This window comes from Hafnia psychrotolerans (assembly GCF_014639435.1).
In the GTDB taxonomy this organism is placed as follows: domain Bacteria; phylum Pseudomonadota; class Gammaproteobacteria; order Enterobacterales; family Enterobacteriaceae; genus Ewingella; species Ewingella psychrotolerans.
Window position 1 is genome coordinate 40,214 of sequence record NZ_BMFZ01000013.1, and the last position, 57,117, is coordinate 97,330.

General features: G+C 51.8%; 58 protein-coding genes (1 of these 58 running past the window's edge). 40 read left to right on the forward strand and 18 right to left on the reverse strand.

Annotation, left to right across the window (positions count from 1 at the left end; all coding sequences use genetic code 11):
* The 5 genes from IEV89_RS19210 to hemC form a co-directional block, all read right to left on the reverse strand.
* The coding region (locus IEV89_RS19210; protein WP_188475124.1) for an IS110 family transposase at window positions 1–325 on the reverse strand (325 nt) is incomplete at its 3' end.
* 114 nt (window positions 326–439) lie between these two features.
* Complete coding sequence (gene hemY, locus IEV89_RS19215; RefSeq protein WP_188475125.1) at window positions 440–1,636, reverse strand: protoheme IX biogenesis protein HemY; 1,197 nt, start codon at window positions 1,634–1,636, stop codon at window positions 440–442.
* A 3-nt stretch (window positions 1,637–1,639) separates the two neighbouring features.
* Complete coding sequence (gene hemX / locus IEV89_RS19220; protein WP_188475126.1) at window positions 1,640–2,800, reverse strand: uroporphyrinogen-III C-methyltransferase; 1,161 nt, start codon at window positions 2,798–2,800, stop codon at window positions 1,640–1,642.
* Between the two features lie 22 nt (window positions 2,801–2,822).
* Window positions 2,823–3,563 (reverse strand): uroporphyrinogen-III synthase, encoded by a 741-nt coding sequence (gene hemD, locus IEV89_RS19225; RefSeq protein WP_188475127.1) that lies wholly within the window; start codon window positions 3,561–3,563, stop codon window positions 2,823–2,825.
* Window positions 3,560–4,501: a hydroxymethylbilane synthase gene (gene hemC, locus IEV89_RS19230; RefSeq protein WP_188475128.1), complete on the reverse strand. Its 942-nt coding sequence runs from the start codon at window positions 4,499–4,501 to the stop codon at window positions 3,560–3,562. Before hemC ends, hemD begins: the two co-directional genes overlap by 4 nt.
* Before the next feature lie 318 nt (window positions 4,502–4,819).
* On the opposite strand from hemC, the gene IEV89_RS19235 reads away from it, so the two are divergent.
* The 7 genes from IEV89_RS19235 (at window position 4,820) to uvrD (ending at window position 13,197) form a co-directional block, all read left to right on the forward strand.
* Window positions 4,820–7,369: a class I adenylate cyclase gene (locus IEV89_RS19235; protein ID WP_188475129.1), complete on the forward strand. Its 2,550-nt coding sequence runs from the start codon at window positions 4,820–4,822 to the stop codon at window positions 7,367–7,369.
* Window positions 7,370–7,492: 123 nt separating this feature from the next.
* Window positions 7,493–7,696, forward strand: a complete 204-nt coding sequence (gene lptM / locus IEV89_RS19240) for an LPS translocon maturation chaperone LptM (protein ID WP_188475130.1) — start codon at window positions 7,493–7,495, stop codon at window positions 7,694–7,696.
* A 102-nt stretch (window positions 7,697–7,798) separates the two neighbouring features.
* Window positions 7,799–8,623, forward strand: coding sequence for a diaminopimelate epimerase (gene dapF, locus IEV89_RS19245; RefSeq protein WP_188475131.1), 825 nt, complete (start codon window positions 7,799–7,801; stop codon window positions 8,621–8,623).
* Window positions 8,620–9,330 (forward strand): DUF484 domain-containing protein, encoded by a 711-nt coding sequence (locus IEV89_RS19250; RefSeq protein WP_188475132.1) that lies wholly within the window; start codon window positions 8,620–8,622, stop codon window positions 9,328–9,330. Before dapF ends, IEV89_RS19250 begins: the two co-directional genes overlap by 4 nt.
* Window positions 9,327–10,238 (forward strand): tyrosine recombinase XerC, encoded by a 912-nt coding sequence (locus tag IEV89_RS19255; protein ID WP_188475133.1) that lies wholly within the window; start codon window positions 9,327–9,329, stop codon window positions 10,236–10,238. Before IEV89_RS19250 ends, IEV89_RS19255 begins: the two co-directional genes overlap by 4 nt.
* Window positions 10,238–10,954 (forward strand): 5-amino-6-(5-phospho-D-ribitylamino)uracil phosphatase YigB, encoded by a 717-nt coding sequence (gene yigB / locus IEV89_RS19260; RefSeq protein WP_188475134.1) that lies wholly within the window; start codon window positions 10,238–10,240, stop codon window positions 10,952–10,954. Before IEV89_RS19255 ends, yigB begins: the two co-directional genes overlap by 1 nt.
* A gap of 77 nt (window positions 10,955–11,031) precedes the next feature.
* Complete coding sequence (gene uvrD, locus IEV89_RS19265) at window positions 11,032–13,197, forward strand: DNA helicase II (protein WP_188475135.1); 2,166 nt, start codon at window positions 11,032–11,034, stop codon at window positions 13,195–13,197.
* Between the two features lie 129 nt (window positions 13,198–13,326).
* On the opposite strand, the gene IEV89_RS19270 is transcribed toward uvrD, so the two are convergent.
* Window positions 13,327–13,803 (reverse strand): WbuC family cupin fold metalloprotein, encoded by a 477-nt coding sequence (locus IEV89_RS19270; protein ID WP_188475136.1) that lies wholly within the window; start codon window positions 13,801–13,803, stop codon window positions 13,327–13,329.
* A gap of 431 nt (window positions 13,804–14,234) precedes the next feature.
* On the opposite strand from IEV89_RS19270, the gene corA reads away from it, so the two are divergent.
* Both corA and IEV89_RS19280 read left to right on the forward strand, forming a co-directional pair.
* Window positions 14,235–15,197 (forward strand): magnesium/cobalt transporter CorA, encoded by a 963-nt coding sequence (gene corA, locus IEV89_RS19275; protein ID WP_188475137.1) that lies wholly within the window; start codon window positions 14,235–14,237, stop codon window positions 15,195–15,197.
* A 121-nt stretch (window positions 15,198–15,318) separates the two neighbouring features.
* Window positions 15,319–16,383, forward strand: coding sequence for an AbrB family transcriptional regulator (locus IEV89_RS19280; protein WP_373283421.1), 1,065 nt, complete (start codon window positions 15,319–15,321; stop codon window positions 16,381–16,383).
* Here the strand turns inward: IEV89_RS19280 and rarD are convergent.
* Together rarD and IEV89_RS19290 are read right to left on the reverse strand one after the other, a co-directional pair.
* The gene (rarD, locus tag IEV89_RS19285) at window positions 16,372–17,259 is read right to left on the reverse strand and encodes an EamA family transporter RarD (RefSeq protein WP_188475138.1); all 888 of its coding nucleotides are present in this window, start codon (window positions 17,257–17,259) and stop codon (window positions 16,372–16,374) included. The two genes, IEV89_RS19280 and rarD, sit on opposite strands and share 12 nt — an antisense overlap.
* Before the next feature lie 75 nt (window positions 17,260–17,334).
* Entirely contained in the window at window positions 17,335–17,817 is a 483-nt protein-coding gene (locus IEV89_RS19290; protein WP_188475139.1) for a thioesterase family protein, read from the reverse strand.
* 210 nt (window positions 17,818–18,027) lie between these two features.
* On the opposite strand from IEV89_RS19290, the gene pldA reads away from it, so the two are divergent.
* The 3 genes from pldA to rhtC all read left to right on the forward strand — a co-directional run bounded on the left by pldA (window position 18,028) and on the right by rhtC (window position 21,649).
* A complete protein-coding gene (gene pldA, locus IEV89_RS19295; RefSeq protein ID WP_188475140.1) occupies window positions 18,028–18,906 on the forward strand; it encodes a phospholipase A in 879 nt (292 codons plus the stop codon).
* Window positions 18,907–19,093: 187 nt separating this feature from the next.
* On the forward strand, window positions 19,094–20,926 hold the full coding sequence (gene recQ, locus IEV89_RS19300; RefSeq protein WP_188475141.1) for an ATP-dependent DNA helicase RecQ: 1,833 nt from the start codon (window positions 19,094–19,096) through the stop codon (window positions 20,924–20,926).
* A 93-nt stretch (window positions 20,927–21,019) separates the two neighbouring features.
* Complete coding sequence (gene rhtC, locus IEV89_RS19305) at window positions 21,020–21,649, forward strand: threonine export protein RhtC (protein WP_188475142.1); 630 nt, start codon at window positions 21,020–21,022, stop codon at window positions 21,647–21,649.
* 60 nt (window positions 21,650–21,709) lie between these two features.
* Here rhtC and rhtB read toward each other — a convergent pair whose 3' ends face one another.
* Entirely contained in the window at window positions 21,710–22,330 is a 621-nt protein-coding gene (rhtB, locus tag IEV89_RS19310; protein WP_188475143.1) for a homoserine/homoserine lactone efflux protein, read from the reverse strand.
* A gap of 115 nt (window positions 22,331–22,445) precedes the next feature.
* On the opposite strand from rhtB, the gene pldB reads away from it, so the two are divergent.
* From pldB to IEV89_RS19410, 20 genes are all read left to right on the forward strand, one after another.
* The gene (gene pldB, locus IEV89_RS19315) at window positions 22,446–23,435 is read left to right on the forward strand and encodes a lysophospholipase L2 (RefSeq protein ID WP_188475144.1); all 990 of its coding nucleotides are present in this window, start codon (window positions 22,446–22,448) and stop codon (window positions 23,433–23,435) included.
* Window positions 23,436–23,486: 51 nt separating this feature from the next.
* Complete coding sequence (yigL, locus tag IEV89_RS19320; RefSeq protein ID WP_188475145.1) at window positions 23,487–24,296, forward strand: sugar/pyridoxal phosphate phosphatase YigL; 810 nt, start codon at window positions 23,487–23,489, stop codon at window positions 24,294–24,296.
* A gap of 182 nt (window positions 24,297–24,478) precedes the next feature.
* The gene (locus IEV89_RS19325) at window positions 24,479–24,868 is read left to right on the forward strand and encodes a hypothetical protein (RefSeq protein WP_188475146.1); all 390 of its coding nucleotides are present in this window, start codon (window positions 24,479–24,481) and stop codon (window positions 24,866–24,868) included.
* A 108-nt stretch (window positions 24,869–24,976) separates the two neighbouring features.
* Window positions 24,977–26,017: a methyltransferase gene (locus IEV89_RS19330; protein WP_188475218.1), complete on the forward strand. Its 1,041-nt coding sequence runs from the start codon at window positions 24,977–24,979 to the stop codon at window positions 26,015–26,017.
* A gap of 127 nt (window positions 26,018–26,144) precedes the next feature.
* On the forward strand, window positions 26,145–26,870 hold the full coding sequence (locus IEV89_RS19335) for a beta-ketoacyl synthase chain length factor (protein ID WP_188475147.1): 726 nt from the start codon (window positions 26,145–26,147) through the stop codon (window positions 26,868–26,870).
* A gap of 152 nt (window positions 26,871–27,022) precedes the next feature.
* Window positions 27,023–27,280, forward strand: a complete 258-nt coding sequence (locus IEV89_RS19340) for a phosphopantetheine-binding protein (protein ID WP_188475148.1) — start codon at window positions 27,023–27,025, stop codon at window positions 27,278–27,280.
* A gap of 17 nt (window positions 27,281–27,297) precedes the next feature.
* Complete coding sequence (locus IEV89_RS19345; protein WP_188475149.1) at window positions 27,298–27,546, forward strand: acyl carrier protein; 249 nt, start codon at window positions 27,298–27,300, stop codon at window positions 27,544–27,546.
* A 67-nt stretch (window positions 27,547–27,613) separates the two neighbouring features.
* A complete protein-coding gene (locus IEV89_RS19350; RefSeq protein WP_188475219.1) occupies window positions 27,614–28,132 on the forward strand; it encodes a COG4648 family protein in 519 nt (172 codons plus the stop codon).
* Window positions 28,129–29,487, forward strand: a complete 1,359-nt coding sequence (locus IEV89_RS19355; protein WP_188475150.1) for an AMP-binding protein — start codon at window positions 28,129–28,131, stop codon at window positions 29,485–29,487. The genes IEV89_RS19350 and IEV89_RS19355 overlap by 4 nt, the downstream gene beginning before the upstream one ends.
* The gene (locus IEV89_RS19360; RefSeq protein ID WP_188475151.1) at window positions 29,474–29,827 is read left to right on the forward strand and encodes an ApeI family dehydratase; all 354 of its coding nucleotides are present in this window, start codon (window positions 29,474–29,476) and stop codon (window positions 29,825–29,827) included. Before IEV89_RS19355 ends, IEV89_RS19360 begins: the two co-directional genes overlap by 14 nt.
* Window positions 29,818–31,521, forward strand: a complete 1,704-nt coding sequence (locus IEV89_RS19365) for a glycosyltransferase family 2 protein (RefSeq protein WP_188475152.1) — start codon at window positions 29,818–29,820, stop codon at window positions 31,519–31,521. The genes IEV89_RS19360 and IEV89_RS19365 overlap by 10 nt, the downstream gene beginning before the upstream one ends.
* A 3-nt stretch (window positions 31,522–31,524) precedes the next feature.
* Window positions 31,525–31,947 carry an acyl-CoA thioesterase gene (locus IEV89_RS19370; RefSeq protein WP_188475153.1) on the forward strand — a complete coding sequence of 141 codons (423 nt, stop codon included), beginning with the start codon at window positions 31,525–31,527 and terminating at the stop codon, window positions 31,945–31,947.
* Window positions 31,948–31,961: 14 nt separating this feature from the next.
* On the forward strand, window positions 31,962–32,549 hold the full coding sequence (locus IEV89_RS19375; RefSeq protein WP_188475220.1) for a LolA family protein: 588 nt from the start codon (window positions 31,962–31,964) through the stop codon (window positions 32,547–32,549).
* Entirely contained in the window at window positions 32,521–34,845 is a 2,325-nt protein-coding gene (locus IEV89_RS19380; protein ID WP_188475154.1) for an MMPL family transporter, read from the forward strand. Before IEV89_RS19375 ends, IEV89_RS19380 begins: the two co-directional genes overlap by 29 nt.
* Before the next feature lie 2 nt (window positions 34,846–34,847).
* Window positions 34,848–35,417 (forward strand): DUF3261 domain-containing protein, encoded by a 570-nt coding sequence (locus IEV89_RS19385; protein ID WP_188475155.1) that lies wholly within the window; start codon window positions 34,848–34,850, stop codon window positions 35,415–35,417.
* Window position 35,418: 1 nt separating this feature from the next.
* Window positions 35,419–36,585, forward strand: coding sequence for a beta-ketoacyl-[acyl-carrier-protein] synthase family protein (locus tag IEV89_RS19390; RefSeq protein ID WP_188475156.1), 1,167 nt, complete (start codon window positions 35,419–35,421; stop codon window positions 36,583–36,585).
* Window positions 36,585–37,061, forward strand: coding sequence for a hotdog family protein (locus tag IEV89_RS19395; protein WP_188475157.1), 477 nt, complete (start codon window positions 36,585–36,587; stop codon window positions 37,059–37,061). Before IEV89_RS19390 ends, IEV89_RS19395 begins: the two co-directional genes overlap by 1 nt.
* On the forward strand, window positions 37,058–37,789 hold the full coding sequence (locus tag IEV89_RS19400) for a 3-ketoacyl-ACP reductase FabG2 (RefSeq protein ID WP_188475158.1): 732 nt from the start codon (window positions 37,058–37,060) through the stop codon (window positions 37,787–37,789). Before IEV89_RS19395 ends, IEV89_RS19400 begins: the two co-directional genes overlap by 4 nt.
* Window positions 37,786–39,015 (forward strand): beta-ketoacyl-ACP synthase, encoded by a 1,230-nt coding sequence (locus IEV89_RS19405; RefSeq protein ID WP_188475159.1) that lies wholly within the window; start codon window positions 37,786–37,788, stop codon window positions 39,013–39,015. The genes IEV89_RS19400 and IEV89_RS19405 overlap by 4 nt, the downstream gene beginning before the upstream one ends.
* A 3-nt stretch (window positions 39,016–39,018) precedes the next feature.
* Window positions 39,019–39,591, forward strand: a complete 573-nt coding sequence (locus IEV89_RS19410) for a 4'-phosphopantetheinyl transferase superfamily protein (protein ID WP_188475160.1) — start codon at window positions 39,019–39,021, stop codon at window positions 39,589–39,591.
* A gap of 150 nt (window positions 39,592–39,741) precedes the next feature.
* Here IEV89_RS19410 and glpQ read toward each other — a convergent pair whose 3' ends face one another.
* The 4 genes from glpQ to IEV89_RS19430 form a co-directional block, all read right to left on the reverse strand.
* A complete protein-coding gene (glpQ, locus tag IEV89_RS19415) occupies window positions 39,742–40,827 on the reverse strand; it encodes a glycerophosphodiester phosphodiesterase (protein WP_188475161.1) in 1,086 nt (361 codons plus the stop codon).
* A 2-nt stretch (window positions 40,828–40,829) separates the two neighbouring features.
* Entirely contained in the window at window positions 40,830–42,182 is a 1,353-nt protein-coding gene (gene glpT / locus IEV89_RS19420; protein ID WP_188475162.1) for a glycerol-3-phosphate transporter, read from the reverse strand.
* Window positions 42,183–42,573: 391 nt separating this feature from the next.
* Window positions 42,574–43,128, reverse strand: coding sequence for a DcrB family lipoprotein (locus IEV89_RS19425; protein WP_188475163.1), 555 nt, complete (start codon window positions 43,126–43,128; stop codon window positions 42,574–42,576).
* Window positions 43,129–43,295: 167 nt separating this feature from the next.
* Entirely contained in the window at window positions 43,296–43,967 is a 672-nt protein-coding gene (locus tag IEV89_RS19430) for a 7-cyano-7-deazaguanine/7-aminomethyl-7-deazaguanine transporter (protein ID WP_188475164.1), read from the reverse strand.
* A gap of 304 nt (window positions 43,968–44,271) precedes the next feature.
* Between IEV89_RS19430 and tusA the strand changes: the two genes are divergently transcribed.
* On the forward strand, window positions 44,272–44,529 hold the full coding sequence (gene tusA / locus IEV89_RS19435; RefSeq protein WP_188475165.1) for a sulfurtransferase TusA: 258 nt from the start codon (window positions 44,272–44,274) through the stop codon (window positions 44,527–44,529).
* A 10-nt stretch (window positions 44,530–44,539) separates the two neighbouring features.
* Here the strand turns inward: tusA and IEV89_RS19440 are convergent, their stop codons facing one another.
* The 4 genes from IEV89_RS19440 to rsmD all read right to left on the reverse strand — a co-directional run bounded on the left by IEV89_RS19440 (window position 44,540) and on the right by rsmD (window position 48,582).
* Window positions 44,540–46,879, reverse strand: coding sequence for a zinc/cadmium/mercury/lead-transporting ATPase (locus tag IEV89_RS19440; RefSeq protein ID WP_188475166.1), 2,340 nt, complete (start codon window positions 46,877–46,879; stop codon window positions 44,540–44,542).
* Between the two features lie 125 nt (window positions 46,880–47,004).
* On the reverse strand, window positions 47,005–47,631 hold the full coding sequence (locus tag IEV89_RS19445; protein WP_188475167.1) for a lysoplasmalogenase: 627 nt from the start codon (window positions 47,629–47,631) through the stop codon (window positions 47,005–47,007).
* A 68-nt stretch (window positions 47,632–47,699) separates the two neighbouring features.
* Window positions 47,700–47,975, reverse strand: coding sequence for a DUF1145 family protein (locus IEV89_RS19450; protein ID WP_188475168.1), 276 nt, complete (start codon window positions 47,973–47,975; stop codon window positions 47,700–47,702).
* A 1-nt stretch (window position 47,976) separates the two neighbouring features.
* Window positions 47,977–48,582, reverse strand: coding sequence for a 16S rRNA (guanine(966)-N(2))-methyltransferase (gene rsmD, locus IEV89_RS19455; protein WP_188475169.1), 606 nt, complete (start codon window positions 48,580–48,582; stop codon window positions 47,977–47,979).
* A gap of 225 nt (window positions 48,583–48,807) precedes the next feature.
* Between rsmD and ftsY the strand changes: the two genes are divergently transcribed.
* The 4 genes from ftsY to rpoH all read left to right on the forward strand — a co-directional run bounded on the left by ftsY (window position 48,808) and on the right by rpoH (window position 53,082).
* Window positions 48,808–50,226, forward strand: coding sequence for a signal recognition particle-docking protein FtsY (ftsY, locus tag IEV89_RS19460; RefSeq protein WP_188475170.1), 1,419 nt, complete (start codon window positions 48,808–48,810; stop codon window positions 50,224–50,226).
* Between the two features lie 5 nt (window positions 50,227–50,231).
* Window positions 50,232–50,903, forward strand: coding sequence for a cell division ATP-binding protein FtsE (ftsE, locus tag IEV89_RS19465; RefSeq protein ID WP_188475171.1), 672 nt, complete (start codon window positions 50,232–50,234; stop codon window positions 50,901–50,903).
* Window positions 50,893–51,873, forward strand: coding sequence for a permease-like cell division protein FtsX (gene ftsX / locus IEV89_RS19470; protein ID WP_188475172.1), 981 nt, complete (start codon window positions 50,893–50,895; stop codon window positions 51,871–51,873). The genes ftsE and ftsX overlap by 11 nt, the downstream gene beginning before the upstream one ends.
* A gap of 351 nt (window positions 51,874–52,224) precedes the next feature.
* Window positions 52,225–53,082, forward strand: a complete 858-nt coding sequence (gene rpoH / locus IEV89_RS19475) for an RNA polymerase sigma factor RpoH (RefSeq protein ID WP_188475173.1) — start codon at window positions 52,225–52,227, stop codon at window positions 53,080–53,082.
* A 67-nt stretch (window positions 53,083–53,149) separates the two neighbouring features.
* Here rpoH and panM read toward each other — a convergent pair whose 3' ends face one another.
* Window positions 53,150–53,530, reverse strand: coding sequence for an aspartate 1-decarboxylase autocleavage activator PanM (gene panM / locus IEV89_RS19480; RefSeq protein ID WP_188475221.1), 381 nt, complete (start codon window positions 53,528–53,530; stop codon window positions 53,150–53,152).
* 401 nt (window positions 53,531–53,931) lie between these two features.
* Between panM and IEV89_RS19485 the strand changes: the two genes are divergently transcribed.
* The 3 genes from IEV89_RS19485 to IEV89_RS19495 form a co-directional block, all read left to right on the forward strand.
* Window positions 53,932–55,044 carry a branched-chain amino acid ABC transporter substrate-binding protein gene (locus IEV89_RS19485; RefSeq protein WP_188475174.1) on the forward strand — a complete coding sequence of 371 codons (1,113 nt, stop codon included), beginning with the start codon at window positions 53,932–53,934 and terminating at the stop codon, window positions 55,042–55,044.
* A 128-nt stretch (window positions 55,045–55,172) separates the two neighbouring features.
* A complete protein-coding gene (livH, locus tag IEV89_RS19490) occupies window positions 55,173–56,099 on the forward strand; it encodes a high-affinity branched-chain amino acid ABC transporter permease LivH (protein ID WP_188475175.1) in 927 nt (308 codons plus the stop codon).
* On the forward strand, window positions 56,096–57,117 hold the 5' portion of the coding sequence (locus tag IEV89_RS19495) for a high-affinity branched-chain amino acid ABC transporter permease LivM (RefSeq protein ID WP_188475176.1). The gene runs 268 nt beyond the window's last position; 1,022 of the gene's 1,290 nt are visible here — the first part of the coding sequence; it begins with the start codon at window positions 56,096–56,098; its stop codon lies off the right edge, out of view. The genes livH and IEV89_RS19495 overlap by 4 nt, the downstream gene beginning before the upstream one ends.

Consider the following 57,117-nt stretch of genomic DNA (forward strand, 5'->3'; position numbering starts at 1 on the left):
AAAAGCGCATAGAAGGTCGTGATGCGGCTTCGCAGATAGCCTCGGCATCAATGAAATCGTTCTTGTTGCTTTTAACAAAGGGGCGGACAAACTGGGGAGAGATGAGCTTGACCTGATGCCCGAACTGGCTGATGTGGCGGGCCATAAAATGTGCGCCGGCACAGGACTCCATTACAACGGTAGAAGGGGTACAAGTAGAGAGAAAGGCGGTTAACTGGTTGCGAGAAAACTTCTTACGTAGCAATGCATGGCCGTTTTTATCCTGAGCGTGGACATGGAACGAATGCTTGCCGAGATCAATACCGATGAGCGTAACGTTTTGCATGATGATCCCCTTCAGAAAGAAAAACACCCTGCCAGCGTACCGCTCACAGGGTGGGGGTGACCATCTTATTAAGCTCCCGAAGGAGCTTATCAATCTGTGTCTACTAATCTACCGTTACTGTCCCTGAGAATTATTCAGCGTCAGCATTAACCCTTTATGGCGCATGTCGGCAGCCTCTGCGGGTTTATGTAGCTTATCGAGTGCGTCAGCCAGCCATGCATAGTCATAGGCATCAGGGCGTTGTTTAATCGCTTCATGGAAGGCCTCCGAGGCTTGCAACCATTCACCATGCTTCATCAGCAACTGTCCCAGCGTGCTGTTCAACAGCGGCGTAGCGCCATTTTGCTTGATGAGCTGCCGTACTGTTTTCTCCAGTTGTTCAGGATTGCCTGAACGTAGCTTGGGCATCATGGCGATCAGGCGTTCATCGTACTGGCGTTTTAGTCCGTCGAGGATCACTTCCTGCGCCAGATCCTGATCATTACACTCAATCAAATGCGCAGCGATCGCGACTTGCAGGGCTACTTCATGGCGGGTTTTACGGTTCTGGTCCTTCCACCAACGTTTCAGACCCTCACTACCTTCCTCCGCCATCATCTGATTCATCATGCCGATGTACGCTTGTTCTTGCAGCGCACGAAGCTCCTCGTCGTCATGAATACCGGCTTTGGACATAGATGGCAGGATCTCCAGTAATGAGCCGTACGCACCGGTGCGCAAGTAGGCCTGTTCGGCCAGACGCAAGATCTCTGGATGACGCGGAGACTGACCAATCAGTCGGTCAACACCATGGCGCGCGGCATGAACTTCCCCTTGGGCCAACTGAATACGCACACGCGTGATATCCACCGGCATCTGATCGGTATCGGCAATTTCTGCTGCGCGTTCCAGATACTGGTTGGTGCGAATGTTATCGCCACGTTGTTGTGCCGCTTCAGCTGCCAGCAGGTAGTTCACTACCGGTTGTTCGGCGTGGTCAGCATTGCGCGCCAGCAATTTTTCCATCTGACGATGATCGCCTTCTGCCAGTTTCAGCATCGCTGCATGGGTCTGTTTTCGGGCTTTGGAGCTTTTACGACCTGCAAACCAGCCACGGGTGCGCGCACTGGTGCGCAAGACACGGCGTAAAATCCACTCGATGAAGAGCAGCACCAGCATCAGCCCTACAAACATAATCACCAGACCGGTGACGCTGGTTTCGATATTGTAATTATCCGTCTGGATCAGTACATAACCCTGATGCCCTGCTAGCATAGGGCCGACGACAATCCCAACAATAACAATCAGGAATAACACGAAAATTTTTAACATGCGTTATTCCCCCTGAGTAGCGACTGCGGGCTGTTGAAGCAGATTACGCACCCGGGATTGCATGAGTTTCTCCAACATAGGTTGGCTTTTCAACTGATCGGGAACGTCCATCGAAATAGACTGCTGGCTGAGGTTATCAATCTCTGCCAGGAAGGCTTTGGTCGACGGGTCGCTGGTATCGAAATAAGCGCGTACCCATGTCGATACCGACTCGAGAGATTGTTTGTAAATTTCGTCCTGATGACGGGGCACTGCTTGTGCGGCAATCAACAGGCGGGAACGAATATTTTCACGCAGATAGACGTCCTGATTGGGTGCCAGCAAAGGCTCTGCGCTGCTATCACGGCGACGGACAGTGATGAAATCTGACATAAAGTTATGCCAGCTTTTGGTCAGGTTTTGCCGCCATTCCGCGAGTGATCCCGACAAACTGGTACTATCGTCATCCATGGGGGCTTCATCGCTGTCATTGTCAGCCAGACGCAGGTTATCGACTTGATTAGAGAGCTGATTCACTTTAAGGATGATGCCGTCGAAATCGACCTGCGTCACGGCAGAGAGGCTGGCAACGTCTTCATTGAGCGCGCGGCGTACATCAATCAGGCTCGGGTCATTCATGTCAGCGAGGCTGGCATCGGCACTTTTCAACAGCGCAGCGGCAGTGGTGACATCCTGATCGCTCCACAGTTTACGTCCAGCCAATTTCACCAGGAAATCAGCCTGAGCCAGCATCCAGGTTTTGGCATCGCTGCCGGAAATACTGGCAACTTTGTCCTGTAATTCATTCAACTGGCGACTAAACGAAGCCTGCTGGCGCTCAGTGGCCTGTTGTGATTTATCTTGCTCACCGAGCAGGGTGGCAATGTGTTGTTTATCCTGCTGCTGGCTTTTCTGCAAGGCGATAAGTTGGTCTTGTAGCTCATCGACAGCGGCCGTTTGCCCCAGCGCTTGCTGGTGCCCGTGATAATAAAGACCAGCACCCAGTGCTATCACCAGCACAATCGCAATCGCCCCGAGAACCGGAGCAGTGCGCTGTTTTTTACGCAAGGTGTTCAACTGGTCTTGTTGCTGCTTGTCACGGGAGGCAACGTCTGGCTGTTGGGTGCTCTCAACCGCAGGGGTTATCACATCATCCTTGGCGGAAGGATTTTTTTGTTCCGTCATTTTGGCACATCCCTTAGTCAGGTTATTTTAATGCGCGGATCAGCGCATCATTATCTGCGTTCTCAGCAACACGGATGTCGCTCCAGCCTAATTGGCGGGCGAGTGTGGCTAAGCGTTCACTGACCACTACAAGGCTACAATCCAGTAGCCAGCTATTACGGTAGTATTCAGGAACTAACGCATAAAGCAGTTGTAACATTTCGCCGCTGGTGACGACTAGCGTCGAAATGCCAGCACGCTGCCAACTTGAGCTTTGCTCACTGCCGTCATAGAGAATCGGGCTGCGCTGGTAGCATTCACAATATATGACCTCAACGCCACGTTGGCGAAGTGTTTCGGCCAGCAGTTCCCGGCCACCATTGCCGCGTAGGATCAGCGCTTTTCGGCCTGTAATATTTTGTAATTCAGGCAGTTGTAGCAAAGTTTCGCTAGTTTCACCATCGTGTGGGTAGACCACAGGAAGGCGACTCATGCGATGAAACAACAGGCCCGTAGTGCGACCTATCGCGTAGTAATGTACGTTTGCAGGCCAGCTCTGGTGTGATTGCTGCAACGCCCGATCAGCATATTTCACGGCGTGCTGAGAAAGAATAAATACCAGATCCTGCTGACTTAATGAGGATAGCAGGTTCGGCAAGACTGCGAGTCCGTTGCCGGGTGCAAAATCAATCAACGGAGAGTGATAGGCAACCCGGCCAAGCGTGCGCAAGCGGCTGACAAGCTGCTCTCCAAAAGGGGAAGGTCGGGTTACCAATATGGTCATCGTGGTAGATTTCCCTGATACACCTCATGTAAGATCTCACGTGCGCCATTAGCCAACAACTCTTCGGCCAAATCAACGCCCAGACTTTCAGCATCAGCGGTATTACCGCGACGCTCACCGCGCACCATCTGGCTACCATCCGGTGCGCCAACCAGTGCGCGTAACCAGATTTTATCGCCATCCACCTCAGCATAGCTGCCAATTGGCACCTGACAACCCCCTTCAAGTCGCATATTCATCGCTCGTTCTGCTAATACGCGCAGCGTGGTTTCACGGTGAGCCAAAGGAGCAAGCAATTCGCGGGTGCGATGATCGTCAAGGCGGCACTCAATGCCGACCGCACCTTGGCCAACAGCGGGTAGACACTCTTCAGGCGACAGCGCAACGCGGATTCGGTCTTGCAGACCCAGACGTTTCAAACCGGCAACGGCCAAAATAATGGCATCATAATCACCGTTGTCGAGTTTGCCGAGACGGGTCCCGACGTTGCCGCGTAAATCGCGGATCACCAGGTCGGGGCGCTGTTCACGCAACTGGCACTGTCGACGTAAGCTTGAGGTGCCTACGATGCTGCCAGCAGGCAGGGCGGCGAGATTGGCAAAATAGTTCGAAACGAAGGCATCACGCGGATCATCGCGTTCACAAATCGTCACCAGACCCAATCCTTCAGGGAATTCCACCGGAATATCTTTCATTGAGTGCACGGCGATGTCCGCGCGACCGTCTTGCATCGCCAATTCGAGTTCTTTAACGAACAAACCTTTGCCACCGACTTTTGCCAGCGGGGTATCCAAAATGATGTCACCCCGTGTGACCATTGGCACCAGTTCAACGCGTAAACCGGGGTGAAGCGCCATGAGCTGGGTTTGAACATATTGTGCCTGCCATAAAGCCAGAGGGCTCTGTCGGGTCGCAATACGAATAGTTTTATCTAACATTCCGGGTACCATTTTTACTGATTCATCGACCATCCTACCACCGACATAGGAAATCTGTCAGCGTAAGAAGCCATAGTCAAAGGCGGGAAATAGGCGCAAAAGGAATGGATTACCTCCACGCTCAGTTCGTGATCGGGAAGTAAAATGTAAAGTTGCGGAAGGATAATAGTGGTGCGTTACTTCCTTTACGGTCAATCAGCAAGGTGTTAAATTGATCACGTTTCCAGCATTTAACCGTCAACTAACTTTCTTTTATACGATAAATGACGGTTTTGGAACGGGGTTTTTTCTAAACACTGTAAAATCAGGCGAACAGTCTTGTACCTCTACATCGAGACACTGAAGCAGAGATTGGATGCGATAAACCAGTTACGCGTGGATCGCGCCTTAGCGGCTATGGGACCGGCTTTCCAACAGGTCTACAGTCTTCTGCCAGTTTTACTACATCACCATCACCCTCTGATGCCCGGATACCTTGACGGTAAGGTTCCACACGGCGTCTGCATCTTCACGCCTGATGATATCCAAACCACCTACCTCACTGACCTTGAAGATAAATGGGGCAGCGCTGTAGACGTGATGGCGAAAGGCGAACTGCCAATCACCGGCGTCTACTCAATGGGCAGCACCTCATCGATTGGTCAGAGCAACACCTCAGATCTCGATATTTGGGTCTGTCATCAGTCGTGGCTCGACAACGAAGAGCGCAATCGCTTACAGCAAAAATGCAGCTTGTTGGAAAAATGGGCCGCGTCACTGGGCGTTGAAGTCAGCTTCTTTCTGATTGATGAAAACCGCTTCCGGCATAATGAAAGTGGTAGCCTTGGTGGTGAAGACTGTGGTTCGACACAGCACATTCTTTTACTTGATGAATTTTACCGGACCGCCGTGCGTCTGGCGGGGAAACGTATTCTGTGGAATATGGTGCCAGGTGAAGAAGAGGGGCATTACGACGAATATGTGCTTTCGCTTTACGCCCAGGGCGCATTGACGCCCAATGAGTGGCTGGATCTGGGCGGGCTTGATACGCTGTCGGCGGAAGAATATTTCGGTGCCAGTTTATGGCAACTGTATAAAAGTATCGACTCGCCCTACAAAGCAGTGCTCAAAACCTTACTATTAGAAACCTATTCCTGGGAATATCCGAATACATCACTGTTAGCGATGGACATCAAAAAACGTTTGCATCAGGGCGAAATTGTCTGCTTTGGTCTGGACTCTTACTGCATGATGCTTGATCGCGTGACGCGTTATCTGACCCAGGTAGAAGACACCACTCGCCTTGATCTTGTCCGCCGATGCTTCTATCTGAAAGTGTGTGAAAAGCTCTCCCGTTCCAGTGCCTCAGTCGGCTGGCGTCGTGAAATCCTCAGCCAACTGGTCAGCGAATGGGGCTGGAGTGATGAGCGTTTGGCGATTCTGGATAACCGCGCCAACTGGAAAATCGAGCGGGTGCGCGAAGCGCATAACGAACTGCTTGATGCCATGATGCAGAGTTACCGCAATTTGATCCGTTTCGCCCGTCGCAACAATTTAAGCGTCAGTGCCAGCCCGCAGGATATCGGCGTGCTGACCCGTAAATTGTACGCCGCATTTGAAGCGCTGCCGGGCAAAGTCACGCTGGTGAATCCACAGATTTCTCCCGACCTGTCAGAGAGCGACTTAACCTTTATTCATGTGCCGATTGGTCGTGCCAACCGGACCGGCTGGTATCTGTATAACCGGTCACCGTCGATGGAGTCCATCGTCAGTCATCAGCCGCTGGAATATAACCGCTACCTGAACAAGCTGGTAGCCTGGGCCTATTTTAATGGCTTACTGACTGCCACCACGCGGTTACATATTAAAAGCGGCAACTTGTGTGATATCGCCAAACTGCGCGAACTGGTGGCGGATGTTTCGCATCATTTCTCGTTGCGGCTGGCGGCACCAACACCCAAGGCGCTCTATAGCCCGTGTGAAATTCGCCATCTGGCGATCATTGTTAACCTGGAACACGACCCGACCGCCGCTTTCCGCAATCAAGTGGTACATTTCGATTTCCGCAAGCTGGATGTGTTCAGCTTTGGCCAGCAACAGCAATGCCTGGTAGGCAGCATTGATTTGCTGTACCGCAATTCGTGGAATGAAGTGCGAACTTTGCATTTCAGCGGGGAGCAGGCGGTGCTGGAAGCGCTAAAAACCATTCTGGGCAAGATGCATCAGGATGCTGCGCCACCGGAATCGGTGGAAGTATTCTGCTACAGCCAGCACTTACGTGGCCTGATCCGTACGCGTATTCAACAGTTGGTATCTGAGTGCATCGAGTTGCGTCTGTCGAGCAAACGTCTTGAGCCGGGCCGCTTTAAAGCGGTGCGCGTCGCCGGGCAAACCTGGGGATTATTCTTCGAGCGTCTGAGTGTTTCCGTGCAAAAGCTGGAAAACGCGATCGAATTTTACGGCGCTATTTCTAACAACAAGTTGCACGGTTTATCGGTCAAAGTGCAAACCGGTCAGGCGCATTTACCGGCGGTAATTGACGGCTACGCCAGCGAAGGGATTATTCAATTCTTCTTCGAGGAGAGCAGTGATGATGTCGGTTTCAACATCTATATCCTTGATGAAGCCAATCGCGTTGAGGTTTACCACCACTGCGAAGGCAGCAAAGAAGATCTGGTGCGCGACGTCAGCCGTTTCTACTCATCTTCACATGACCGTTTTACCTATGGCTCAAGCTTTATCAATTTCAATCTGCCGCAGTTTTACCAGATTGTGTCACTCGATGGTCGTACCCAAGTGATCCCTTTTCGCAATAATCCGCTGGCGCATCTTTGTGTCACCGCGTCTGAAAGCACAGCAGAAGAGCCAAAGCGTTTCCAACTGCATTAAACCGAGATTTCTCTCCTTTGAATCTCTAAACTACGCGGTCTGAGATTACCGATTCCTATTGCTTTTCATGATCCACCTGCGATTATAGAGAGCTTGGTAGCACGAATTACAGGCATTCATAAAATGAAAAACGTTTTACTCTGGTCTTTGGCCGCAATGGTAATCTTTACTCTTTCTGGTTGTGGATTGAAAGGACCACTCTATTTCCCGCCGGCTGACAAATCATCGACACAAAAAAATAGCCAGTCACAAGGTGTCGCAGGCGATGGTTCATCTCAGCAAAACGGTGTGTCACCCGAGAAACTAGGTACCCACTCAAGAAGTTAATTGAGTGACCAGATTGCGCTTTCTGCAGGTTTTCTGCAGGAATAGACAATAATGTAAAGGATCATCGCGACTGGATCTGACCAGCGGTAAGCGGAGCAAAATATGCAGTTCTCCAAAATGCACGGCTTGGGCAACGACTTTATGGTCGTCGATGCCGTCACCCAAAATGTTTATTTCTCTCCTGAGTTGATCCGCCGTCTGTCTGACCGTAACCGTGGTGTAGGTTTTGACCAGTTACTGGTTGTAGAACCGCCTTACGATCCTGAACTCGATTTTCACTACCGCATTTTCAACGCTGACGGCAGTGAAGTCGCTCAGTGTGGCAACGGCGCTCGCTGCTTTGCCCGCTTTGTCCGTATTAAAGGCTTAACCAATAAACGTGAGATCCGCGTGAGTACGCAAACCGGTCGCATGATATTGAATGTCACCGAAGACGAAATGGTGCAGGTGAATATGGGAGAGCCGGTGTTCGACCCGCAGTTAGTGCCTTTCCGTGCCGCAAAACCAGAAAAGACCTACATCCTGCGTGCCGAAGATCACACGATATTTTGCGGTGTAGTCTCGATGGGTAACCCTCACTGCGTATTGCAGGTCGAGGATGTTGCCACTGCCAGCGTGGAATTACTGGGTCCGATGCTGGAAAGTCACGAGCGCTTTCCTGAACGCGTCAACGTTGGTTTCATGCAGGTCGTGGATCGTGAAACGGTGAAACTGCGTGTTTACGAACGGGGTGCCGGTGAAACCCAGGCGTGCGGAAGCGGTGCCTGCGCGGCTGTTGCAGTCGGGATCCAACAGGGTTTACTTGCTGAAGATGTTCTGGTGGAATTGCCGGGAGGCAACCTCGAGATCCTCTGGAAAGGACCCGGTCATCCACTCTATATGACTGGCCCTGCCACCCACGTATACGACGGATTTATTCATCTATGAACAATCTTGACGATCAATTGGACGCGGCGGTTGCCATCGCGCTGGACGATGACAGCGTGTTGCAATATCTGCTGCAGAATCCAGACTTCTTCATTCGCAATGCGCGCAGCGTTGAACAAATGCATGTGCCGCACCCGGTGAAAGGCAGTATTTCGCTGGTGGAGTGGCAATTAGGCCGCCAGCGTCACCAGATTGGTCAGTTGGAGGAAGAGATCACCTTGCTGATGGAGCAGGCTTCCGTTAATGAAGCTCTCTTTGGGCGTTTGATCGAGTTGCAAGCCACGCTGGCCGCTGCCAGTAGTTTGCAGGACATGCTTAACCGTCTGCAACGCTGGGCGCGCGGTCTTGGGTTGGCGGGGGCGAATGTCCGTCTGTTCAGCGAAAGTTGGCGCATAGGTGCGCCGTCGGACTTTACTCATCTGGCACTCAGCCGCAGTGCATTTGAGTCACTACGCATTCAGCGTCTTGGCGACACTCATCATTTCCTCGGTAGCTTAAATGGCCCCGAGTTGTTGCTGGTATTACCTCAGGCCAAAGCCGTTGGTTCAGTCGCGCTGTCATTGATGGGCGAAAATGGTGAGCTGGGTATGCTGATTTTCAGCAGCCGCGACGCACAACACTATCAGCCGGGGATGGGCACCGTGATGCTCAACCAATTGGCGAAAATGCTGCCCGGTTTATTGGAGCGTTGGATCGAACGGGCATGAGCCGCACTGACTCACCACTGAATCCAGCGGTCGAGGCATTTTTACGTTACCTACGCGTTGAGCGCCAGCTTAGCCCGCTAACCTCCAGCAGCTACCAACGTCAGTTAGACGTGATTATCGGCATGGCCGGTGAAATCGGGATTACTCACTGGGGGCAACTGGATGCGCCAAAGATACGGATGTTACTGTCAAAAAGTAAACGTGCCGGGCAAGGGGAAACCAGTCTTGCTTTACGCATGTCGGCATTACGGAGTTGCCTTGACTGGCAAGTGAGTCAGGGAATGCTCGACGTGAACCCCGCGAAGGGTATCTCCACGCCGCGAATGAATAAACATCTGCCCAAGAATCTTGATGTCGACGAAGTCGACAAACTCCTTGATATCGACCCCAGCGACCCGCTTGCAATACGTGATCGTGCGATGTTGGAAGTGATGTACGGAGCGGGGTTGCGCCTGTCAGAACTGGTCGGCATTGATACTAAACATATCGATATGCTCTCTGGTGAGGTTTGGGTGGTGGGGAAAGGCAGTAAGGAGCGAAGATTGCCTATTGGCCGGACTGCTATTATCTGGCTGGAAAAATGGCTGGCCCACCGACTGAATTATTCCCCGCAAGATGATGCGATGTTTTTATCCAATCAAGGGAAGCGAATCTCCGCGCGTAATGTGCAGAAGCGTTTTGCCGAATGGGGCGTCAAGCAAGGGGTAAACAGCCATATTCATCCGCATAAACTGCGCCACTCTTTTGCCACGCACGTGCTTGAATCAAGCGGTGACCTCCGTGGTGTTCAGGAACTGTTAGGCCACTCCAGCTTGTCGACGACCCAAATTTACACCAGCTTAGACTTTCAGCATTTGGCGTCGGTGTACGATGCCGCGCATCCACGGGCTAAACGAGGAAAATCCTAATGAAGTTCTATCGACCGCTGAAACGCATTGAAGCGATCTCCTTCGATTTAGACGACACGCTGTACGAAAACTATGAAGTGATCCGGCGTACTGATACTGAAACACTGAAGTTTATTCAGGGTTTTCATCCGGCACTGGCGAACATAGAGGGAGACGCTATCCGTCTTATGCGCGCAGAATTACTGACGCAGGATGCGGAGATTTACCACGACGTCACCGAATGGCGTCGTCAGGCGGTACTGCTGGCGATGACCCGTGCAGGTCTGAGTGATGATGATGCGAAGCAGGGCACGAAAGCGGTGATGGAAACCTTCGCCTACTGGCGCAGCAAAATTTATGTGCCACAGGAAAATCACGATGCGCTGGCCGTCTTGGCCGAACGCTGGCCGTTGGTGGCAATCACCAACGGCAATGCCGATCCGCACGCCTGCGGTCTGGCGCAATATTTCCAGTTTACCTTACGTGCTGGCGATCATGGTCGGGCAAAGCCTTATGCTGACATGTATAAAAAGACGTCGATGAAGCTGGATATTCCTCTGGAAAACATCCTGCATGTGGGCGACGATCTTACGACCGATGTCGCGGGTTCCGTGGCCTGCGGGATGCAGGCATGCTGGATCAATCTGCGCGAGGGCAATCTTATGCACATCCGCGATACCCGTCTGTTGCCGCATATTGAGATTTCGCAGTTGGCATCGCTGACAGCATTGCTATAATCCTCGTCATTCTCTGTATAAATTCACAGTAGAAAAGTGTCCGTTGGGCACTTTTCTCTTCCAGACCAACGGTGCCTATGGACGTTTCTGACCTGCTCGACAGCCTGAATGAAAAACAACGTGAAGCCGTGGCCGCGCCACGCAGCAATCTGTTGGTGTTGGCAGGAGCAGGCAGTGGCAAAACCCGCGTCCTGGTCCACCGTATTGCCTGGCTGCTGTCGGTAGAAAATTGCTCGCCGTACTCCATCATGGCGGTGACATTTACCAACAAAGCGGCGGCGGAAATGCGTCATCGTATTGACCATCTGATTGGTAGCACCCAGGGCGGTATGTGGATCGGCACTTTCCACGGTCTTGCGCACCGCCTGCTGCGCGCCCATCACCTTGACGCAAAACTGCCACAGGACTTTCAGATCCTCGACAGCGATGACCAACTACGTCTCCTTAAGCGTATCGTTAAAGCGCTGAATATCGACGACAAACAGTGGCCGCCGCGTCAGGCGATGTGGTACGTCAACGCAAAAAAAGACGAAGGTCTTCGTCCGCAACACATTGAAACCTATAACAACCCGGTGGAAGCCACTTGGTTGCGCATCTATCAAGCTTATCAGGAAGCCTGCGACCGTGCGGGGTTGGTGGATTTTGCCGAGTTATTGCTGCGCGCCCACGAACTCTGGCTGAACAAGCCGCATATTTTGCAGCATTACCGCGACCGCTTTACCAATCTGATGGTGGACGAGTTTCAGGACACCAACAGCATCCAGTACGCGTGGATCCGTCTGCTGGCGGGCAACAATAATAATGTGATGATCGTTGGCGATGATGACCAGTCGATCTACGGCTGGCGCGGTGCACAGGTCGAAAACATTCAGCGCTTCCTGAAAGACTTTCCCAATGCGCACACCATTCGTCTGGAGCAGAACTACCGCTCCACCAGCACCATTCTGACCGCCGCCAACGCGCTAATCGCCAATAACAGCGGCCGTATGGGGAAAAACCTCTGGACCGAAGGAGTTGAAGGCGAACCGATTTCGCTCTATTGCGCTTTCAATGAACTCGATGAATCGCGTTTTGTGGTCAACCGCATCAAAGCCTGGCAGGACAACGGCGGCGCACTGAAAGATTGTGCGATTTTATACCGTAGCAACGCCCAGTCACGTGTGCTGGAAGAAGCATTATTACAGATGGCCATGCCGTACCGTATTTACGGCGGGCAGCGCTTCTTCGAACGTCAGGAAATTAGAGATGCACTGGCTTACCTGCGCCTGATGGCCAACCGCAATGACGATGCCGCTTTCGAGCGTGTGGTGAATACGCCGACGCGCGGCATTGGCGATCGCACCCTCGACGTCGTGCGCCAGACGGCCCGTGACCGGCAAATGACCATGTGGCAGGCCACGCGTGCGTTGTTGCAGGATAAAGCTCTGGCGGGCCGCGCAGCATCGTCATTGCAACGATTTTGCGAACTGGTGGATGCTCTGGCACACGAAACTGCCGATCTGTCGCTGCACGTTCAGACTGACCGGGTAATTAAAGACTCCGGCCTGTTCATGATGTATGAACAGGAGAAAGGCGAGAAAGGGCAGGCGCGAATCGAAAACCTTGAGGAATTGGTGACGGCGACGCGCCAGTTCAGCTACCAAGATGAAGACCAGGATCTGATGCCGCTACAGGCCTTCCTGTCCCATGCCGCGCTGGAAGCCGGCGAAGGGCAGGCGGATGCCAATCAGGATGCGGCCCAGTTGATGACGTTGCACTCAGCTAAAGGGCTGGAGTTTCCGCAGGTGTTTATTGTTGGTATGGAAGAGGGCATGTTCCCGAGCCAGATGTCACTCGACGAAGGCGGGCGTTTGGAAGAAGAACGCCGTCTGGCTTATGTTGGCGTGACGCGTGCGATGCAAAAGCTGACCCTGACCTACGCTGAAACCCGCCGTCTGTACGGCAAAGAGGTTTATCACAAGCCTTCACGCTTTGTCGGTGAATTACCGGAGAACTGTGTCGAAGAAGTTCGCCTTCGCGCCAGCGTGTCACGACCAGTCAGCCATAAACGCATGGGCACGCCGATGAGTACCAGCGACACCGGGTTCACCCTCGGCCAGCGCGTGGTGCACCCGAAATTTGGCGAAGGCACCATCGTGAATATGGAAGGCAGCGGCGAGCATAGTCGTCTGCAAGTGGCTTTCCCCGGTGAGGGGATCAAGTGGTTGGTTGCCGCCTACGCCCGTCTGGAAGCTGCAAGCTAGCTTACTGGCGATCCTGAGTCCGGGCAGTGCTCGACATCCTCATGGACTACGTGTCCATTCCGGTGTCTCCGCGCTGGTCGAACTCAGCCTCGCTGTGCCGCTGACGCCTGACGCTTGTCAGGATTTTAGTCAGGCGGCGAAAGCATCACCCACATCTGCCTTCGCATACCATTCCAGCGTTACTTTTACGCGTTCGTCGCCTTCTGGCGGAGTACCGGGCAGATAATCCTGTTCGGTAACGGGCTGGTAGGCGCCGCGTTTCACTTCAAATATCACGCCACCTTCGTCGAGCGATAACACGCTGTGCCAGGTATTGGCGGGGATCTCCAGCAAGCGGGTTTCTGCGCCCAACCACAGGCGGTCAGTGACGTTGCCTTCAGCATCATAAATCAGTACCAGAAAACGTCCGCGTAGCGCGGTGAGCATCTCCCAGGTGTGCGGATGGCGATGGACGCGCACGTAAGTGCCAGGTTCCATGGCAATCGCCAGACGCTGCACGCCATCTTCCGGAGCCGGATGAATATTGAGGTTCTGACGAAGGCGAGGGGAGTTGGCGGCCTGGGTTATCAGTTCGCACATCATGTCTTGGTTAATCTGTTTAATCATCGGAGTTCCTGTGCGGCACACGCCGGAAAAGGGCATAATCGAGGCCGTCGAGTGTAGCCAAAAAACCTGCGGTATATAAGTCCGTGGAGGTTATCGCGATAGTCTTAGTATTATGCATAAATGTTGCGAGATTACTTTTGTTGATAGTTGACACTGTTTTTCTTCTCGGCGTAACATGCGCGCACTAATATCAATGAGGATCTTCGCCTTGGACACACCCAGTAGATACTGGCTCGATAACCTGTTCTTCAGGTACCACTTCTAAGGCTATCCTCATTGCTGATGGCCTTAGTGGTTGTCAGCGATCCCCGTTCTGTCGCTGTGAGTCAGATCTGAATTTGGTCTAAACATGCCGGTGACACTTTTTCACCTTGTGTTTTCCTGTGCTTCAACGCGTTGTCCATACCTGTCACCTTTGGGAGAACGGGCACATGCTGAGTGCTTTTAAATTAGATAACAGCCGCTTATCCCGTTTGGAGCTGGACGAGTCTGAAGCCGAAACTGACGAGCTGAAAACGTCGTTATGGGTCGACTTGATTGAGCCAGATGAACAGGAACGTGAGCGTGTTCAATGTGAGTTAGGCCAGAGCCTGGCAACACGTCCGGAATTGGATGATATCGAAGCGTCGGCCCGTTTCTTTGAAGACGAAGATGGCCTGCACATTCACTCCTTTTTCTATTATGAAGATGCGGAAGACCACGCGGGAAACAGTACCGTAGCCTTTACCATCCGCGAAGGCCGGCTGTATACACTGCGTGAGCGCGAACTACCGGCGTTTCGTCTCTACCGTATGCGTGCCAGAAACCAGACGCTGGTGGATGGAAACGCTTATGAACTCCTGCTGGATCTGTTCGAAACCAAAATCGAACAGTTGGCAGATGAAATCGAAAATATCTACAGCGATCTGGAAAAACTTAGCCGTGTGATCATGGAAGGTCAGCAGGGCGATGAATATGACGCAGCGTTATCTACGCTGGCGGAGCTGGAAGATGTTGGCTGGAAAGTGCGTCTGTGTTTGATGGATACCCAGCGCGCGCTGAACTTTTTGGTGCGCAAGGCCCGTTTACCTGGCAGCCAGCTTGAACAGGCGCGTGAAGTGTTGCGCGATATCGAGTCGCTGTTGCCACATAACGAATCACTGTTTCAGAAGGTCAACTTCCTGATGCAGGCGGCAATGGGTTTCATTAATATCGAACAGAACCGCATCATCAAGATCTTCTCGGTTGTTTCCGTGGTGTTTCTGCCGCCAACACTGGTGGCATCTAGTTACGGCATGAACTTCAAGTTTATGCCTGAGCTGGATCTCACCTTTGGTTACCCGGCTGCGATTGGCCTGATGATCCTGGCCGGTCTGGCACCTTATCTGTACTTCAAACGCAAGAATTGGCTTTAAGCCTTAATCCTGCTGACATGGGAGTGTACCTATGCCAGCAGGTTCTTCGCGCCTGATTTCCCTGCGCTGTTCAAACTATGTTAAAAATATGCCTCCGCTTGCTCTGATGCAGAATTAAATCATGTTGATGGAAAGGATTGCTTCCGGGAGTCAGTGGTCGTTGCTGGTTATCGCCTCGCTGATCCTCGGTTTTCTCTTTCAGGCATTCCACGTACCAGCCGCTTTGCTGCTGGGGCCGATGATCGTCGGTGTCCTGATGGGATTACTGGGCGCGACTGTGCGTATCGCACCGGTTTTCTTCAAAATTGCGCAGGGTATTCTCGGCTGCATGATTGCCCAGAGTTTATCGCCCTCTATCTTGCCCCCTTTGCTGAATGACTGGCCGATGGTCCTGCTGGTACTGGTCGCTACACTCTTGGCAAGCGGCCTATCCGGTTGGCTGCTGGTGAAATTCAGTAGCCTACCTGGGCCAACCGGCGCGTGGGGTTCCTCCCCCGGAGGTGCCAGCGCGATGGTGGCGATGGCTGGAGACTTCGGAGCCGATGTGCGTCTGGTGGCATTCATGCAGTATCTACGGGTGTTGTTTGTGGCAACGGCGGCGGCATTTGTCGCGCGTATAACCCTCGGCGATAGCGCTTCGGCTGCTGCTGTGATTTGGTTCCCTCCCGTTGACTGGCGCTTTGCCGCCACGCTGCTGCTGGCACTGGCAGGCGTCTGGCTGGGACCCCGACTGCGTATTCCCTCCGGTGCATTACTATTGCCGGCTGTTGTCGGTGCGGTACTTCACTCGACTGAAACCATGACGTTACAGGTACCTGAGTGGCTATTGGCGATGGCTTATACCCTGATTGGCTGGAGCGTGGGATTAAGATTCACCCGACCCATTTTCAGGCTGGCATTGCAGACGCTACCGCAGATGGTGGCGTCAATTATCGGACTGATGCTGATTTGCGGTGGGATGGCGTGGGTCCTCACACAGGTGCTGCATGTCGATATGCTGACGGCCTATCTGGCGACCAGCCCGGGCGGGCTGGATACGGTAGCGATCATCGCGGCAGGCAGTAATGTCAATTTAGGGTTCGTGATGGCAATGCAGACGTTGCGTCTGCTGACCATCATTGTGACCGGTCCGGCCATGGCGAAGTTTATTTCACGCAGTGCCAAACCGTCGTCCTCAATGCCTTAGGCGGTGTTGGGTATAAAGCGCGTCAGTGACGAAGCAGATCAAACCCGCCCAGATAAACCCGAAAGTAACGAGCTGCGATATGTTGACTTTCTCACCGTAGAACACCGCCAGAATAAACATCAGCGTTGGGGCAAGATATTGGAAAAAGCCTAAGGTGGAGAGTTTGAGACGCGCCGTTGCTGCGGTAAAAAACAGCAGCGGGATCGTCGTAACGATTCCGGCTGCCATGAGTAGCAGATTCAGCGACCATGGATTGGCTGGCAGATGACTGGTGACGGTATCGGCGATGAAAAACAAATAGATGGCCGCTACCGGCAACAGCCACAGCGTTTCAATAAGCATGCCCGTTTGGGCCTCTACGCCGATGCGTTTACGCAACAATCCATATAGCGCAAAACTCAGCGACAGCCCCAGGGCAATCATCGGTACCGAACCAAACATCCACACCTGATAACCGACACCGATAAACGCCAGTATCACGGCAATCCACTGCATCCGTCGGAAACGCTCGCCTAAAAACACCATTCCCAACAGTACGTTAACCAGCGGGTTGATGAAGTAGCCAAGGCTGGCTTCCAACAGATGACTATTGTTGATGGCCCAGATATATAACAGCCAGTTACCGGCGATCACTGTGGCCGTCAACAATAACAGAACCACCTTCTTCGGCACTTTCAGCACCTGACGCACATCGCCCCAACGGCGGCTAACTGACAGTAAAATCAGCATAAAGAAGAACGACCAGATTACCCTGTGAGTAAGGATTTCCCCTGCGGGAACCTGCTTGATCAACTTAAAATATACCGGGGCGATACCCCAGATAAGATAGGCGATGAAAGCAAAAATAATGCCTTGTCGAGTGCGTTGTTCGTCCATGTTGAGCTGACCTGATGAAAATTAAGAAAGCGAGTGTAACCGATACTTACCGCGATGGATTTGCTTTCTCATTATTCAGCCCACCAGATAAGTGGCATTCGCCGTAGCAATATGTACACCACTGTCATTGTGTAGATCGACCCGCGCGACGGACACTTTATTTCCCGCACGGATCAGTTGGCTGGTGACAGTAAATACCTCGCCACGCCCTGGGCGCAGATAGTCAACACGGAGATCGATGGTACCCATTTTCGCCAGACGCTGGCGCATTTCCGCTTCCAGCAAGGGATGATCAGGCTTATCGCGACGGATCAACGAACTGGTGACGCATACCAGACCGGCTGCGACATCCAGTACGGCAGCGATCACGCCGCCGTGGAGGATCTTCTGTGCGGCATTACCGACCAGGCGGTCCTGATGAGTAAATAGTAGCTCGGCGTGGTCTGCCTCAAGGCGTTTAAGTTCAAGACCCAGTTCGCGGTTGAACGGCATATCGTAAACGAAAATATCGCCGATTAGCTGGCGCGCGGCATCGTGGCTCATGGGAGTGGCAGACATGACAGACTTCCTGAAGTGCGGACCTAAATGTTAATGGAATGTAGATTTTAGGCCGTTGGTGTATTGATTTCCAGAGTGACAATGATAAATCTAATCAATACGCAGTGAGCGTGCTATTTGTGTGTAAAATAGCCTGCTTTTTCTGGGTTCTCAAAATCTAATAACATCTCAGCCGCGCAGTCGGCAATTGACTATTTTGGTGGAGGAATAATGCGTAAAAATTGGACTGTTGGGGCTGCTTTACTGGCTATGCCGGCGCTGGGCCATGCGGCTGAGGCAACCATTCAGGATATACATGATAAGCCAGTGGTACGTGGTAGCGTGATCGCCAGTTTGCTGCAAGAGCACGATAACCCGTTTACCTTATATCCTTATGATACTAACTATCTGGTTTATAGTGACACGAGCGGCATAAATAAAAAAGCTATTAAATCATATGATTGGGCTGATAACGCCCGGCATGATGAAGTCGAATTCCAGCTCAGCCTGGGCTTCCCGATCTGGCGCGGAATTGCCGGTGATAACTCATTGCTGGGCGCATCTTACACGCAGAAATCCTTCTGGCAGCTCTCTAACCGTGCGGAATCTTCGCCGTTTCGTGAAACGAATTATGAGCCGCAAATCTTCATAGCCTGGGCGACGGATTACCAGTTGATGGGCTGGACCCTGCGTGAGGCAGAATACGGTTTCAACCATGACTCTAATGGCCGGTCTGACCCCACGTCCCGGAGCTGGAATCGTGTTTATGCCCGCTTTATGGCACAAAATGGTAACTGGCAGGTGGATCTGAAACCCTGGTATCGCATTCCTGAAAGTGACAAAAATGATGATAACCCTGATATCACCAAGTACATGGGTTACTACCGTCTGAAAGTCGGTTATGCGTTGGGCGAAAGTGTTATCAGCGTTGAGAGCCGGTACAACTGGAATACCGGTTATGGCGGCGCGGACATTGGCGTCAGCTACCCGATCACCAAGCACATGCGTTTCTACACCAAAGTGTTCAGCGGCTACGGCGAGTCATTGATTGACTATAACTACAAGCAGACTCGCGTGGGTGTTGGTATCATGCTCAACGATATAATGTGATATACCCTTCATACTTCACGTTGCAGATGTATTGGCCGCGCGCAATCACCCGAATCACTTACATGAGTAAGCTCAACGGGTTCTTTCGTTGGTCACCTTTCTGCAACGGGAATGACTTCGGGTATATCATGAGTACAGTCCCAACGGCTTTCAGGTCGTTGGGCGGTTTGAACAGTTGGGGAATTGAGTGTCTACGGCGGCAGTGATAAATAGAGAAGAGCTGGCACAGCAGGTATTACGCGATACCTTCGGTTATCAGCAATTCCGACCGGGTCAGCAAACCATCATCAATACGGCCATCTCCGGGCGAGACTGCCTGGTAGTGATGCCTACGGGTGGCGGTAAGTCGTTGTGTTACCAAATCCCCGCTCTGGTGATGGATGGCCTGACGTTGGTCGTATCGCCGTTGATCTCACTGATGAAAGATCAGGTTGATCAACTTATGGCCGCAGGTGTCGAAGCTGGCTGCCTCAACTCGACCCAAAACCGCGAGCAGCAACAGGAAGTCATGGCGGGTTGTCGCAGCGGGCGCATCAAAATGCTCTACATTGCCCCAGAACGCCTGATGATGGGCGACTTCCTCGAACAATTGCAACAGTGGAATCCGGCCATGCTGGCCGTGGATGAAGCTCACTGTATTTCCCAATGGGGCCATGATTTCCGCCCGGAATACCGTGCCCTCGGTCAGTTGAAACTACGCTATCCTCACTTGCCGGTCATTGCGCTGACTGCCACGGCTGACGAAGCGACCCGCAACGACATCGTGCGTCTGCTCGAGCTTAACGATCCGCTGATTCAGGTGAGTAGTTTCGATCGCCCCAATATCCGTTACACACTGGTGGAAAAGTTTAAACCCCTCGATCAGTTGATTCGTTTCGTGCAGGACCAGCGCGGAAAAAGTGGCATTATTTACTGTAACAGCCGTGCCAAAGTCGAGGATACCGCCGCGCGTTTGCAAAGTCGTGGTATGAGCGTCGGCGCGTATCATGCCGGTTTGGACAACACTACCCGCGCCAGCGTGCAGGAAGGTTTTCAGCGCGATGATCTACAAATCGTGGTCGCTACAGTGGCGTTCGGCATGGGGATCAATAAGCCCAACGTGCGCTTCGTGGTCCACTTTGATATTCCGCGCACCATCGAGTCCTATTACCAGGAAACCGGGCGTGCAGGACGTGATGGCTTACCCGCCGAAGCGGTGCTGCTGTATGACCCGGCTGATATGGCTTGGCTGCGCCGCTGCCTGGAAGAAAAACCCCCAGGCGCCCAACAGAACGTGGAACGCCACAAGCTGAATGCCATGAATGCTTTTGCCGAAGCGCAAACCTGCCGCCGTCTGGTGCTGCTCAACTATTTTGGCGAAGGTAAACAGAATGCCTGCGGTAACTGCGACGTATGCCTTGATCCGCCAAAACGTTACGACGGTCTGCTTGATGCTCAAAAGGCGCTATCCGTAGTAGCGCGCGTGGGGCAGCGCTTTGGTCTGGGTTATGTCGTGGAAGTGTTGCGTGGTGCTAACAATCAGCGCATCCGCGAATATGGGCATGACAAGCTGTCGGTATATGGTATCGGTAAAGAACAAAGTAATGAGCACTGGACCAGTGTGGTGCGCCAACTGATTCATCTTGGTATGATTATGCAGAATATTGCCATGCACTCTGCGCTGCAACTGACCGAAGCAGCACGCCCAGTACTGCGCGGTGAAACGCCCCTTCAACTGGCGGTACCACGCATTCAGACTCTGAAGATTAAGAGCAGCGCCAGTCAGAAAACGTACGGTGGCAATTACGATCGCAAACTGTTTGCCAAACTGCGCAAGCTGCGTAAATCGTTGGCCGATGACAACAACGTCCCGCCTTATGTTGTGTTCAACGACACGACACTGCTGGAAATGGCTGAGCATTTACCAATAAGCCCGAGCGATTTGTTGGATATCACCGGCGTTGGCCAGCGTAAACTCGAGAAGTTTGGTCGTCCGTTTATGGCGATGATACGAGACCATATCGATAATGGCGACGACTAATACCTGTCATCCTTCGAGCCGCCTGGATGCAGCTCGAGTGATTTAGGATATTGGATTGCATGACTCTTCCCCACAAAAAAATGAGTGTGACCTATGTTAATTCTATTTCTGACCGTTGCATTGATGCATATGATCGCGCTGGTAAGTCCCGGTCCTGATTTCTTCTTTGTCTCGCAAACGGCGGCCAGTCGCTCGCGTAAAGATGCGATGATGGGGGTGGTGGGCATTACGCTGGGCGTGGCCGTCTGGGCGGCAGTGGCGCTGATGGGATTACATCTGATTTTGCAAAAGATGGCCTGGCTGCACCAGATTATTACCGTCGGCGGTGGCTTGTATCTGTGCTGGATGGGCTGGCAACTGCTGAAATCAGCGCGGGCCAAAAAATTGGCTGGTGATACCGATGAAGTGGAAAGCCCCATCGATCTGCCTGCCCGTGGCCGCACTTTTATGCGCGGTCTTCTGACCAATCTTTCCAACCCGAAAGCGGTGATTTACTTCGGCAGCGTGTTCTCATTGTTTGTCGGTGACAATGTCAGTGGCGGGGAGCGCGGTGGCTTGTTTATTTTGATCGTAGCGGAAACCTTTGTCTGGTTCTCGGTTGTGGCGATGGTCTTTGCATTGCCTGCGATGCGTCGTGGTTACCAGCGTTTGGCAAAATGGATTGATGGCGTAGCGGGCGTGGTGTTTACCGGTTTTGGTATCGCGTTGATTGTGAATCGCTGATTGGTACGTTGTGCGCATTCAAAAGGGCCCGCATGTCGGACCCTTTTGCATTTTTTAGATTTAAACCTTTCTGGCGCTCGCCAGCAACACGCCGACCAGCATAAACAGTGAGCCAAAAATTCGGTTCAACAGTTGCATCTGTTTTGGTGCTTTGACCCAACCGGCAATGCGCGTCGCCAGTGTCGCATAGCCAATCATCACGATAATATCGACCACCACGGTGGTGACGCCAAGCACCATATACTGCGCGGCCTGGGGTTGGTGCGGAATAATAAACTGCGGGAACAGTGCGGCTAAAAACACAATGCTCTTCGGATTGGTTAGATTGACCAGAATCGCCCGTTTGAACAGGCGACGTCGTGGCATACTGCTGGCTAGCGCGCTGAGATCAATCGCACCGGCGGCGCGCCACTGACAGATACCCAGCCAGATTAAGTAAGCCGCACCCAGCCATTTCAGCACTTCGAAGGCCATCAGGGATTGCGAAATCAGCGCACCAAGGCCGATACCAACCAGTACGATGTGAATAGCCAGGCCGAGTTGTAAGCCAGCAATTGAGGCCACCGTGCCGCGATAACCATGACTGATACCCACGCTCATGGTATTGATGGCACCGGAACCCGGTGAAAGGCTTAAAATCGAAGTGGTAAGCAGATAGGTTAACCACCAATCCAATGTCATCGCGTTACTCCCTGAAACGGTCATTTTATGGCACAATACGCTATTGTTTATGTTTGTGCTACGGCTCACAAAAAACTTACTTCACACTCCTGTAACAGGTTTTCGGAACCCCTGAATGTCATCAAACTTTGCAACGTGGTTAACGCGAGAGAAAGAGTTTTCTGCCTTTGCAACCGGGCCATTGCTGGATTTTTGGCGTCAGCGTGAAGAGAACCATTTTGCCGGAGTGGATGGTGTTGATATTCACTATGTCCGCTTCACGGCCGCTCAAAACGACAGTGTCATTCTGGTGTCACCGGGCCGTATTGAAAGTTATGTCAAATATCCGGAACTGGCTTACGACCTCTTTCACTGTGGCTACGATGTGATCATTGTGGATCACCGTGGACAAGGGCGTTCCGGCCGCATGCTGGAGGATCCGCATCGCGGCCATGTTCAGCATTTTGACGATTATGTTGAGGATTTACACCGCCTCTACCAGCTTGAAATTGCCCCACGAAGTTACAGCAAAAAATTCCTGCTGGCCCATTCGATGGGCGGGGCGATTGGTGCGTTGTTGCTGGCAAAATATCCCCAGACGTTTGACGCAGCAGCCTTTTGCGCACCGATGACCGGCATCTATTTACGTATACCCAGCTGGATCTCACGGCGAATACTCAATTGGGCGGAAAATCGCCCGCCGCGTCGCGACGGCTACGCCCTGGGAACCGGCCACTGGCATCCACTGCCCTTTTTGGTGAATGGCCTGACACACAGCCGCGAACGCTATCGCCGCAACATGCGTTTTTATGCCGATTACCCAGAATTACAGGTTGGTGGGCCGACCTACCACTGGGTTCGGGAAAGTATTGAAGCGGGGATGCATATTCTGCAACAGGCCGAAAACATCACTACACCGTTACTATTATTACAGGCAAGCGAAGATCGGGTAGTTGATAACTCGTCACAGCTTGCTTTTTGTCAGGCGATGGCCGTTGCCGGACACCCTTGTGAAGGGGGGAAACCGCTGGTCATCGAAGGCGCGCGCCATGAGATCCTGTTTGAGCGGGACGACCTGAGGGCAAAGGCGCTCGATGCCATCATGCGCTTTTTTGCGCGGCATTAACTCGCGGCGGACTGCCGCGCACAACTCCATCAGAGGTTAGAACCTACCGCTATGTATCATGTTGTTGCTTCCGATTTAGATGGCACCTTGCTGTCGCCCGATCATTCCCTGAGCCCGTATGCCAAAGAGACGCTGAAGATGCTGACTCAACGTGGTGTACACTTCGTCTTTGCCACAGGTCGACATCACATCGACGTGGCACAAATTCGCGACAATCTGGAAATCAGCGCGTTTATGATAACGTCCAACGGCGCACGAGTGCATAACACGGAAGGCGAGCTGATCTTCTCCCATAACGTAGATGCAGACATTGCCCGTGACCTGTTTGGTATCATGCATAACAATCCGAACATTCTGACTAACGTTTACCGTAACGATGACTGGTATATGAACCGCGATCGTGACGACCAGGAGCAGTTTTTCCGCGAATCCGTATTCAAACACAAACTTTATGAGCCGGGATTGCTGGAAACTGACGGCATTTGTAAAGTCTACTTCACCGCTGACACCCATGAAGAGTTGATACCGCTGGAAGATGCGATTAATGCCCGCTGGGGTGACCGCGTTAACGTCAGCTTCTCGTTGCCAATCTGCTTGGAAGTGATGGCCGGCGGCGTATCGAAAGGCCACGCGCTGGAACATGTCGCTAAATTAATGGGTTATTCGCTGACGGACTGTATCGCCTTTGGCGATGGTCTGAATGATTTAGAAATGCTGACTATGGCGGGCAAAGGCTGTCTGATGAGCGGCTCATTGCCGCGCTTGAAAGCGGCCATGCCGGACGCTGAAATTATTGGTTCGAACGCTGACGATGCCGTGCCGCACTACCTGCGGAAAATGTATATGTCTGAACGGGATTAAATTCTCGTTACGTTGAACCATAAAACCGCGGGTAAAGTGAAAGCTTTGCCCGCTTTTTTATGTTTTCAGCATAATGGAGAATGCGACTTCATTGTTTACTTATGTTTATATAAACCATTACACTCTTACTCTTGTATTCTATATTTTTCAAAGCGCTAAAATTAAAAAATGAAAAGGTATATATGAACGTTACCTATAAATTATTACTGGGTCTTATTTTTGTTACCGCTCTGGCTGGTTGCGCGCGTACTGCGCCAATACTGACACCCCAAACGACAATCACCACACATAACTCTACCGATCAGGTTAAGTCAGCAATTTTTGAGGCGGGTCTAAAGCGCGGTTGGATTATGACGCCTGCGGGCGCGGGTGTCATAAACGGTCGCATGGCTAGTCGTGGTTATAGTGTCAATATTCGCGTTAACTATAGCGCCAGCGCCTATACGATTAACTATGTTAGCAGCACTAATCTCAGGGCTCGCAGAGGAAGTATCCATCGTAATTACAATCGATGGGTAAATAATCTGGATAATGATATTCAGTTACAGTTAGCGGCAAAAGCATTTAAATAAAAATAAGTTAGGATTAAGCCCGACTGATATTTGGCTTAACTTTTTATTAGGAATGACGATCAGGGATATCGACCCGTGACTGCACACTATAATTACGACAACGATAGCATGAGTGCTTTGGATGCAATTACTGAGGCGCAAAAAATTGCATTTGCTCCGATGTTATTTCAGGCTGCACTAAATTTGCGTGACTCTGGGATTTTAGCGTTGCTCGATAATTGCCGAGAGAAAGGCATTACGTTACAAGAGATTATTCTTGGTTGTGATCTGGATGATTATGCCGTTGGTGTTTTGCTAGACATGGGAATGAGTGGCCACATTCTCTATCAAATTGATGGGCGCTATTTCATGGGCAAAATTGGCCATTACTTGCTTCACGACACCATGACGCGCATCAATATGGATTTTACACAAGACGTCTGTTATCAGGGACTGTTCCACTTGAAAGAGTCCCTACAGCAGGGTAAACCTGCGGGGTTACAAGTCTTTGGTGCATGGTCGACGATCTATCCGGCATTAAGCCATTTACCTGAGCAGGCAAAAAAAAGCTGGTTTGCCTTCGATCATTTTTACTCAGATGGGGCATTTAACGCTGCGTTACCGCACGTGTTTGGCCTCCAGCCAGCTAAAATTTATGATGTGGGCGGTAATACGGGCAAGTGGGCATTACGTTGCTGCCAGCACGATGAGCAGGTTGAAGTCACGATTATCGATCTTCCTCAGCAGATCGCCATCGCCCAAGAGAACGTAGCCAGCCATGGATTATCTGAACGTATTTTCGTTCATGCTGCAGACATGCTTTCTGACGCCAAATTGCCCAATGATGCCGATATTTGGTGGATGAGCCAGTTTCTTGATTGTTTCTCTGAAGTTCAAATTATTGCCATCTTGCAGAAAATCGCGGCAGAAATGAAACCGGATGCGCGGGTATGTATCATGGAGCTCTTCTGGGATTGTCAGGCTTACGAAGCCGGCGCTTTTAGCCTAAATGCTTCATCTCTCTATTTTACCTGTATGGCAAATGGCAACAGTCGATTTTACAGTGCGGAAAATTTCCTGAGTTATTTGCATAAATCTGGTTTTTACGTTGAGAAACAAATAAGTAACCTTGGGCTTGGGCATACCTTGCTGATTTGTAAAAAACGCTGATGCATTTTTGATGCAGGCCGCAGAATGGCGGTAAACCAGGGAATATGGTAGATAATGGGCAAATATTTTCGTTATCGATATTTAACCCTGATTTTTGCTCATTTCTCCGCCAAGAGAACACCCACTAATGAAGTTGACACTGAACATAACTGACTGGCAGGCCATGGCACCGGGCCTCGCGGATCGTGATGAGTGGCTCTTATGGGCTGAACAGCATCCTGCACGCGTGGATCACACCCTGGCGTTGGCGAAATGCAGCCAATTACCGATGATGACGGCCCGTCGTTTAAGTTCTGGTAGTCGTTTAGCCGTTGAGTGTGGGCTGGCTATTTTACGCCGCCAGCCCGTTGATGCCATCGTATATACCAGCCGTCACGGCGAACTTGAGCGCAACTATCGCATTTTGGTCGCGCTGGCAACGGAGCAGAGTTTATCGCCTACGGATTTTGCTATGTCGGTGCACAATTCAGCGGTGGGGAATCTGACGATTGCGGCCAAACAACCGTTAGTCTCTTCTTCAGTTTCGGCCGGCGTTGACACTTTTCAACAAGGGTTATGTGAAGTTTTAGCGATGCATCAGGCGGGTTATTCTCGCGTGTTGATGGTGGATTTTGATGGCCTGATCCCTGAGTTCTATCATGAGATCATACCCCCCGCGATGCCGAGATATCCTTTTGCGATGGCATTGCTGATCGAGCCCGGCAACGCACTACGTTGTGAAACCGTTCCGCTCCTTCAGCCTGCATCCGAACCCGATTTACCTCAGAGCCTGCAATTTTTGCATCACTGGCTGGGTAACAAAACGTCATTTACGGTTACCGGAGAACGCTTTGGTTGGCAGTGGAATCGGTAACCTCTGTGATAGCCGCTAAGTGTATATAGCCAATAAAAATTTTATGACTGTCGACGTGGATTGGCGAGCATTCGCCGCCCGCCAATGCAATCGGTCATTAGCCCTGATTTTTACGCCTGATAAAGGCAACATACTTTTGGATGTAGCAAACGATGCAAGAACTCTCTCTTGAAATAAAAAGACTCATTATTGACACCTTAAACCTGGAAGATATTACGCCTGATGACATAGAGACTGATGGCGCGCTGTTTGGCGATGGGCTGGGATTAGATTCTATTGATGCGCTGGAATTGGGTTTAGCCGTTAAAAACCGTTATGGCGTGGTGCTCTCTGCGGAAAATGAAGAGGTGCGTCAGCATTTCTATTCTGTGGCGACCTTAACGTCCTTTATTCAATCTCAACGTGCTTAATAGTTAGGTGACAATCAATGGAAAAACAAGATATCTATCAAGAAGTTTCTGGCCTTTTGGTTAAGCTTTTCGACATTTCACCAGAACAAATTACCCCGCAGGCGCTTTTGTATGAAGACCTGGATTTAGACAGTATTGATGCCGTCGATATGATCGTACATCTACAAAAGAAAACCGGACGCAGAATTAAGCCAGAGTCGTTTAAAGCCGTTTGCACGGTGCAAGACGTCGTGGATGCGGTAGAGCAGTTACTGCAAGAAAGCTGATTGCGTGTCGAATAAACGGGTCAATTCGCGATTACAGGCACTGCCAGACGTTGTTAATGCGCTGCTGATGGTATCGTGGCCGTTCATTATCTGGGCGAGTATTGTGCACGGCGCTTCTTTTTGGCTCGCTCTCGTATTTGTCTTGTTTTTCCTGCTGCGCTTCTGGCTACTAAAGGGAAGAATGGGGGAGAAACGGTATGCAGAAAAAGCCTTATCGCTAACTGGCGTAGCCTTATGCTCGGCCAGTTTATTACTACGCGATCATCAACTGTTGCTGTTTTATCCGGTGGCAGTGAATGTCGTACTGCTACTCGTGTTCGGCAGTTCATTGTTTTATGGCATGCCAATCGCGGAACAAATCGCCCGGTTAGGTGAGCCAGACTTGCCGCCCAAAGGGGTGAGTTATACCCGTAAAGTCACGCAGGTATGGTGCGTATTCTTTATGGTTAACGGATCTATCGCTCTGGCAACCTGTTTACATCATGATATGAAAATATGGACGTTATGGAACGGCTTCATAAGCTATTTATTGATTGGAACGTTAATGGGCGTGGAATGGCTGGTTCGTCAGCGGATCAAAAAATGAACAATACATTGCCGCTGTCGAAATGGTTGTCTGACGCTCGCTCGAATGACCATGTGGTTGCCCGCCGCGCGGATAAAAATCTCTTTCTGGCGGATTTGCGCCGTGATGTTGGCATGTTGCATGCCCGTTTGATCACGTGTTCGGCGCTGCGATGGGCTCTCTGCTTTCATGATAGCTATCAATTTTGCGTCGCGCTTCTGGCGCTATTGCACGCCGCGAAAGTGCCTGTTTTATTGGGACATAGCCGTAATGCTCAACTGATTGAGCAACAAGCGCATTTTGATGCGGTGCTGAGTGATATGTCACTCGATCTTCCTTGCGCTGTGTGGTCGCTGAGTGAAACGGGAAACATCACGCAGCCGCTGCCTCCGGTTTCCGACACCGCGTCTATGACGCTGTTTACGTCGGGATCAACCGGTGAACCACGCCGTATTATCAAACAGATCAATGCGATGGATTGCGAAGCTGCATGGCTGGCTCAATTATGGGGTGAGCGAATGGATGGCTGCCTGATTCGCTCATCCGTCAACCACCAGCATTTATATGGGCTTACCTCCCGTATTTGGTTGGCTCAGGCCTTAGGGATACCGTTCGAATGTGAAATGGTGGCGTTTCCTGAACAATTGACCCGTAACGTCGTGCATAACAATCAACGCAGTGTATTTATTAGCAGCCCCGCTTTTTTGCAACGTTTGGATACTCAACTACCTGCACCGCCAACAGCGCTGGTCGTTTCTGCCGGTGGCCCGCTCACCCAAAAGGATGCGCAGCGCGTTCATCAGTGGTTGGGGCTTCACGTTGATGAAATTTACGGCAGCACTGAAACTGGCGTGATGGCATGGCGTTCTCGGCAAGCGGAGGCTCAATGGCAGCGGTTTCCGGGCGTTAAATTCGAGCGTGACCTGCAAGATAATTGGCGCGTGATGTCGCCGTTGATTGCCGATCCTGAAGGATTCCTGCTCGATGACCGTCTGACTTTTGCGGCTGATGGGACATTTCGTCTTGATGGACGCCATGATCGGGTGGTCAAGATTGAAGAGAAGCGGATTTCTCTTAGCGAGATTGAGCGTCGACTGACTACATTAGAAGGTATTGATCAGGCGGCTGTACTGCTGGTTCAGCGTGGGAAGAGGCAATGCATCGGCGCAGTACTGGTACTCAATTCAAACGGGTTATACGGACTAAATCACGCCGGGCGAGGTGTTCAAATTCGCCGCTGGCGTCAGCAGCTTAGCGATTGGTTGGAGCCCGTTGCCATACCGCGCTACTGGCGCATCGTGAGTGAAATTCCGCTGAATCAACAAAGTAAACGATCTTGGCCACAGTTACAGGAGCTATTTAATGAAACCCATTGAGCTATGCCGCTATCCGTCGGAGCCGCATCAGAGGGAGGTTAGCCTGTATCTGGATCCCGCGCTGTCTTGGTTTATGGGACATTTCGATGTTCAACCATTATTACCCGCAGTGGCACAAATTGACTGGGTGATGAGCTATGCCGCTGAGATTGCGGGCTCTGAGTGGCAATTTTGTGGCATTGATAAGGTCAAATTTCAATTGCCGTTATTGCCCAATAACCGAGTTCTGCTGAAGCTCAATTGGAATGAGGCGCGAGGTCTAATCACGTTCAGTTACGCATTATTGCAGGGGCAAGAACCTCGCATTGCGAGCCACGGAAGCATCAAATTATGCCGCTAAGCGCCAATCACTTTTCTCCGTGCGTGGTCATCCCTTGCTATAACCACGGCGCAATGATGGCGTCGGTTTTGGAGCGCCTTGTTCCTTTGGGTTTGCCCTGCTTCATTGTCGACGACGGCAGCGATCAGGTCACCCAGCAGACACTGGGGCAACTGGCGGCTGCTCACTCTGAGGTGACGTTAATCCGACAGCCGCAAAACAACGGCAAGGGCATGGCGGTATTGACGGGCTTTAGGGCGGCTTTGCGGGCCGGTTATACGCACGTGTTACAGGTTGATGCAGACGGCCAGCACTGTATCGAAGATATTCCACGGATGCTGGAACAGGCACAGAGGTTTCCCGAAAAATTGATTTCTGGGGCACCGGTGTATGATGAGTCGGTGCCGAAATCAAGGTTCTATGGGCGTTATGTCACCCATGTTTGGGTGTGGATTGAAACACTGTCGCTGTCGCTCAAAGACAGCATGTGCGGTTTCCGAGTCTATCCTCTTGCGCCCGTGATGGCGTTAATTGCCCGGCAGCCGATCGGCAAGCGAATGGATTTTGATACCGAAATTATGGTGCGGCTTTACTGGCAAGGTACCGACAGCCATTTCGTGCCAACACGGGTCACTTATCCTGCTGGTGGCCTGTCTCACTTTGATGCGCTGCGTGACAACCTGCGAATCTCATGGATGCACACGCGCTTATTTTTTGGCATGTTGCCGCGATTACCCGCTTTGCTGATGCGTCGACGCCAGCCGCATTGGGCTGGGATCAAAGAGCGCAAAGGGCTGAGTGGCATGCGTTTTATGCTGGGTGTTTATCGTCTACTGGGTCGCCGGACGTTTGAAGTGATGCTACGTCCTGTGGTGGGCTATTTTTGGCTCACGGGAACCACGCAGCGATTGGCTTCTCAGCGCTATCTTTCTCGGGTGAAAGCCACCGCCGAACAACAGTCATTCACCTTGCCAAAAAACATGAACAGTTACCGACATTTTTTGCGTTTCGGTAGCGCGATGTTGGACAAGGTTGCCAGTTGGCGAGGCGATTTACGCTTAGGTCAGGAAATTGTCTTTGCTCCCGGTTCACAAGAAACAATAAATGCAAAAAGTGATGGCGGGAAACTGATCCTGGCGTCCCACCTGGGTGACATTGAAGTGTGCCGTGCGTTGGCCCAACACCATGGTCATCGGCAGATTAATGCGCTGGTATTCAGTGAACATGCTCAGCGCTTTAAACAAATCATTGAGGAAATGAGTCCTCAGGCAGGCATAAATCTCATCCCCGTGACGGATGTTGGGCCTGAAACGGCCATGTTGTTGAAAGAAAAATTGGAGGCGGGCGAATGGGTGGCAATTGTCGGCGACCGAACCTCCGTTAACCTCCAGCGCGGCGGTGAACGCCGAGTGGTGTGGAGTTCATTTTTGGGTCAGATGGCACCTTTTCCGCAAGGTCCCTTTGTATTGGCTGCGGTATTACGTTGCCCGGTGGTACTGATGTTTGCTTTGCGCCAACAAGGGAAATTACATATTTACTGTGAGCCGTTTGCCGATCCGTTGCTGTTGCCAAGGGCTCAGCGTGTGGACGCCTTGCAACAAACTGTCGATCGCTACGCCGCCAGGCTAGAGCATTATGCTTTGCGAGCCCCGCTCGACTGGTTCAACTTTTTTGATTTTTGGCGGCTGCCTGATGCGCCTTCAGATAAGGAATAACAAGTGCTAACCGATACACGCTTTACTGCTGAGGTGGACATTACCGTTCCATTTCATGACATTGACCCAATGGGCGTAGTTTGGCACGGCAATTACTTCCGCTATTTTGAAATAGCGCGTGAGGCGTTGCTCAACCAGTTCAATTACGGCTATCGGCAGATGCGTGAGTCTGGCTATGTGTGGCCCGTGGTGGATACCCGCGTGAAGTATCGCGATATTATTGAATTTGAACAAAAAATCCGAGTTCGTGCCACGGTTGAAGAATATGAGAATCGATTAAAAATAGCCTACCAAATTTTTGATGTGCAGAGCGGAAAACGGACCACCACGGCCTACACCATTCAGGTTGCCGTAGACGCCAGCACACGTGAAATGTGTTTCGTTAGCCCAGATATTTTGTTCGAGAGAATGGGAGTTAAGCCGTGAGAAAATGGATATTAATGCTGTTTATTATGTTAAGCAGCGCGGCTCAGGCTGTCACTCTTGATGAGATTCAGCAACGTTTTGCCCAACAGCCGGTGGTCCGTGCGCAGTTTAGCCAAGAGCGACATATTAAAGATATGCCGCAGGCACTAAGGTCTAGCGGCGAATTGATGATAGCCCGAGATAAGGGGCTATGGTGGCAGCAGCAAAAGCCTTTTCCGCTGACATTGGTGTTGGATGATAGCCGCATGGTGCAAGTGATTAATGGACAACCTCCGCAGATTATCACTGCCGCATCTAATCCTCAGATGTTCCAATTTAATCATCTGCTGCGTGCGTTATTTCAGGCCGATCGTCGTGTTCTTGAGCAAAATTTCTCGCTGAAATTTAGCGACCAAGGACAAGGAAAATGGCAGTTGGTATTAGTGCCAAAGACATCACCACTCGACAAACTGTTTAACACCATCACATTGCAAGGTCAGCAATACCTGGACCACATTGCGCTTAATGATCGTCAGGGCGACCGTACGGACATCACCTTCAGTAATCAGCGATTAACGCCCAAAAATTTAACTGATGACGAGCAACAGCGTTTTGTCTTCTAAGCAGCAGCCACGGCTGTGGGCATGGGGATGGCTTTTCATCTGCGTACTGCTTGGTGCAACGCTAACGGTATTAGTGCCGCATTCGAAGATATCGAGCAGTGTGTTAGCACTCTTGCCGGCTCAGACGATGGGGTCAATCCCGCCGGCACTGAACGATGGCTTTATGCAGCGTCTGGATCGCCAGTTGGTCTGGATGGTGAGCCCTGCTCAAGGGGACGATCCCGCGGTGGCGAAAGGTTGGTTAGCGCGCCTGCAAGGGCTATCAACGCTAACGGCGGTGAAAGGCCCGATGGATGCCGAACAGCAAAAAAAATGGGGGCAGTTCTTCTACCAACACCGCAATGGCATGATCGACCCACAAACGCGCCACCGCTTATCCAACGGTGGTGACGTGCAGGCTAACTGGGTGCTGGCCCAGCTGTACTCTGCGTTTGCTGGCGTAAGCGGGGTAGAGATTAAAAATGATCCCCTGATGTTGGTACGCGGTTCTCAGCTTGCGCTACAACAAAATGCCAGTCGCCTGCGAATGAGAGATGGCTGGCTGATGGCGCAGGACGACCAAGGGCGCAGTTGGTACTTCATCCACGGTGAGCTCAATGGCTCGTCCTATAATATGCAGCAATCGCATCAGGTGGTTACCGATCTGGCCGCGTTGGAAAAGGATTTCCAGCATCAGTTTCCGGGCGCAAAAGTGATGTCGCGTGGCACACTGTTCTACAGTAATTACGCCAGCCAACAGGCTAAGCACGATATTTCAACGCTGGGAACTGCGACTATCCTCGGCGTTTTATTACTGATCTACAGCGTATTCCGATCACTACGGCCGCTATTACTCTGTGTATTATCAGTGGGAATTGGCGCGTTAGCGGGCAGTACCGTAACGTTATTGATTTTTGGTGAATTACATCTGATGACGCTGGTAATGAGTATCAGCATCGTGGGTATTTCCGCAGATTACACCCTCTATTATCTCACTGAGCGTATGGTTCACGGCCGTGAAACCACCCCCTGGCAGAGTCTACACAAAGTGCTTCCCGCGCTGCTGATGGCGCTGGGAACGACCGTGATTGCCTATCTCATTATGATGCTGGCACCCTTTCCCGGAATCCGCCAACTGGCTGTTTTTGCCGCTGCCGGTCTTACGGCATCATGCCTGACGGTGGTGTGTTGGTATCCCTGGCTGGCATGCGGTTTGCCGGTCAGACCGGTTCCCTTAATGCTGCCAATGATGCGTTGGCTGGCGGCATGGCGTAGCCGCAAGATGTTATATATTGGTTTGCCGATGGCACTGACCCTCTTCTCGTTAGCAGGATTACTGCACCTAAAGGTCAATGATGATATTGCTCAACTACAGTCGCTGCCACAGGATATTCAGCAACAGGAAAAAGCCATTACTGCGCTGACTGGCCAAGGGATCGACCAGAAATGGTTTGTGATTTATGGCGATACCCCTGAACAAACACTGCAACGTCTGGAGAGTTTTGTGCCGAAGCTGGATCAGGCCAGGAAACTCGGGTGGTTGGGGAGCTATCGTCTGCTGCCGCTTTCTTCCTTAAAACAGCAAGACATGGATTTAAAACTTTTAAAACAGGCATCGCCAAAGGTGGTGGAAAATCTCGCCGTGGCGGGGATAACTAAGGTGCAGGTTGATCTTAGCCCGATGCCAGTGACACCAGCAACCTGGCTCAACAGTGTGGCCAGTGAAGGTTGGGCGCTGATGTGGCTCTCTTTGCCCGATGGCCGTAGCGGCGTGTTAGTTCCCACTGACGGTGTGAAAGATACGGTTGCGCTGAAACAGATGGCGGCCAACCAAGTCGGCGTCAGTTGGGTCGACCGCAAAGCATCATTCGACCACCTGTTTGCGTTTTATCGCGCCATGTTGGGATGGTTATTGCTAGGGGCTATTGTGGCCATTGCATTGACCTATGTGATGCGACTGGGCCTGCGTAGAGGGTTAATGAGTATATTGCCTTCGCTGCTCTCCTTAGGCTGTGGATTAGCGGTATTAACGTTCAGTGGTCACAGCTTAAATCTGTTTTCGCTGTTGGCGCTGGTGCTGGTGCTGGGCATTGGTATTAACTACACGCTGTTCTTCAGTAATCCACGCGGCACGCCGCTAACGTCGTTGCTTGCCGTTAGCGTGGCGATGAGTACCTCGTTACTGACGCTTGGTATGTTGATTTTTAGTCACACTCAGGCGATTAGCAGTTTCGGTATTGTATTGGGCAGCGGGATATTCACGGCATTCCTGCTGTCGCCATTGGCGATGCCACCGCGTCGCAGAGGAAAAAAATAGTCATGATCTCACGCATTATTGCGGCGCTGTGTCTCGCGCTGGCACTGACGTCTTGCGCCACTAAACCACAGGATAATCGACCACAGGCATGGTTAAAACCTGGCGTGCGCGTCACGCTGCCTGCGCCGAATATCCAGCCTGCGATCAGCCAGCAGCAACTGCTGACGGCTACGGTGAAAGGTAAACAGCAATCCTTGCTGGTGTTACTCAATGCCGATCAGCAACGGCTGTCGCTGGCTGGTCTGTCTTCGTTAGGTATCCGCCTGTTTATGCTGACCTACGACGCGAACGGTATCCACACTGAACAATCGATCGTGTTGCCTGAGCTGCCGCCCGCCAGCCAGGTGTTGGCCGATATCATGCTCAGTTACTGGCCGATTGCGGCATGGCAGCCACAGTTGCCACAAGGATGGACACTACGGGATCAAGGTGATCGCCGTGAATTGCGCGATAACCAAGGTCATCTGGTGACAGAAATTGTTTATATGACCCGTCGAGGTGAGCGTCAGCCTATTAGTATCCGCCAGCACGTTTTCGGTTATCAGATCGCCATTCAACATCTGGAAAGCTAACATGATTTACATTTCTGCGGTGGGTATGTTGAATGCGCTGGGACGCAATGTTGATGAAATTGCCGAAAATTTACATCGCAACGAAGCGCCCGGAATGCGGTTGAGTGACGGCTGGGTTCAGCCAGAACAGCCGTGTTGGCTCGGCAACGTTGAGGGCGAGCTTCCTGAGATCCCGGCCAATCTTGCGATGCATCGCAGCCGCAACAACCAATTGTTATTAGCGGCGTTAGCCCAAATCCGCCCTCAGGTTGAAGAGGCTATTGCCCGTTTTGGCCACGATCGCGTTGCGGTTATATTGGGAACCAGCACCTCTGGGCTCAATGAGGGCGATCGCTTAGTGAATGGCCAGTTAAATCGCCAGACGACCGAGGGCTATCACTATTATCAGCAGGAATTGGGCGACTCCGCGCGTTTTCTCAGCGCTTACCTCAATCTTGAAGGTCCGGCATTTACGCTTTCTACCGCTTGTTCCTCAAGCTCACGCGCTATCATCAGTGGACGTCGTCTTATTGACGCGGGTCTCGCTGACGTGGCGATTGTCGGCGGGGCCGATACGCTCAGCCGAATGCCGATTAATGGCTTCAATAGCTTAGAATCGTTGTCTTTGACGCGCTGCCAGCCGTTTGCCCGCGAACGTTGTGGGATCACCATTGGAGAAGCGGCAACGCTGATGTTACTCACTCGCGACACCCACCCAGTCGCCTTGTTGGGCGTCGGAGAATCAAGTGATGCGTGGCATATGTCAGCGCCGCATCCCGAAGGCGCTGGCGCTATTCGAGCCATCGAGCAGGCGTTGCAAGATGCGGCGTTGTGCGCGAAGGACGTTGGTTATATCAATTTGCACGGCACGGCAACGCGGCTTAATGATTTAATCGAGTCGAAGGTCGTCAACCAGCTGTTTGGTGAACAGACACCTTGCAGCTCAACGAAACATTTAACCGGGCATACATTAGGTGCCGCTGGCGCCTGTGAAGCGGCGCTGTGCTGGCTGTTGTTAACGCGTAATATTGCGTTGCCTGCGCAGGACTTTTCAAATGCGACACCCGATGAATCACTGCCGAGATGTGGTTTATTGCTGAATGCTGAATCGCTAATGAAACCGGTGGTGATGTCGAACTCTTTTGCTTTTGGCGGCAATAATACCAGCCTGATTTTGGGAAAAGTCTGATGGGTGAATATCTGACAGCAGGCGAGTACCTGCCACACAACTCGCCGATGATGCTACTTGATGACGTTATCTCTGTGGCGGATGACAGCGTGCATTGTCGCGTAAGGGTCTGTCGTGAGGGCGTTTTAGCGCCGTTCTTGACACCAGCCGGTGACTTACCGGCATGGTTCACTTTAGAAATTATGGCGCAGACCGTCGGCGTATGGTCTGGCTGGCACAGTCGCCAACGCGGTGAGCCGGTTGCGAGGCTTGGGATGTTACTGGGTGCGAGAACGCTACGCAGCCAAACACCCGCCATCGCTTGCGGCAACGTATTAGATATAAAAATGACGCTGCTACTGCAAGACGAAAAATTTGGCAGTTTTGAAGGTGAGGTAAGCTGTGCGGAATGCTCTCTGGCAACGGCTCGGATAAATATATACCAGCCAGATCAACAAGAACTAAAACAACTATTCAAACAGGATGGAATGGCATGACGCGTTCAGTGTTGGTCACGGGTGCCAGCAAAGGTATTGGGCGGGCGATCGCCTGCCAGTTAGCCGCTGATGGTTTTTGCATTGTGGTGCATTACCACAGTGATCTTTCGGGCGCACAGCAAACGTTAGAGCAGATTAACGTCAACGGCGGCAGTGGTCGAGTACTGGGTTTTGACATCGCTGATCGAGAAGCCAGCCGAAGCGCCATTGAGCGGGATATTGAAAACCATGGTGCCTACTACGGCGTGGTTAACAATGCAGGGATCACACGTGATGGCGCATTCCCCGCGTTAAGCGAAGAGGATTGGGACTGTGTGATTCATACCAATTTAGACAGCTTCTATAACGTTATTCATCCCTGCGTGATGCCGATGATCGGGCTACGTCAGGGCGGTCGAATTATCACGCTGTCATCCGTTTCTGGCCTGATGGGTAACCGCGGGCAGGTCAATTACAGCGCGGCGAAAGCGGGTATCATCGGCGCGACGAAAGCACTGGCGATTGAGCTGGCGAAGCGAAAAATAACCGTTAACTGTATTGCCCCAGGCCTGATAGATACCGGCATGATCCAGATGGAAGCGCCCGCGCTAAAAGAAGCCATGAGTATGATCCCGATGAAACGTATGGGGTCAGCCGAAGAGGTTGCAGGGCTGGCGAGCTATTTGATGTCTGATATCTCTGGCTATGTTACGCGCCAGGTAATTTCTGTAAATGGGGGCATGCTATGACGCGCCGAGTGGTTATTACCGGTATGGGCGGCGTTACCGCTTTTGGCAACGATTGGCAACGTGTTTCCGCCGGTTTATTAGCCGGGCAGAATGCGGTCCGTTATATGCCGGAATGGTCTCAATACGACGGTTTAAATACCTTAGTCGGCGCACCGATAGACGATTTTGTATTGCCCGAACACTATACGCGCAAGCGTATTCGTTCGATGGGACGTGTCTCGCTATTGGCAACCCGAGCCACCGAGTTAGCCTTGACCCAGTCTGGTTTGTTGGGTGAAGCGGTACTGACCAATGGCGACACGGGGATTGCCTACGGTTCATCCACCGGCAGTACCAAACCGGTGAGTGAGTTTGCCACCATGCTGACTGAAAAACACACCAACAATATTACCGGCACCACCTATGTACAGATGATGCCGCATACCGCAGCGGTCAATACCGGGCTGTTCTTTGGTTTGAAAGGCCGAGTCATTCCAACGTCTAGCGCTTGTACCTCGGGTAGCCAGGGAATTGGATACGCGTGGGAAGCCATTCGTCATGGCTATCAAACGGTGATGGTGGCCGGAGGCGCGGAAGAGTTATGCCCATCTGAAGCGGCGGTTTTCGATACCCTTTTTGCCACCAGCCAACGCAATGATGCACCCCACACCACGCCATCGCCCTTTGACGTCAATCGTGATGGGTTAGTCATCGGTGAAGGTGCGGGGACGCTGATTTTGGAGGAGCTGGAACACGCCAAGGCGCGCGGGGCAAAAATCTACGGCGAAATCGTCGGTTTTGCCACTAACTGCGATGCGGCACACATTACCCAGCCGCAGCGTGAGACGATGCAAGTGTGTATCGAGAAAGCGCTGAAGATGGCTAATTTGCACGCGATGGACATAGGCTATATTAGTGCGCATGGAACGGCGACTGAGCGAGGCGATTTAGCCGAAAGCCACGCGACGGCAGACGTCTTTGGCGATCGGACTCCGATTTCATCGTTGAAAAGTTATTTTGGTCATACGCTCGGTGCCTGTGGGGCATTAGAGGCGTGGATGAGTTTGGAAATGATGAATGAAGGCTGGTTTGCGCCAACCATTAACCTTACCCAGCCAGATCCAGCCTGTGGCGAACTGGATCACATCATGGGTGAGGTGCGTCGTATAGACACCGAGTATTTCCAGAGCAATAACTTTGCCTTCGGCGGAATTAACACGTCGCTGGTGTTCCGCCGCTGGCCGTAATGCATGTTTGAAACCGCGTGCGGTCCGATAGGTGAACTGAGTCAACCGGAACAGGTGTCCGGCTGGCTCGGTGAGGATTTGTTGGCGCAAATGCCCTCTGGAAAACGCCAGAGAGCGTGGCTTGCGGGGCGGGTTTTATTAGCGCAATCAATCCCAATGCAACCTCTTCCTGCCTTTTTACTGGCACCAAACGGCAAGCCTGCATTCAGCCATGCTGAATTCCCCGCTTTTAATATCAGCCACAGCGGTGACTGTGTTTTCGTTGCCACCACGATGCGCGGGCAGATCGGCTGTGATGTGGAGCTTATCCGCCAACGACCTGCCAGCCTTGAGATCGCCCGTCATTATTTCAGTTCGCGAGAGTATGCGTGGCTTGCTGCACAACCGGTGGAGGGGGTTTGCGCCGAATTTTGGCGGTTGTGGACCGTTCGTGAGGCGATCCTTAAGCAAAAAGGAGAGAGTGTGTGGCAAATGCAGCATATTCAACTCGATCCTGAAACGCTGGCCACTCCTGAAGTTGCAGTTTCTCATTGGTACCAGAACGGACATAGCTTCGCTGTGGCGGTAGAGAAATAATGCAGAGTGTGACGTTGCTAAAAAGAGTCGGCTGGGTAGGGTGTGCGCTGAGATTATCGTTGTCAGGTCTGTGACCGAACCTTCCTGCAACAAACGGGCAGGGTAAGAACCTTGCCCGTTTGTTATGGTTTCAGCGCGGTGAAAAGAAACTTACTTCTGTGGCTGTGTTTGCTGATGTTCTAAATAACTCACGGCTTTATCCGGGAAGTCAGTGAACAGACCGTCAACGTGCGCCTGCTGATAGAGAATCTGATACAGCGAATTCACGTTGGTGGCATACTTCGGCAAATCATCTGCGCGCACGGTAAACGGATGAACCACCAGCTTGTTGGCGTGAGCCTCTGACGTCATCGGCGTGAGTTTAATATTGTCTACCGTGGAGTCCGTTTCGATCAACATATGGTAATCAGGACCGATTCCGTCCGCATATGCGGCGATTTGCTTCATTGCGCCAGGTTTGAACATCCAGTCATAATTGTAGTTCACCCATTTTCCCTCTCTCTGTTCCTGCGTTTCGTCCCACTTGGTATAGGCGATAAGCTGAACGAGTTTCAGGTCGATGCCCATTGTAGGCTCGAGCTCATTCTTGATACGCTTTAGCTCATTCGGGTCGAAGCACTGCACATAGACGTTGCTGCTCTTCGTTGTGTACCCGTACGCCTTGAGGACCTCCAGCACTTTGGCCGAAATATCTTTGCCTTCCTGACGGTGAAACCATGGCGCTTTGATCTCGGTATAAATCCCGACGTTTTTACCTGTCGAATGATTTAGGCCCTGCACAAACTCGATCTCTTCCTGAAAAGTGTGCATACGAAAATCCGACTTACCCATTGGGAAACGCCCTGGATAGGTCTGCACTTGTTTGCCGTTTTTGATATCAAAGCCTTCGGTGAACTTCAGCGATTTGATCTCCGCCAGCGTGAAGTCGATGGCGTAAAAGCGACCATCTTTACGCCCACGATGCGGGAAGCGTTGGGCCACATCAGTCACGCGATCCAGATAGTGGTCATGCAGAACGACCAACTGGTCGTCCTTCGTCATCACCAGATCCTGTTCGAGGAAATTGGCACCCTGAGCGTAAGCCATGGCTTTGGCTGGCAGAGTATGTTCCGGCAGATAGCCACTGGCACCACGATGCGCAATAACAATCGGCTCGGCAGCACTGGTGTAGTAGGAGGTAGCAATCAGTCCCGCCAGCAGACTGCTTTTCAGCACGTGCGTGAATATGTTGCGCATCCTTATGCTCCTTTAGCTAATTGTGCTTTGTGCTTATTCTCACTGAGCATAACGATTATTAGCAAAATCACCGACAGCACACAGCCACCAATCATCACGATAAATCCGCCGTCCCAGCCGAAGTAGTCAACGGTATAGCCGACAATAGCACTGGCCGCAACCGAACCGCCGAGGTAACCGAACAGGCCGGTAAAGCCCGCTGCGGTTCCTGCCGCTTTTTTCGGTGCCAGTTCCAGAGCGTGTAAGCCAATCAGCATGACCGGACCGTAAATCAGGAAACCGATAGTGATCATACAGGCCATATCAATGCCTGGATTACCGACCGGATTCAGCCAATACACGACGGTGGCGATAGTCACCAGCACCATGAAGAACACGCCGGTTGCCCCACGGTTACCTTTGAACACTTTGTCTGACATCCAGCCACACAGCAGGGTGCCTGGAATACCGGCATATTCGTAGAGGAAGTAAGTCCACGAAGATTTGTCGAGTGCGAAGTGCTTCACTTCCTTCAGATAGGTTGGAGACCAGTCGAGGATGCCGTAACGCAGTAAGTAGACAAACACATTGGCGATGGCGATGTACCACAGCAGTTTGTTTGGCAGAATGTATTGCATGAAGATCTGTTTTGCCGTGAGTTCTTGCTCGGACTCCTCTTTATTGTAGTCTGGCGGATAATCATTTTTGTACTCTTCAATCGACGGCAAACCGCAAGACTGCGGAGTGTCGCGCATGGTAATGAAGGCAAAAACGGCCAGCGCAATCGCGCCGAAAGCGGGCATATACAGCGCCGCATGCCAGTCGTTAAACCACGCCATACCTAACAGGAACAGCAGCGGAGGAATACCGCCGCCGACGTTATGGGCGCAGTTCCATACCGACACGACGCCACCACGTTCTTTCTGCGACCACCAGTGAACCATGGTACGTCCGCAAGGTGGCCAACCCATTCCCTGGAACCATCCACACAGGAACAACAGCACAAACATGATGGCAATGCTGGAGGTTGCCCAAGGCACAAAGCCCATAAACAGCATCACGGCTGCGGACAGAATTAGACCGGCAGGCAGAAACACGCGCGGGTTGGAGCGGTCGGACACCGATCCCATGATGAATTTGGAAATACCGTACGCGATAGAAATACCTGACAGTGCGAAACCAAGATCGCCACGGGAGAAGCCTTGATCGATTAAATAGGGCATGGCCAGTGCGAAGTTTTTACGCACCAGATAGTAAGCGGCATAACCGAAGAAAATCCCCATGAAGATCTGCCAGCGTAAGCGGCGATACAAGGGATCAACATGGGCGGCTGACACGGGAACCTGATGTGCTGCGGGTTTAAAGATACTGAGCATTAACGCCTCCAATGGCATTGGTCAGTTCGCTCATCTTGAACGATTGACAATAAAACCAAACTGAAATGTTCCATAACGAGCGTTGTAATAATCGTATGCGCGTAAGTGAACGATGTAAGATGACATATTTATTACAGTTTTATGAATATGGCGGCAAAATATTGCGGCATTAATTAACATTTTGAAATACGAAATTGCGCCTTTTAGCTGTCAATGATCACATTTTTAGCTTTTTATTGTCACATTCTGGGGCGTCGGCGCGAAAATATTCGTTTATGAGCGAATAAGTCCATAGGAAGGGAATGGGTTTAATGTGTCAGGACGTGTCAGGAAGAGATCAGCAATGAAAAAGCGGGGAAAGCCCCGCTTTTTCATACTTAAAAGAGAATAATCACTGAATTTTTAGCGTGTTAATGATTGCTTCTGCATCAGTTTGCGCCTGCTGCTGATTATCCGCAGGTAAGGTGATCTGCAAGGTCAGTAGGTGGCTGTCCACTTTACCCAGAATAATAGACGAGTAAGCTTTCTGACCGGCAGAAGATATCACGCTGTCGTACTGTTGCAGAGTCTGGCCGTTGACCTGAATCGACTTATCCGTTACCACTTGCAGATTAGTGTCGCGGGCTTTCTGTTGATCCTGCAGGCGGGCTGTCAGAACATTCAGCGATTCGTTCGTGTTGTCACCCAGGATCACAATCACCGCTTTCTGACCCGTGCTGTCGGCGTACACGTGCATGTTATTGGCTTGGCTGCCCAGCTTACCGCTCTGGTCGCTCATGCCTTGCGGCAGAGAGAACGTTACTTTACCGTCAAGCAGGCTGACTGGTACCGTAGCCGAAGCCGCCGGTGCGCCTTTATCCGCCACTTTGTCGCTGGTTTTACCATCGCATGCAGCCAGACCGATGATCAGCACGCTCATACCTACAAATTTCACTAAATTACGCATAGTTCTTCCTTTGATTTTAACGCGCTATACACCCGCCATACTTCAGGTTGCAGCCGTACTGCAACTCGACATTTTTTGGGTATAGATTCTTGATTTCACGGCCTGTATGGCAACCCATTAACGCGCTAAATGCAACTCCAATTATCTGGAATATAACCACAGAGCGACTAGCGAGAATGTAGCTGAAAATGGGGGTTATGCCCGCTTTGTGAAAGACGTTTTAATAGCACATTGAGCAGCACACCGTACATCGGCAAGAAAAAAATCATACATATTAATAGCTTGAATGTGTAATCCACTAAGGCGATCTCCACCCAATTATTTGCCATAAATTCGTCACTGCTTTTATAGAAAGCGATAAAGAAGAATGACAGCGTATCGCTGATGTTGCCAAGGAACATGGCGGCGGCAGGCGCCACCCACCAGTTGCGCAACTGGCGCAGGCGGTTAAAGACGTGAACATCGAGGATTTGGCCCAGCACGTAAGCCATAAAGCTCGCGATAGCAATACGTGCCACCATGATATTCAAACTGCCGAGTGCGGCAAAACCTTGCCATGCGGCGTCAAAGAACAGCGCGGAAATGACATAGGAGATGATCAGCGCAGGCATCATGACCGACAAAATAATGCGCCGAGCTAGCGGTGCGCCAAAAATACGCACGGTCAGATCGGTTGCCAGAAAAATGAAGGGAAACGTGAACGCACCCCAGGTGGTGTGGAAACCGAGGATAGAGATCGGCAGTTGCACCAGATAGTTACTGGAAGTGATGATGGTTATGTGGAATAACGACAACCATATCAACGCGGAAACCCGCTGTTGAGCAGTAAAGGAATACATACATGTGACCTTTTTAGTTAATTGGGGTGAGGGAACCCAAATACCCTGTGTCTTTGAAGCCACAGGGGCGTTAGCGACGATAGCAAACCAGAATCACAGACCCATGTTAGCTATCGGAATTTACTCGCTGACTGTCTTGCCGCCATGCGATTAACAATCAGCGGCGCGCATAGTACCTGTTAGCATGACGTTTGCGCAACAGATGGCATGGTTAATTTTAGCGCAATCCATTGCCTGTGTTGCGTAACCCAATTAGCGGTATAAACTGTCGCGCAATTAATGCCTGAAGATGTTGAGATACCCAATGACTGATCCCTTTATGAACCCTGACCATCAACTGGATGCGTTGGGTCTGCGTTGTCCTGAGCCGGTAATGATGGTTCGCAAAACGGTGCGTGCAATGAAAGATGGCGAAACCCTACTGGTGATTGCTGACGATCCGGCAACCACCCGTGATATACCGGGTTTTTGCCGTTTCATGGAACATACGTTGTTAGCGGCCGAGACAGAGCAGCTGCCGTACCGCTATTTATTGGCCAAAGGTGTGGTAAAAGCACAGTAGCAATAAAGGCTTATTTCGATGTATTCCGTAACAACCTCAGGGCGTTGGCGGTGACCAGCGCAGTGGCGCCCGAGTCGGCCAGCACCGCCAGCCATAACCCGGTCAGCCCCATCAGCGTGGTGACCAGAAAAATCGCTTTCAGCCCCAATGCAATAGTGATGTTCTGGCGGATATTGACTCGTGTGGCCCGCGACAGGCTGATCATCTGGGCCAGCCCGCCAAGACGGTTGTGAGTCAACGCGGCATCCGCCGTTTCCAGAGCCACATCGGTCCCGCTGCCCATCGCAATGCCTATCCGCGCGGCTTTCATTGCCGGAGCGTCATTGATGCCGTCACCGACCATTGCCGTCAGGTTCAACAGACCAAGCTCGGTGACGGCCTGCACTTTATCCGCAGGCAATAAACCGGCCCGGTAATCAATGCCTAAGCGATCAGCAATGCTCTTGGCGGCTCTTGGGTTATCACCTGTCAGCATGACTGCCGAGATGCCTAAGGCTTTCAGTTCGGCCAAAGCGCTGACCGCGTCGTCACGCAGTTTGTCTTGCATGGCGATCAGTCCGATAACATTCCCTTCCTGAAGCACCGCGACGACTGTTTTTCCGGCTGATTCCCAGTCGGTAATTTGCTGTAGCCGTTCTACTGCCACGCCATTGTCCGCCAGATTTTTCGGTGCCAGCACCTGAACTTTTTTGCCCGACACGACCCCTTCGACGCCAGAACCGGCCAGAGCCCGGCGGTCTTGGGCACTCATGGGTAACGGATTTTTCTGTTTGGCTCGGGCAATGATGGCTAATGCCAGCGGATGATGCGAACCAGCCTCTACGGCGGCAGCCAGACTCAGCAACTCATTTTCACTGACGCCGTTCAGCGGCAGAATGTCAGTGACCTCCGGTTTACCTTCTGTCAGTGTGCCGGTTTTATCCAACGCGACGGTCCGGATCAATGCCAACTGCTCCAATGCGGCACCGCCCTTAATCAATGCACCTTGACGCGTTGCCGCGGCCAGTGCCGAAGTAATGGCGGCTGGAGTTGAAATAACTAACGCACAAGGACAACCAATCAACAGCAGCGTTAGCCCACGATAAATCCAGGTTTCCCATGACAAGCCCATCGCCAGCGGAGGGATCAAAATAACCAGCAGTGACATCAGCATAATGGCGGGCGTGTAGTAACGGCTGAAGGTATCCAGGAAGCGTTCAATTGGGGCACGGCGTTCATCTGCTTCTTCAATCAGTTGCAGAATACGGTCAATGGCGCTGGCGCCGGGAGCTGAAGCAACATTGAGTCGAGCCACGCGATCGACACACAAACTCCCTGCCGGGACTTTTTCACCCGGATGGCGTTCCACCGGCACCGATTCACCGGTCAGCGCGCTTTCGTCGAAGCTGGCGGCAGAATCAAGCAGGATGGCGTCGGTAGGGAGGCGGCCACCGGCTGACACCTCGATAACATCGCCGGGTCGCAAGTCGGCGACCGGCACGCGGGATGACTGGCCTGCAACAATGCGCAACGCACTATCAGGGATCAGCGCCATCAGCGCTTTCACTCCGCTGCGCGCGCGGTCGGCGGCGAAAGACTCCAGCCGTTCACCAACCATAAACAGCAGCAGTACCATTGCCGCTTCCTCGGTGGCGCCAATGAATAATGCGCCTAACGCTGCGATACTCATCAGGGTTTCAATGGTGAAAGGAGAACCGGCACGGCCAGAACGTATGGCCTGCAACAAGACCGGCCACAGCCCGACCAATGTCGTGACCACAAAGGCGATTCTTCCCAGTGGCTGGCTGAACTGATCGACTACCCAACTACTCATCATCAACGCAATGAGGATCAGCAGCGGCGCGTATTCTTTCAGACGCGAAGTTTCGGCGGCGGCTTGATTCGATGGTTGAGTCAGTGATTGCAGCGTGAAACCGGCACTGATGACCGCTTTTTTTACGTCGTCGGAAACGTCACCTGCGGCACGGACCAGCAACTTCTCGGTGGCAAACTGGACTTTTACACGGTTAACCCCTGCGACGGCGCTGACGGCTTTTTCGATGGTACGTGCGCAGGCCGGGCAGTCCATCCCTGTCACTTTCCAGCTCAGTTGGCCGCTGGGGTCGTCGTCATCTGCGTCGCTGTCATCACTACCCGATGTTGGTGAGTGCTTACTGGGTTGTGGGCTGCCACCGTCGGATGTGCAACAAGCCGATGCAATCAGTGGGGCTTTGTCGTTACAACAGCTGGCCGGATGTGGTTCGCTGTGAGTGACATCGGTGATTTTTTTAATACGCAGCATGGCTGGTTTGGTGCACTTGCCGGACTGGCAACCGCAACCGGACGGAGAAAATTTACGTGGCTGAAGCATACGGGCTCCTGTCGGAACAGCGTTAAGTTGCATTCAGTCTACAGCTTGGAGTTAACTCCAAGGTCAAGAGAAAAATAACCTGGGAAATAAAAAGGCGAAACCGGGGTTTCGCCTGAAGAGAGGACTTAGAGATAAAGTGAGCGAACAATCAGGAAATGGCCGCCAAAGTAGCAGGCCGCGACAATGGCATCAGCTGCACGGAATTTAAAACGATAGCGGCTGGTCAGCCAAAAAATATTGCCGAGTAGCAACAACAGCGTGCCGCACAACAGCGAAAACGCCAGATCGGTGCTGCGGGCAAAATATTGCTCACCGGCCAGCCAGACCATCAGTAAGGTCATCGCAATGTAAAGGGATACCGCCCAGCGCATTTCTGCCAGCCGTGACCAGATAACCGCCAGTAACGCTGCGCCGATAACGATCAGTGCTACAGGCAACGGCCAAAAAAACGTCAGTGTCATCTGACTGGCGAAACTCAAGGTATAGAGCAAATTCGACAGGAAAAAGGCCCCAATCGCATAAAGAAAACGCTCTTCTGGTAGCAACAGTAGGCCATCAGCGACCAGGGTTGCGGCCAGACCAAGCAGGATCAGGTAGCTATAAACATTCAGAACCGGCGCTTGCCAAGCGAGCAGCAGAAGTAGCAAAAGCGTGAGCGGTTTGAACAACCAGCGCTGCCAGCGTGGACCGCGGTAACTGGCATCGACAAACAGCCAGCCTGAGAAAAACACAGCAAGTAATGGCCAACTCATTGTTTATCCTTTTTTTAGAAAAATGTAAGCAAGGTCAATGCCTGTAAGGAAAGGTCTTGCTGCATGATTTACCGTTTTGGCAGTGGCGGTTGCTTTTTCTGCCACGCCAACAATTCAAACACGCCGAACAGGAAAATCCTCAGTTGTAACCAGCCGCCGATTTTGGTCGGCTCCTTCCCCTGAGTCGCTTTGAGCAGCATGACCTGTAAACCATGCATGAAGAACATGAAGACCATTGCCACATCCAGAAAGTATTTCATCGGTTTTGGAAATGGGTGAATGAGGTTCAACAGCAAGAAACCCCAGATGCACAGCATTAATAAGCGGCCAACATTTATTAACATTTTACTGCTCCTGTTCGCCAGATGTCGGCGAGGTATCGCGATGATAAAGACGGTAGGCAACCTGCCCGGCGACCTTCTCCCGGTGCAGTCGCCAGTTGACGGGCACCGGGATCACGCCGTGTTCTACTTCCGCTTCGACATAAATCCAGGCTTCATCCGCCAACCAGCCATTTTGTTCCAGCAGAACCAGCGTCTCTAGCAAAATGCCTTTACGAAACGGAGGATCGACAAATACCACGTCAAACGGCGTGCCGTTTTTTGCCAGCCAGTTGAGCGTGTTGGTATTCACCACCTTCGCATCACTGACATTGAGCAGCGCCAGATTTTTCTCCAGTTGTTGGGCTACCGGACGTTCGAACTCCAGCAACGTGGCATTGGCCGCATAGCGCGACAGCGCTTCAAGGCCCAGCGCACCGCTTCCGGCGAAGCAGTCCAGACATTGCGCACCCCGGATCACCGGCGCCAACCAGTTGAACAGAGTTTCGCGTACGCGATCTGTGGTCGGTCGCAGGCCCGGGCTGTTAGGGACCGGCAGTTTACGTCCACGCCATTGACCACCAATCAGTCGGATCTGGCCTGCCGCAGGAGTGTTGGGTTTTTTAGCCATAGCTCGCTTCAATAGTACGCTACCGTTATGGCAGCATTGCAAATCAATTGGGGGCTATTCTACCGGTGTGTCGGTCTGCGGCAAATATTTAACATTCCCGATTGAATACCCTACGCAAATCAACATGCGGGTGTGTAGGCCTTATTGGAAAGTGATAGACTGCAACGCATTACCTTATTAACAATCCGTTCGCCCTGAATCCACGGCGAGGAGTGAAGTTGTAAAATGGCAAAAGATAAAAAGCGCGGATTTTTCTCTTGGTTCGGCCGTGGCCGTCAGGAAGAAGAACAGCAGAAAGAAGAGACCAACGTTGAACCCTCAGTGGTCGAAGAACACTCCGCGAAATCGCATGATGCTTCTGTTTCAGAAGAGCAGCCGGTCAAGACCGGATCTCATGTCGAACCACAGGAAGTCGCTACAGAGATCGAGCCTGTTGATGAAACTCTTCATCAGGTTCCTATTGAACCTGCCGCCAAAGAGTCGGCTGCCGTTGAACTGGCTGAAGAGATTGTTGCCGTTACGGAACAGGTTGTTGAAGCGCAGCATGACCATTTTGTTGAATCTGAAGCGGAGATCGCCGCCGATGAACAGCAGGATGAAATTGATATCGTTGACGACCGTCTTGCTGATGAGCCGCAGCCGGTAGTGTTGGATCCTATCGTGACTTTGTCTTCGCTTGACAACAATTTGTCAGCCGTTGAAACCGAACAACAACGCCCGACCAAAGAGGGCTTTTTTGCGCGGCTGAAACGTAGCCTGGTTAAAACAAAAGAGAATCTGGGATCCGGCTTCGTTGGTTTGTTCCGCGGTAAGAAGATCGACGACGATCTTTTCGATGAGCTGGAAGAGCAGTTGATCATCGCCGACGTGGGTGTTGAAACCACGCGTAAAATTATTACGTCACTGACTGAACATGCCAGCCGCAAGCAGTTAAAAGATGCGGAAGCGCTGTATGGCAAGCTGAAGGCAGAAATGTCTGAAATTTTGGCTAAAGTTGACCAGCCATTGGATGTCAGCGGCAAAACGCCCTTCGTGATTCTGATGGTCGGCGTCAATGGTGTGGGGAAAACCACCACCATCGGCAAAATGGCGCGTCAGTTTCAAGCGCAGGGCAAATCAGTCATGCTGGCGGCGGGTGACACCTTCCGTGCCGCGGCGGTTGAACAGCTGCAAGTCTGGGGCCAACGTAACAAGATCCCGGTGATTGCGCAGCATACCGGTGCGGATTCCGCCTCGGTGATTTTTGACGCTATCCAGGCCGCTAAGGCCCGTAATATTGACGTGTTAATTGCGGATACCGCCGGGCGTTTGCAGAATAAAACGCACCTGATGGAAGAGCTGAAGAAGATTGTCCGCGTCATGAAAAAACTAGACGAGGATGCCCCTCATGAGGTTATGCTGACGCTTGATGCCAGCACCGGTCAGAATGCGGTCAGTCAGGCGAAACTCTTCAATGAAACCGTTGGTCTGACCGGCATTACCTTGACTAAACTGGATGGTACCGCCAAGGGCGGTGTGATATTCGCGATTGCCGATCAGTTCGAAATCCCTATCCGTTATATCGGTGTGGGTGAAGGCATTGAAGATTTGCGGCCGTTTAAGGCTGACGATTTTATTGAGGCACTTTTTGCCCGAGAGGATTAATACGGATGATTCGCTTTGAACAGGTCAGTAAAGCTTATCTAGGCGGGCGACAGGCGCTGCAGGGCGTTGATTTTCACATCCAGCAAGCTGAAATGGTTTTTCTGACCGGCCATTCTGGTGCGGGTAAAAGTACCCTACTGAAACTGATTTGTGGAATTGAACGCCCAAGCGCCGGGCACATTTTGTTCGGCGGGCATGATATCAGTCGTCTAAAATCGCGTGAAGTGCCGTTTTTACGCCGTCAGATTGGCATGATTTTCCAGGACCACCATCTGCTGCTGGATCGCACGGTGTACGACAACGTGGCTATGCCGCTTGTCATCGCGGGTGCCAGCAGTGAGGATATCCGACGCCGCGTCTCTGCGGCGCTGGATAAAGTCGGCCTACTCGATAAAGCCAAAAACTTCCCGATCCAGCTCTCCGGTGGTGAACAACAGCGCGTGGGCATCGCCCGTGCGGTGGTGAACAAACCGTCGGTTTTACTGGCTGATGAACCGACAGGTAACCTTGACGATGCGCTGTCAGAAGGCATTTTGCGCCTATTTGAAGAGTTCAACCGCGTCGGCGTGACCGTTTTGATGGCAACCCATGACATGACACTTATTGCTCGTCGTAATTACCGCACGCTGACGTTGAGTCAGGGTCGCATGGTAGGAGGCGCGCGCCATGGTCAATAGTCCAAATCCAGCGAAAACCGCCAAAAGCGCACGTGACGCCAAAAGCAAAGCGCTACAGGGTGGCTGGCGTGAACAGTGGCGCTATGCATGGATTAACGCCCTGGCGGACATGATGCGCCAGCCGCTGGCGACACTGCTTACCGTAATGGTGATAGCGATTTCCCTGACATTACCCAGCGTCTGTTATCTGGTGTGGAAAAACGTCAGCACAGCCGCTGAGCAGTGGTATCCGACGCCACAGCTGACGGTATATCTCGATAAGGCGCTGGACGACAACGCAGCGGAAAATGTCATTAAGGCATTGAAAGCGGAAGCCGGTGTCGAGAAAGTTAACTATTTATCGCGTGATGAAGCCATGGGTGAGTTCCGCAACTGGTCTGGTTTCGGCGGTGCAATGGATATGCTGGAACAGAATCCGTTGCCTGCGGTGGCCATCATCACCCCGAAAATGAATTTCCAGGACTCCAACACGCTTAACACCTTACGCGATCGTGTGGCGGCGGTGCAGGGGGTTGATGAGGTTCGCATGGATGACAGCTGGTTTGCACGGCTGGCTGCGCTGACCGGGCTGGTTGGGCAGGTTGCTGCGATGATTGGCGTACTGATGATTGTGGCGGTATTTCTGGTGATTGGTAACAGTGTACGGCTGAGTATCTTCAGCCGCCGCGACACCATCAATGTGATGAAACTGATCGGCGCTACCGATGGCTTTATTTTGCGGCCATTCCTCAATGGCGGCGCGATGCTCGGTTTCTGTGGTGCATTGCTGTCACTGATCCTTTCCGAAGCGCTGGTACTGCGACTGGAAAGCGTAGTAACCCAGGTGGCAAAAGTCTTCGGCACCACCTTTGACTTGCATGGTCTTGCGTGGGATGAAAGCCTGCTGCTGCTGTTGATTTCCGCGATGATTGGCTGGATTGCAGCCTGGCTGGCCACGGTGCAACATTTACGGCGATTTACACCACAATAGCGATTTTTTGATATACTCTTCCCCGGCTGCAAAGGATCCTGCACAGGGGAAGAGCCAGATTAGTGCTCGATCATTACGCCCTTACATCTCTTCTTCCCCGAAAGCACGAATTCCCTATCCTGTCGTCCGTTCGTCACATACAGTCGCTATGCTGTTGCGTTGAACGATGAACTTTATGTAAAATTAGTGGTCCTAGTAGCGGTAAAAGAACCAACGAAATTTAGAACAAACTGGCAGTAAAATATGAAGGGCTCTGCGTTGTTTTGTTAGTCCGCCCAATGAGGCGAGCGGTATTCACTCCGCAGCAACGCAGTATAAAACCTGCATTACGTCATACATGAGAGGCTTTGAATGACCAAAGAAATGCGAACTTTAGCATTAGTACCCCAAGGTAGTCTGGAAGCCTATGTGCGGGCCGCCAACACTTATCCGATGCTGACGGCTGAGGAAGAACGGGAGCTGGCTGAACGGCTGCATTACGACGGTGACCTGGAAGCAGCGAAACATCTGATCCTGTCTCACCTGCGCTTTGTTGCTCACATTGCCCGCAACTATTCAGGTTACGGTCTGCCACAGGCTGACCTTATCCAGGAAGGCAACATCGGCCTGATGAAAGCGGTTCGTCGCTTTAATCCGGAAGTCGGTGTGCGTTTGGTCTCCTTTGCGGTGCATTGGATTAAAGCGGAAATTCACGAATATGTGCTGCGTAACTGGCGCATCGTGAAGGTCGCGACCACAAAAGCGCAACGCAAGTTGTTCTTCAACTTGCGTAAAAACAAGCAGCGTCTTGGCTGGTTTAGTCACGATGAAGTAGAACACGTTGCCCGCGAACTGGGTGTCACCAGTAAAGACGTTATGGAAATGGAATCACGTATGGCCGCCCAGGACATGACGTTTGATCCCGCTCCTGATGACGAACCGCGCGATGGCGCTGCCATGGCGCCGATGCTTTATCTGCAAGATAAAAGCTCTGACTTTGCAGAAAGTATCGAGGAAGACAACTGGGATAGCGACGCCGCAGATAAATTGAGTAGCGCGATGGAAGGTTTGGATGAGCGTAGTCAGGATATAATCCGTGCGCGCTGGTTAGATGACGACAGCAAATCTACCCTGCAGGAACTGGCAGACAAGTACGGTGTATCCGCAGAACGTGTTCGTCAGTTAGAAAAGAACGCGATGAAAAAACTGCGTGTGGCAATCGAAGCCTGATAAACCTTGTTTCTGAAGGAAAAAGCGACCTGCGGGTCGTTTTTTTTATGCCGGAGCTCAATGCTGCCTAGTTCTTCTTCCAGACACTCCCTTCAAGAGAAAAACCACATGCCTGCATGAATGCTGCAGTGACGGCATCGCCATCTGTTTTCATCTCCCAGCTTTTCACCTGTGGCAACTGCGCCTGCAGATCTTCAATCAGATACAACCCGACACCACGTCGGCGCGTAACTTCCCGCACAAACAAATCGCTGAGTTCGCCATGATCTCCGCTGAGGTTGATTTTAACCGCACCCAGAATGCGTTCATTAAACACGGCGGCGAATAACATGCGGTTGTTCGTCAGGCTGGCTTGCCAGTCACTTTCGGTTTGCTCAGGCCAGATTTTTGCCAGATCGATCAGGTCCTGAGCGCTGAGCGTCGTCAACTTTTCAATGGTTAATTTCATGATTTTGGGTGCATAGAAAAAGAGATTTTCAGTGTAGCGGATCGTCCCGTCACGCATGCGTAACTTTTTTTGTACAGTAACAGGTTGAAAACTTTTTCAACGATCCCTGTATAAGCGATAAATGTTGGCTTTAAAGGACAAAGCCAGCGTTAACTGCTTAGTTCTGTGTCAATATCCGAGTTAACACCCAAATATAATTCTGTTTACACCTATTGTTTCTGAGTACATCATTTGATTTGCAGCAGAAAATTCCTGTTTAATAATATGAAATATAAAGTTTTATTGAAAAATAAGGCGCCATAAGCCTCTAACGCATTATTAGTTATAAGAAAATTATTAGTTGATGATGTTTTAAGCAGGTGCAAAACAATATACACATCACACACAAATGGGGTATCAGGATGAAAGCAACAACGGGCAAGATCTGGCTGGCAGGATGTATCGCATTAGCAATGAGCCACGCCGCAGTCGCAAAAGATATCAAAGTGGCCATCGTCGGTGCCATGTCAGGTCCAGTTGCCCAATACGGCGACATGGAGTTCACCGGTGCCAAACAGGCTATCGCTGACATCAATGCCAAAGGTGGCGTAAAGGGTGACAAACTGGTTGGCGTTGAATATGACGATGCCTGTGATCCAAAACAAGCGGTGGCGGTGGCCAACAAAGTGATCAACGACGGCATCCGTTATGTCATCGGTCACCTGTGTTCATCTTCTACTCAGCCAGCGTCTGACATCTATGAAGACGAAGGTGTGCTGATGATCACACCAGCGGCGACGAATGCTGACTTGACCACCCGTGGCTACAAAATGGTGATGCGTACCACCGGTCTGGATTCTGACCAAGGCCCGACGGCCGCAAAATACATCCTTGATACCATCAAGCCTAAACGTATTGCCGTGGTGCATGATAAACAGCAGTACGGTGAAGGTCTGGCGCGTTCTGTTCAGGACAGCCTGAAGAAAAACGGCGGTAACGTTGTGCTGTTTGAAGGCATCACCGCAGGCGATAAAGATTTCTCCACGCTGGTGGCGCGCATGAAGAAAGACAACGTGGACTTCGTCTATTTCGGCGGTTACTACCCGGAAATGGGCCAGATCCTGCGTCAGGCTAAACAAGCCGGTCTGAATGCGAAATTTATGGGTCCTGAAGGCGTGGGTAACTCATCACTGTCGAACATTGCGGGTGATGCGTCCGAAGGCATGCTGGTCACGTTGCCAAAACGTTATGATCAAGTTCCGGCTAACCAGCCCATTGTGGATGCGTTGAAAGCCAAAAAACTGGATCCAACGGGCCCGTTCGTCTGGACCACCTATGCTGCATTGCAGGCGTTGACCACCGGTATGGAGCGCAGCGGTAGCATGGAGCCGGCTGATATTGCCAAGAACCTGAAGGCTGAGCCGGTGAATACCGTGATGGGTCCGCTGAGCTGGGATGCGAAAGGCGACCTGAAAGGGTTCGAATTCGGTATCTTTGAGTGGCATAAGGACGGCACTTCAACGCCAATCAAATAAATGCTCTGCGACCTGAATAATATTGGGTATCCAAAGTAGAACAACACAGTACCCCGCTTTGTCTTTGATCGAGGCAAAGCGGGGATCGCAGCACCGTATTCAACCCCCTTGATGTAAAAGGATAGGGTATGTCAGAGCAGTTCTTATATTTCCTTCAGCAGATGTTCAACGGTGTGACGTTGGGTAGTACCTACGCGCTGATTGCCATCGGCTATACCATGGTTTACGGCATTATCGGCATGATCAACTTCGCTCATGGCGAGGTGTATATGATTGGCAGCTATGTCTCTTTTATTGTGATTGCCGCTTTAATGATGGTAGGTATTGATGCCAGCTGGTTGCTGATCGGTGCCGGATTCATCGCTGCAATTGTCATAGCCAGCGCCTATGGCTGGAGCATTGAACGCGTGGCTTATAAGCCAGTGCGTAACTCCAAGCGCCTTATTGCGCTGATTTCTGCCATCGGGATGTCGATATTTCTGCAAAACTACGTCAGCCTGACGCAAGGCTCGCGCGATCTGGCGTTGCCAAGTCTGGTCACCGGCCAGTGGACGCTCGGCGTCGCCAATGGTTTTGCGGCAACGATTTCGACCATGCAGCTGATTATCTGGGTGGTCACCTTTGTAGCGATGCTGGCATTGACGCTGTTCATTCGTTATTCCCGTATGGGCCGCGCCTGCCGTGCCTGTGCCGAAGATCTCAAAATGGCCAGCCTGTTGGGTATCAATACTGACCGCGTGATCTCGCTTACCTTCGTTATTGGTGCCTTAATGGCCGCCGTTGCGGGCGTTCTGCTTGGGCAGTTCTATGGCGTGATTAACCCGTATATCGGCTTTATGGCCGGGATGAAAGCTTTTACCGCAGCAGTACTTGGCGGCATCGGCAGTATTCCAGGTGCGATGATTGGCGGCCTGATTCTGGGGGTGGCCGAAGCACTGACTTCAGCCTATCTCAGCACCGAATATAAAGACGTTGTCTCCTTTGCGCTGCTAATTGTGGTGTTGTTGGTGCTGCCAACCGGCATTTTGGGCCGTCCGGAGGTTGAGAAAGTATGAAGCACCTCAATCTATTCAACGCCTTGCTTTCTGCCTTCGTCTTACTGGTGTTGGCCTCTTTCATCATGGGGCTGAAACTCGGTCTTGATGGCACCAAACTGGTGGTCAACGGCGCCGGTGAAGTGCGCTGGATGTGGATCGGCGTGGGTTGCGTTATCGTGTTCGTGTTCCAGCTGTTTCGTCCGTTAGTGAGCAGCGGCCTGAAGAAAATTTCGGGGCCGGGCTGGGTTCTGCCGAGCTTTGATGGCTCCACGCCGAAGCAAAAACTGCTGGCGCTGTTGCTGATTATTGCCGCCGTTGCCTGGCCGTTTATTGTGTCACGCGGCACGGTAGACATCGCTACGCTGACGCTGATCTACATCATGCTCGGTCTGGGGCTTAATGTGGTGGTTGGTCTCTCCGGCTTGCTGGTGCTAGGTTACGGCGGCTTTTACGCCATCGGCGCATACACTTACGCGCTGCTCAACCACTATTATGGTATTGGGTTCTGGGAAGCGTTGCCGCTGGCGGGTCTGGTTTCCGCCGCTTTTGGTTTCCTGCTCGGTTTCCCGGTGCTGCGGCTGCGGGGTGACTATCTTGCCATCGTGACCCTCGGTTTCGGCGAGATAGTGCGTATTTTACTGCTGAATAATACTGAAATTACCGGAGGGCCGAACGGTATCAGCCAGATCCCCAAACCGACGCTGTTTGGTCTGGAGTTCAGCCGTACCCCACGTGATGGCGGCTGGGATACGTTCAGTCACTTCTTTGGCATAAGCTATGATCCCAGCGACCGGATCATTTTTCTCTATCTGGTCGCGTTGCTGTTGGTCGTGGCCACACTGTTTATCATCAACCGTCTGTTACGTATGCCACTTGGCCGTGCATGGGAAGCGTTGCGTGAAGATGAAATTGCCTGTCGCTCACTGGGCCTGAATCCAACGCGCATCAAACTGACGGCTTTCACTATCAGCGCGGCTTTTGCCGGTTTCGCCGGTACGTTGTTTGCAGCACGTCAGGGTTTCGTCAGTCCGGAATC

Coding starts and splice junctions, on each gene's coding strand:
- rsmD (WP_188475169.1), bottom strand. CDS start 48,582: ATGGCTAAAAAACCCAACACTCCTGCGGCAGGCCAGATCCGACTGATT.
- IEV89_RS19450 (WP_188475168.1), bottom strand. CDS start 47,975: ATGTTAATAAATGTTGGCCGCTTATTAATGCTGTGCATCTGGGGTTTC.
- IEV89_RS19425 (WP_188475163.1), bottom strand. CDS start 43,128: ATGCGTAATTTAGTGAAATTTGTAGGTATGAGCGTGCTGATCATCGGT.
- dapF (WP_188475131.1), top strand. CDS start 7,799: ATGCAGTTCTCCAAAATGCACGGCTTGGGCAACGACTTTATGGTCGTC.
- IEV89_RS19400 (WP_188475158.1), top strand. CDS start 37,058: ATGACGCGTTCAGTGTTGGTCACGGGTGCCAGCAAAGGTATTGGGCGG.
- yigB (WP_188475134.1), top strand. CDS start 10,238: ATGAAGTTCTATCGACCGCTGAAACGCATTGAAGCGATCTCCTTCGAT.
- hemC (WP_188475128.1), bottom strand. CDS start 4,501: ATGTTAGATAAAACTATTCGTATTGCGACCCGACAGAGCCCTCTGGCT.
- IEV89_RS19385 (WP_188475155.1), top strand. CDS start 34,848: ATGATCTCACGCATTATTGCGGCGCTGTGTCTCGCGCTGGCACTGACG.
- hemX (WP_188475126.1), bottom strand. CDS start 2,800: ATGACGGAACAAAAAAATCCTTCCGCCAAGGATGATGTGATAACCCCT.
- IEV89_RS19325 (WP_188475146.1), top strand. CDS start 24,479: ATGAACGTTACCTATAAATTATTACTGGGTCTTATTTTTGTTACCGCT.
- IEV89_RS19250 (WP_188475132.1), top strand. CDS start 8,620: ATGAACAATCTTGACGATCAATTGGACGCGGCGGTTGCCATCGCGCTG.
- pldA (WP_188475140.1), top strand. CDS start 18,028: ATGCGTAAAAATTGGACTGTTGGGGCTGCTTTACTGGCTATGCCGGCG.
- pldB (WP_188475144.1), top strand. CDS start 22,446: ATGTCATCAAACTTTGCAACGTGGTTAACGCGAGAGAAAGAGTTTTCT.
- livH (WP_188475175.1), top strand. CDS start 55,173: ATGTCAGAGCAGTTCTTATATTTCCTTCAGCAGATGTTCAACGGTGTG.
- IEV89_RS19330 (WP_188475218.1), top strand. CDS start 24,977: ATGAGTGCTTTGGATGCAATTACTGAGGCGCAAAAAATTGCATTTGCT.
- glpT (WP_188475162.1), bottom strand. CDS start 42,182: ATGCTCAGTATCTTTAAACCCGCAGCACATCAGGTTCCCGTGTCAGCC.
- IEV89_RS19290 (WP_188475139.1), bottom strand. CDS start 17,817: ATGTCTGCCACTCCCATGAGCCACGATGCCGCGCGCCAGCTAATCGGC.
- IEV89_RS19440 (WP_188475166.1), bottom strand. CDS start 46,879: ATGCTTCAGCCACGTAAATTTTCTCCGTCCGGTTGCGGTTGCCAGTCC.
- IEV89_RS19340 (WP_188475148.1), top strand. CDS start 27,023: ATGCAAGAACTCTCTCTTGAAATAAAAAGACTCATTATTGACACCTTA.
- IEV89_RS19360 (WP_188475151.1), top strand. CDS start 29,474: ATGAAACCCATTGAGCTATGCCGCTATCCGTCGGAGCCGCATCAGAGG.
- IEV89_RS19410 (WP_188475160.1), top strand. CDS start 39,019: ATGTTTGAAACCGCGTGCGGTCCGATAGGTGAACTGAGTCAACCGGAA.
- hemD (WP_188475127.1), bottom strand. CDS start 3,563: ATGACCATATTGGTAACCCGACCTTCCCCTTTTGGAGAGCAGCTTGTC.
- IEV89_RS19350 (WP_188475219.1), top strand. CDS start 27,614: ATGGTATCGTGGCCGTTCATTATCTGGGCGAGTATTGTGCACGGCGCT.
- IEV89_RS19485 (WP_188475174.1), top strand. CDS start 53,932: ATGAAAGCAACAACGGGCAAGATCTGGCTGGCAGGATGTATCGCATTA.
- IEV89_RS19390 (WP_188475156.1), top strand. CDS start 35,419: ATGATTTACATTTCTGCGGTGGGTATGTTGAATGCGCTGGGACGCAAT.
- uvrD (WP_188475135.1), top strand. CDS start 11,032: ATGGACGTTTCTGACCTGCTCGACAGCCTGAATGAAAAACAACGTGAA.
- panM (WP_188475221.1), bottom strand. CDS start 53,530: ATGAAATTAACCATTGAAAAGTTGACGACGCTCAGCGCTCAGGACCTG.
- IEV89_RS19430 (WP_188475164.1), bottom strand. CDS start 43,967: ATGTATTCCTTTACTGCTCAACAGCGGGTTTCCGCGTTGATATGGTTG.
- IEV89_RS19335 (WP_188475147.1), top strand. CDS start 26,145: ATGAAGTTGACACTGAACATAACTGACTGGCAGGCCATGGCACCGGGC.
- IEV89_RS19280 (WP_373283421.1), top strand. CDS start 15,319: ATGTTGATGGAAAGGATTGCTTCCGGGAGTCAGTGGTCGTTGCTGGTT.
- ftsY (WP_188475170.1), top strand. CDS start 48,808: ATGGCAAAAGATAAAAAGCGCGGATTTTTCTCTTGGTTCGGCCGTGGC.
- IEV89_RS19395 (WP_188475157.1), top strand. CDS start 36,585: ATGGGTGAATATCTGACAGCAGGCGAGTACCTGCCACACAACTCGCCG.
- ftsX (WP_188475172.1), top strand. CDS start 50,893: ATGGTCAATAGTCCAAATCCAGCGAAAACCGCCAAAAGCGCACGTGAC.
- rhtC (WP_188475142.1), top strand. CDS start 21,020: ATGTTAATTCTATTTCTGACCGTTGCATTGATGCATATGATCGCGCTG.
- hemY (WP_188475125.1), bottom strand. CDS start 1,636: ATGTTAAAAATTTTCGTGTTATTCCTGATTGTTATTGTTGGGATTGTC.
- IEV89_RS19345 (WP_188475149.1), top strand. CDS start 27,298: ATGGAAAAACAAGATATCTATCAAGAAGTTTCTGGCCTTTTGGTTAAG.
- IEV89_RS19355 (WP_188475150.1), top strand. CDS start 28,129: ATGAACAATACATTGCCGCTGTCGAAATGGTTGTCTGACGCTCGCTCG.
- glpQ (WP_188475161.1), bottom strand. CDS start 40,827: ATGCGCAACATATTCACGCACGTGCTGAAAAGCAGTCTGCTGGCGGGA.
- IEV89_RS19445 (WP_188475167.1), bottom strand. CDS start 47,631: ATGAGTTGGCCATTACTTGCTGTGTTTTTCTCAGGCTGGCTGTTTGTC.
- IEV89_RS19405 (WP_188475159.1), top strand. CDS start 37,786: ATGACGCGCCGAGTGGTTATTACCGGTATGGGCGGCGTTACCGCTTTT.
- IEV89_RS19365 (WP_188475152.1), top strand. CDS start 29,818: ATGCCGCTAAGCGCCAATCACTTTTCTCCGTGCGTGGTCATCCCTTGC.
- IEV89_RS19255 (WP_188475133.1), top strand. CDS start 9,327: ATGAGCCGCACTGACTCACCACTGAATCCAGCGGTCGAGGCATTTTTA.
- ftsE (WP_188475171.1), top strand. CDS start 50,232: ATGATTCGCTTTGAACAGGTCAGTAAAGCTTATCTAGGCGGGCGACAG.
- tusA (WP_188475165.1), top strand. CDS start 44,272: ATGACTGATCCCTTTATGAACCCTGACCATCAACTGGATGCGTTGGGT.
- IEV89_RS19270 (WP_188475136.1), bottom strand. CDS start 13,803: ATGATTAAACAGATTAACCAAGACATGATGTGCGAACTGATAACCCAG.
- rarD (WP_188475138.1), bottom strand. CDS start 17,259: ATGGACGAACAACGCACTCGACAAGGCATTATTTTTGCTTTCATCGCC.
- yigL (WP_188475145.1), top strand. CDS start 23,487: ATGTATCATGTTGTTGCTTCCGATTTAGATGGCACCTTGCTGTCGCCC.
- IEV89_RS19375 (WP_188475220.1), top strand. CDS start 31,962: ATGCTGTTTATTATGTTAAGCAGCGCGGCTCAGGCTGTCACTCTTGAT.
- rhtB (WP_188475143.1), bottom strand. CDS start 22,330: ATGACATTGGATTGGTGGTTAACCTATCTGCTTACCACTTCGATTTTA.
- lptM (WP_188475130.1), top strand. CDS start 7,493: ATGAAAAACGTTTTACTCTGGTCTTTGGCCGCAATGGTAATCTTTACT.
- IEV89_RS19380 (WP_188475154.1), top strand. CDS start 32,521: ATGACGAGCAACAGCGTTTTGTCTTCTAAGCAGCAGCCACGGCTGTGG.
- rpoH (WP_188475173.1), top strand. CDS start 52,225: ATGACCAAAGAAATGCGAACTTTAGCATTAGTACCCCAAGGTAGTCTG.
- corA (WP_188475137.1), top strand. CDS start 14,235: ATGCTGAGTGCTTTTAAATTAGATAACAGCCGCTTATCCCGTTTGGAG.